We start from the raw sequence: 56,283 nt of genomic DNA on the forward strand, positions 1-56,283 counted from the left end.
CGCGCCGCCTCAGGCCCGCATCAGTCAGGGACAACCGTCCCAGCTTGTCGTCGGCATGAGGATCCACGCCGGCGTTGAAGAACACGATATCGGGCGCCACCCTGTCGATCAGGGCCGGCAGCAGCTCGGCAAGGGTTGCCAGATAGACCGCGTCGCCGGTCCCGTCGGCCAGTTCGATGTCGAGATCGCTCACCGCCTTGCGGGCCGGAAAGTTCTTCTCGGCGTGCATCGAAAAGGTGAAGACCGACGGGTCGTCCTCGAAAATCCGCGCTGTGCCGTCGCCCTGATGGACGTCAAGGTCGACGACCAGAGCCTTGCCGATCCGCCCTTCGGCCAGCAGGCGTCGCGCTGCGACCGCCACGTCGTTGAACACGCAGAACCCGGCCCCGCTTTCCGCCGAGGCATGATGGCTGCCGCCCGCCGTGTTGCAGGCGATCCCATGCTCCAGCGCCAGGCGCGCCGCCAGCAGGGTGCCGCCGGTCGCCGCGCAGGCCCGGGCGGCGACAGAAGCGCTGTTGGGCATGCCAATCCGGCGAACCACATCAGCAGGCAAGGAAAGCTCGAGCACGCCGCGCACATAGTCGTGTGTATGCACCAACTGCAGGGTTTCGATGTCCACGGGTTTGGGGCGATGGAAACCGCCAGGCCCCGCAAGACCCTCGAACTCCAGCAGGGCGGCAAGGCGCGAGAACTTGTCCATCGGGAACCGGTGGCCTTCGGGCATCTCGGCGCGGAAGGCAGGATGGTGGACTATGGGCGGCGACATGGCCAAACGATGGGGCTGGGGACGGCTTGACGCAAGGTCGCGACTTGCCCCGGCGACGCTTGCGGAATAACCCATCACCATGCAGACGCCAGAGAACCTCGCCGAAATCCTCGACCTCGAAGCCATCGAGGTGAACCTGTTTCGAGGCGTGAGCCCCAATGACGGCTTTCCGCGCATCTTTGGCGGCCTTGTCATCGCCCAGGCCCTGATGGCCGCGTACAAGACGGTGCCCGACCGGGTCTGCCACTCGCTGCACGCCTATTTCATCCGGCCTGGCGATGTGAACATCCCCGTCCTCTATGAGGTGGAGCGCGCCCGCGACGGCGGCACCTTCACCACGCGCCGGGTTGCCGCCATCCAGAACGGCGAGCAGATCTTTAACCTGGCCTGCTCGTTCCAGACGCCGGAGGAAGGCTTCGAACATCAGGCACCGATGCCTGCCGCGCCGGCTCCTGAAGATGTTCAGACCGAAGGCGACTTCCTGCGCAGCCTGGGCGACCAGGTTCATCCCAAGATGCTGCGGTTCCTCGACAAGCCGCGCCCGATCGACATCCGCTGGGTCGATCCACAAAACCCGGTCAAGCCGGAGAAGAAATCAGGCACCAAGGAAGTCTGGATGCGGGCTCGCGCCCCTATCGGCGACGACGTCAAGATGCAGCAGGCGGCCCTGGCCTATGCCTCGGACATGGCTTTCATGGAAAGCGCTCTGCGACCCCACGGCCTGATCTGGACAACGCCCGGCCTGCAGTCGGCCAGTCTGGACCACGCCATGTGGTTCCACCGGCCCTTCAACTTCAATGACTGGACCCTGTTTGCGCAGGACAGCCCCAGCGCGTCACAGGGGCGCGGCATGGTGCGCGGCCAGATGTTCAGCCGGGACGGCACGCTGCTGGCCTCGGTGGCTCAGGAATGCCTGATGCGGATCAAGAAGTAGGGCCTCTAACCGCCTAGTCGTTCCAGGACGCCGACGAACCGTTCTATATCGCCCCCGGTCATCGCGCGCTCGGCTTCGATCACCAGCTGGAGCTAGCGCGCCAGGACACGCAATTCGATTTCGCCGGCCTCGGCTTGGGTCTTGGCGGCGGTCGCCTTGCTGGCCTCGGCCTCCGCCAGAAGCTTGGTCGCCCGGGCTGCAAGTTCCTCATTTTCCAGACCGGCGCGTGATAGCCGATCCTTCAGATGGGCGATGGAGCGGTCCAGCAGGTCCTGCGCCTCCTCCTGGACGGAGGTTCCGTGACGCTGGTTCACCACCGAATCCAGCACTGCCGCTATCGCCTGGGTCAGTCTGGGAATCAGGCCGTTTCCAGCACTCACGCCGTTGGTGATTTGCGCTGAGGCGTCCTGTCTTCGACGCGCACTGACGAAGACTTCGACGACCATTTTCATCGCGGCGATGGCGGAATCGGACTTCAGAACCGTCGCAGCCATAACCACGCCGTGTTCTGTAAAAGCCCAGGGATGCTTGCGCCGGCCGCCCCAGGAACTTGATGTCGCATTTTGCGATATCAAGTTGGCGAACTCGCTCGCAGTCAGTTGGAAGGCATAGCCCTCGAACCGTGCGGCGTTGCGGCGGATCTGTTCGTTGAGGCGCCGGGTCTCGACACCGAACAGAGCGGCGATCGTGTCGTCGAGAACGACACTCTGGCCCCGGATCTGATGGATATGTGCAAACGCCCTGTCGGCGGCGGGTAGATCGACGGGCATGGGGCTGGAAATCGCTTTGAGAGTGTCGATTGAAACACTCTCTCTTTGATTGATTTCGAGATCAATCCTCCTGCGCCGACTCTTCGGCCAAGCTCATCGGCTCGTTGGTATAGGTCGCGCAGAAAGGCCTGATGCGGATCAAGACTTAGGCGGGTTCGCCAGGCTGATTGACGCCACACCGGCCTGAGCGAGGCCGCGCAGCAACGAGGCGACCTGCATCCCTACCGTCATCTCGCCGGCCAGGGCCATGCGCAACGCCTCGGCGGCCGGGACCCACAGCCGTTCGATCCGTTCGGTTGGGTCATCGACAGGCTCTGATACCTGAACCACATCGCGGGCCAGCACGATGTGGATCCGGTTGGAGTGGGTGCCGGCATTGGGCCGCGTCTCGCCGATCAGGGTCATCACACCTCGGCAGCCCGCTTCCTCCAGCAGTTCACGAGTCGCGGCGGCGATCGGATCGGTTTCGGTCGGATCCATGCCGCCGGCCGGCAGTTCGATGGAAAAGTCGCCCAGGCCATGCCGGTACTGGCGCACCAGCAGCACCTGGTTTTCCGCGTCCAGCGCGACGACTTCAACCCAATCCGGATAGTCCAGCACATAGAAGGGAGCGACCACAGCGCCTTCGTCGGTGACGCAATCGTCGGCGCGAAGGCTGATCCAGCGATCCTTGTGAACATAGCGCGAGGCGGTGACCCGCCACTTCCCGTCGGACGCCATGTCCTCAAACTCCCAAAACTGATCTTGGCCTAAAGAATGGGATCGTTCAGTCGTAGTTTCGCTCGACGTCGTCACCGTCACCGCGCTTTTCGACAGGCCCTTCGGGCTCGCCGACCAGGGCGGGTGGGTCAGCCAGGATCAGACGCTCTGCGATCTTGACCTCGGGCACGGCGGCGCGGGTGAAGGGCAGGTACCAGGTCTGGCCACCCAGGGCGGGCTGGATCTCGAGCAGGTCGCCGGCCCCGAAGTTCTGCACGCTCTTCACGGAGCCCAGCAGGGCGTTGTCGGTGATATGGCGCACGGGCAGGCCGACCAGATCGGTCAGGTAGAACTCGTCCTCGTCCGGCTCGGGAAGGGCCTCACGGGGAACATAGAGGCGCAGGCCGCGCAGGGCGTCGGCGGCGTCCTTGGTCTCGATCCCCTTGCAGCGGGTGACGAGGCCTTCTTTGGCCACGCGGGCCGAGATGATGGTCAGGGCGAGCGAGCCATCCTGGCGCAGCAGCGCCTTGAAGTCGGCAAGGCTCTTGGGATCTTCGGTGTAGGTGGCGATCTTGACCTCGCCGCGCACGCCAAAGCCGCCGGCGACACGGCCGACAAGGATCAGATTGGCGGAGGGCGGCGTGCTCATCGCAAAGCTCGCATCATCGCCCCGATCCGAAGACCGGGGCGACAACGCAAAAGGCCTTAGCCTTCGGTCTTTTCAGCTTCGGCGGCCGGGGCTTCTTCAGCGGCAGCTTCGACAGGCGCTTCTTCAGCGACCGGCTCAGGAGCCGGGGCGGCAGCGGCTTCAGCAGCGGCAGCAGCGGCGGCTTCAGCAGCGGCCTTGGCGTCTTCGGCGGCCTGGGCAGCGGCGGCGGCGGCCTCTTCAGCGGCCTTCACGTCAGCGGCCTTGCGGTCTTCTTCGCGTTGAGCGCGCTCGGCGATGCGTTCCTGGGCCTTCTTGCCCGGCGCGCCCTTTTCGGGGTTGTTGCCGTGGGTCCAGGCGCCGATGCCCTGAGCGGCCAGGAAGCGCGCGACGCGGTCGGTCGGCTGGGCGCCCTTGGCCAGCCAGCCCTGGATCGACTCGATCTTCAGGGTCACGCGGGCCGGGTCGTCCTTCTTGAGCAGCGGGTTGTAGGCACCGACCTTTTCGATGAAGCGGCCATCGCGGGGCGAGTGGCTGTCGGCAACGACGATCGAGTAGTAAGGGCGCTTCTTGGCGCCGCCACGGGCGAGACGGATCTTCAGCATATCGGTAGTCCTTGAGCTCGAGTTCTATTTCTTGAACGGGTTGAAACCGGGCGGCAGGCCGCCGCCCAGGCCGGAAAGGAGGTTCGGCTTGGCGTCGCCGCCACCGCCGAGACCGGGAAGACCCGGCAGGCCTCCCGCGGAATTCTGTTGATCGGGCGCGGCCTGCTTGCCGCCGCCCATGGCTTTCAGGCGCGACATGTCGCCGCCGCCCATCATGCCGGCCATCCGGGCCAGGCTCTTGCCGCCGTCCTTGGACATGGCCTTGAACATGTCGGCCATCTGGCGGTGCTGTTTCAGCAGGCGGTTGACCTCGGCCACGTCCACCCCGGCGCCGGCCGCGATGCGGCGCTTGCGCGAGGCGGCCAGGATGTCGGGCTTTCTGCGCTCCAGCTTGGTCATCGAGCTGATGATCGCCTGCTGACGCAGGAAGACCTTGTCGTCGATGCCGCTCTCGGCGATCTGCTTCTTGGCTTTCTGGACGCCTGGCAGCAGGCCCATGATGCCCTGCATGCCGCCCATCTTCTGCATCTGCGACAGCTGGGCCGACAGATCATTGAGGTCGAACTGGCCCTTGGCCAGCTTCTTGGCCATGCGCTCGGCTTCGGCATGGTCCAGATCGGCGGCGGCGCGCTCGACCAAAGCCACGACGTCACCTTGCCCCAGGATGCGGCCGGCCACCCGGCGAGCGTCGAACACGTCCAGCGCGTCGATCTTCTCGCCGGCCCCGAGGAACTTGATCGGCAGGCCCGTGACATGGCGCATCGACAGCGCCGCGCCGCCCCGGCCATCGCCGTCGGCGCGGGTCAGGATCAGGCCCGTCAGCGGCAGGCGTTCATGGAAAGCCTTGGCGGTGCGGACCGCGTCCTGGCCGGTCAGGCTGTCGGCGACCAGCAGGGTTTCGGTCGGCTGGGCGATGCGGGCAATTTCCGCCGCTTCGCTCATCATCGCCTCGTCCAGCGTGGTGCGGCCGGCGGTGTCGAGGATCAGAACGTCATAGCCGCCCAGCTTGGCGGCGCTCATGGCCCGCTTGGCGATGTCGACGGCGCTCTGGCCGGCGACGATCGGCAGGCTCTCGACCTCGACCTGCTTGGCCAGCAGGGCCAGCTGTTCCATGGCCGCCGGACGGCGGGTGTCGAGCGAGGCGACCAGCACCTTCTTGCGCTCGGTCTTGCTCAGGCGCAGGGCCAGCTTGCCGGTGGTGGTGGTCTTGCCCGAGCCCTGCAGACCGGTCATCAGGATCACCGACGGCGGGTTCAAAGCCAGGTTCAGGCCGGTCGGCTCCTCGCCGCCCAGCATATCGACCAGACCGTCATAGACGATCTTGACCACCTGATCGGCCGGCTTGACCGAGCGGATGACCGCCTCACCGGACGCCAGTTCCTTGGCCTTGCTGATGAAGTCCTTGACCACTGGCAGGGCGACATCGGCTTCCAGCAGGGCGACGCGGACCTCGCGCAGCGCCTCGTCGATGTCCTTTTCGGACAGCACGCCGCGACCGCCGAGGCGGTCGAAGACGCTTGAGAGCCGCTCTGTAAGGCCGTCGAACATGCCGAACCCTGATCCAACCAAAGAACCAAACGCAATCAGCCCCCGTGGACGATCACGTCGACGGGGGTCCTCACCGGCCTCGTCCAGATGGATCCCGCGCTAGCGGGCTGGGGTCGTGACGGTAGAGGCGCTGCTGATGAAGCGCCGGAAGGGGGCGCTTATGCACAGAAAGATGGAAAGAGTCAAAGGGCGGCCGTCTTGCGCGGCCGCCCACTCGGGAATCAGGCCGCGCCCAGATAGTCGCGCTTGCCGACCTCGACGCCGTTGTGGCGCAGGATCGCGTAGGTGGTGGTCAGATGGAAGAAGAAGTTCGGCTGGGCCTGGGTCTGGAAATAGGCCAACCCCTTGACCACGCTGGTCTCACCCCGACGGGTCAGGGTGATGTCGCGATCTTCGGCGCCGGCAAAGGCGGCCGGGTCCAGACCCTCGACATAGCCGATGGCGCGGTCGATGCGGGCGATCAGGTCGGCAAAGCTGGTCTCGGTATCGTCCCAGGCCGGAACCTCCTGGCCGGCGAGACGTGCGCAGCAGCCCTTGGCGAAGTCGGTGGCGATCTGCGCCTGGCGCAGCAGCGGGAACATGTCGGGATAGAGCCGCGCCTTCAGCAGGGCGTCAGCGTCCCAGCCCTTGGTCTCGACCTGGGCGGCCGCCTTGGTCAGCACGCCCTTCAGACCCTTCAGGCCCTGGACGAAAACGGGGACACTGGCCTGGTGCATGGAAAGGGTCATGGAAGCTCCGCTTGAAGATGTGGCGCACAGATAGGGCGGCGGAGGCCCGACGGGAAGCGTTCGGCCCAGGGCCCACGAAAAAGGGCGGCTCCGCTGGGAGCCGCCCTTCGACGTTTCAGACGATCGCCAGCCTTTAGACCAGCGAGCTGTCGATGGCCTTGCAGGCTTCCATCAGGCCCTTAACCGAGGCGACCGAGGCGGCGAACATCGCCTTTTCCTCATCGTTGGTTTCGAACTCGACGATCTTTTCAGCGCCGCCGGCACCGATGACGACAGGCACGCCGACATAGAGGCCGTCCAGACCGTACTGGCCGGTCAGGAAGGTGGCGCAGGGCAGGACGCGCTTCTTGTCCTTCAGGTACGACGTCGCCATGGCGATGGCGCTTTCAGCCGGGGCGTAGAAGGCCGAGCCGGTCTTCAGCAGGGCGACGATCTCGCCGCCGCCGCCACGGGTGCGCTTGACGATGCCGTCGAGCTCTTCCTGGGTCATCCAGCCTTGCTTGACCAGTTCCGGCAGCGGCAGGCCGCCGACGGTGGAGTGACGCACCATCGGCACCATGTCGTCGCCGTGGCCGCCCAGGGTCCAGGCGTGGATGTCTTCGACCGACACGCCGGTCTTTTCGGCCAGGAAGTAGGCGAAGCGCGCCGAGTCCAGGACCCCGGCCATGCCGATGACCTTTTCCTTGGGCAGGCCCGAGAACTGCTGCAGCGCCCAGACCATCGCGTCGAGCGGGTTGGTGATGCAGATGACGAAGGCGTTGGGGGCGTGAGCCTTGATGCCTTCACCGACGGCCTTCATGACCTTCAGGTTGATGCCCAGCAGGTCGTCGCGGCTCATGCCCGGCTTGCGCGGCACGCCGGCGGTCACGATGCAGACGTCGGCGCCGGCGATGTCGGCATAGTCATTGGCGCCCTTCAGGGCGACGTCCTTGCCGAACACGGCCGAGGCTTCGGCGATGTCGAGGGCCTTGCCCTGCGGCGTGCCTTCGCTGATGTCGAACAGGACGATGTCGCCCAGCTCTTCGCGAGCGGCGATGTGGGCCAGGGTGCCGCCGATCATGCCGGCGCCGATAAGGGCGATCTTCGCGCGAGCCATAGGGTCTCCGTCAGGACTGTGGATGGAAATTCTCGCGGCGGTCTAGACCCATGACGCTCAAGCCTCAAGCCCCCTTCCCCGTTTCGCTGCACTGCGGCAAAACAGTCGCAACAACAATAAGGACACGCAGGGATGAGCAAGACCGATCCGGGGAACTATTTCGAGGACTTCAGGCTGGGCCAGGTGCTGGTCCACGCCACGCCGCGCACCGTCACGGCGGGGGATGTCGCGCTCTATACGGCCTTCTACGGTCCGCGTTTTGCGCTGTTTTCCTCGGACGAATTTGCGCGCCGCAGCGGGCTTTCCGCCGCGCCCGTCGACCCTCTGGTGGCCTTCCATGTGGTGTTCGGCAAGACGGTGCCCGACATCAGCCTGAACGCCGTGGCCAATCTGGGCTATGCCGAGGGCCGGTTCCTGGTCCCGGTCTATCCGGGCGACACCCTGGCGGCGACCTCCGAGGTGATCGGGCTGAAGGAGAACTCCAACCGCAAGACCGGCGTCGTCTATGTGCGCACCACCGGGACCAACCAGCGCGGTGAGGCGGTGCTCAGCTATGTGCGCTGGGTGATGGTGCGCAAGCGCAGCGCGGAAGCCGAGGTCGCCGAGCAGGCGACGCCGAAGCTGGCTGAAGCGGTCGCCGCCGCCGATCTGGTGATCCCGGCCGGCCTGGATTTCTCGGCCTATGACTACGCCCTGGCCGGCGCGCCCCACGCTTTCGAGGACTATGCGATCGGCGAGCGGATCGACCATGTCGACGGCATGGCGATCGAGGAGGCCGAGCACGCCATGGCCACCCGGCTGTGGCAGAACACCGCCAAGGTCCACTTCAACCAGTTCGAGCGGTCGAAAGACCCGTCGGGCCGGCGCCTGGTCTATGGCGGGGTGATTATCTCGACCGCCAAGGCCCTGTCGTTCAACGGCCTGCAGAACGCCGGCCTGATCCTGGCGATCAATGGTGGCCGGCATGTGAGCCCCTATTTCGCCGGCGGCACGGTGTTCGCCTGGAGCGAGGTGCTGGACAAGGCTGACCTCGGATCGGCCGGAGCCCTGCGCCTGCGGCTGGTGGCCACGGTCGACCGCCCCTGCGCCGACTTCCCCGGCAAGGATGAGGCCGGAGCCTATGAACCGGGCGTGATCCTCGATTTCGACTATTGGGCGGCGGTCCCGAAGCGAGTGACAGCGCGTGGCTGAGTTCGAGATCGACCCGGCCTTCATCGCCACCTCGGCGACCCTGGGCGACCTGCCCCTGTGCCACGCCCGGCTGCAGCTGGACGCCCGCTATCCGTGGATCGTGCTGATCCCCCGCCAGGCCGGTCTTCGCGAGATCGAGGACCTGTCGGCGGGGGACAGGATCGCCCTGATCGAGGAGACGGTGCTGGCCGGGGCCGCCGTGCGGGCGGTGGCAGAGGTGTTGGGCCTGGCGGTCGACAAGCTGAATGTCGGGGCCCTGGGCAATGTCACGCCGCAGCTTCATGTGCATGTGCTGGGTCGCCGGGTCGGCGATCCGGCCTGGCCGGGGCCGGTCTGGGGGCATAGCCCGGCCGAGCCTTTCGGGGGCGAGGCCCTCACGGCAGCGATTGCGGAGGCTTGGAGTGTGTTGTCGTCATAAGCCACTAGGGTGTTCTGAAAGCCAGTCGGCATGACGAATCGACAGCGTTTCGACCTGTGATCTGTCGGGAAGAAACAGATCCACACCGCCGTCATAAGGCGCGAAAATTGATCCCGTGGAGGTCGACATCCAAAGTGTTGGCGCCGCCCTTTCATCCGCTATTTCCTGAAGTAATTGATCGAAACCGCCTTCCTCCCAGACGACCGGAGCCGCATTTACGTCCCAGTCAACGGCGAACTCGTCATCTTCTTCGTCGTCCACTCGGAAGCGGAACGCGAATGGCAGGTGATGCTCCCGCGTCACGCGGAATGGATCTCGACCATCACCGATGTCTGTGACGCCCTCAGGCGTCCGCCAGCAGGCCTGAACCAACCAACATGACGCTTTGTTGCCAAGCACGGCCTCGGCCAAAGCATTCTGACGTTGGAGCAGAATGCGCCGTTCCTCATCCGTTTCAGCATAGCGCTTCGACAAAGGGAGCGAGTGAAACCGGATCCAGTTAGCGGCCCCGGCTTCGCGGAGGCGATAACCGATTGGGTCGCATCCCGGATACTTCTGTAGCCAAAAGTCTTCGAAAGGGCTCATGCTCTGCTTTAGCGCCTCTTCTTTTTCCTTGAGGTCGTCGCCTTGGCCTTCGAGCCCTTCTTGCCCTTGGCCACGGCCTTGCCCTTGCCGCTCTTCTTGGCGAGGGCCGCGCAGCGGGCCTTGGCGGCTTTCAGCGCCTTGCCGGTCTTGCCTCTGGTCGAGCAGACCGGCTTGGCGGCCGGACGACTGGGCGCTGCAGCGGCGCGCGGCGGCCAGACCACGGGGCCACGGGTCCTGACCACATAGCCCGGCGGCAGGCTGGGCGGGGCCTGCTGCTCGGCCGTCACGGCACGGCTGACGCCGTCTTCCAGCAGGTCGCCGCTCCAGCGCATCTCGTCGGTCGGGTTGAGGGTCAGGACGGTCGACTGCCCGGCCCTGGGGCTGAAGCGCAGGATGACGGCGTCACCGGCCCGCTCGATCGTCTCGACCAGCCCGGTCGAGCCCACCGAGCCCGGCCGACGCATGTCGCGCCAGGCGCCTTCCAGCGGACCGTTTCCACTGGCCGGATCAACCAGTTGCAGGGCGTAGAGCGCCGCGCCGTCGGCGGCCTGCACCGTCCAGCCGCCGTCCAGCGGGCCTTGCAGACCCTGGGCCGCCGCGATCGAGCCCTTGATCCGCAGCTCATAGACCTGCTCGGCCGGCACATAGGTTCCCTGGGGTATGGCCATGCCCGGCGTCGGGGCCGGCGGCTCGGGCGGCGGGATCGGCAGCAGGGTGGGCTTGTGGTGCGGAACCGGCGTGGTCGGCGCGGTCTCTTCCTCGTCGGTGGTCTGGGGCGAGGTCTGGTCGATCAGGTCGCCCAGCGGATCGATGGCCTCGGGCACGGGATCGGCGACCGGCGCCACCGCCGGGGCCACGGCAGGCTCAGCCTGTGTCTGGACGGGCGGCGTCTGGACCGCCGCCGGCGCGGTGACGACAGGCGCGGTCGCCGGCGCTTCCTGGCCCACAACCGGGCCGGCGACGAGGCTCAGACAGACGAGGAGAGCAGACGCCCGCATGACTGCCCTTAAGCCGCGCGCTCGGCGATGGCGGCCGCCACCGCGACCAGCCGCTCAGCCTGGGCCAGATGCAGCCGCTCGGCCATCTTGCCCTCGACCCGCAGCGCGCCCTTGCCGGCGTTTTCCGGGTCGGCGAAGGCGGCGATCACCGCCCGGCTCCAGGTGATCTCGTCATCCGAGGGCGAGAACACCCGGTTACAGATTTCCAGATGCTTGGGATGGATCAGGGTCTTGCCGTCAAAGCCGAAATCAACGCCCTGCACGCAGACCGCCTCCAGCGCTTCCAGGTTCTCGATGTCGTTGTGAACGCCGTCGAGAATGGTCAGGCCATGGGCCCGGGCGGCGGCCACCGACAGGGTCAGCAGCGGCAGGAACGGCGCGCGGTCGGGCGTCTGGCGGGCCCGCATTTCCTTGGCGAAGTCGTTGACGCCCATCACCCAGGCCGACAGGCGGGTGGTCTGGCTGGCGGCGGCGATCTCCCACAGGTGGAAGGCGGCCTTGCCGGTCTCGATCATGGTCCACAGCCGGGTGTCCGCCGGCGCGGCCTGCAGGGCGGCGTGATAGGCGTGGACGTCGGCGGCGTCATTGACCTTGGGCACCAGCACCGCGTCGGGGCCGGCCTCGGCCGCAGCCTTCAGGTCATCGGCGCCCCAGGGGGTGTCGAGGCCATTGGTGCGGATGACGATCTCGCGCGGGCCAAAGCCGCCGGCCTTGACCGCCGCCACGGCCGCCTCGCGGGCCGCGACCTTCATTTCGGGCGCCACGGCGTCCTCGAGATCCAGGATGATCACGTCGGCGTCCAGGGTGCGCGCCTTGTCCACCGCCTTGGCGTTGGAGGCGGGCATATAGAGGGCGCTGCGGCGCGGTCTGGCGATCTTCGACATCAAAACTCCCCTGCGGTCTTTTCTGTTTTCTGGCTACTTCTTTAGCATCGCCGCGCCGCAGCAAAAGCCATGACGACACAGGCGATGGATTGTTGGTCAAGGATGGCGCGAAACGGTCTAGGATGGCGTCATGACCACGCGCTACGACGACAAGGCCCGCAACGTGCTGGGCGGTGAGCTGAAGCCCTGTTCGCTGGACCCGGTGACCGGCTTTTATCGCAACGGCTGCTGCGAGACCGGACCCCACGACCTGGGCCTGCACACCGTCTGCGCCATAATGACCGACGAATTCCTGGCCTTCTCCAAGGCCACGGGCAACGACCTTTCCACCCCCCGTCCCGAATTCGCGTTTGCGGGCCTGAAGGCCGGCGACCGCTGGTGCCTGTGCGCCGGTCGCTGGAAGGAAGCCCTCGACGCCGGCATGGCCCCGCAGGTGGTGCTTGAGGCCAGCCACGAAGAGATGCTGGCCATCGTGACCCTGGGGGTTCTGAAGGATCACGCGGCGGTCTGAACGCTCTAGGCACGGGCTCTCCGCCCCACGCGGTCTGACCGCTGAAGGTGTGGGAAGGGCTGCAGAGCGCCCGGGCCTCGCCCGGATGAGAGATAGAGATTACCGTTTCGACGAAGATCAGACGCTCCGCGCAGCCGTTCTTTCAGAAGCCTGCGACGCTTGAGCCCTGTTTGGGCCTCGCCGCCTTGAAGCCTCCGACGGGCGGACCGGGGAGCGACCCCGTCCCGGACTGCCGGTTCTCCCGAACCGGCCTGCTGCTCGCCCGACCCCTGACGTGACGTCGTTTTAGTGTTCCACGGCCGACCGCCGCCAGACACGAAAGGGTTGGCGGTTCTGACCCGCCATCGTTTGAGCTTCCCGCTCGACCACCCCCCGCCGCCGCTTCGGTCGCTGGCCGTGCGCCCTTCCCCTGCGACGAGGTGGGATGATTATGCGGGGGGATTTGAGCGCGTCTGACGGCGCGGTGCGAGATTTTTGCAGGGCGTTGATTCTATTGAACTTTATCGCCGATGCGCCGGGGATGGAGCGGGCTGGATCCCCGTAAATCCTCCCCCTGAAGGGGGAGGCGGCCGTCAGGCCGGAGGGGGAAGACGGCACCGAGTCAGCAGCCACTACCCCCTCCGTCTCCCCCGCCTTCGCGGGGGCGACACCTCCCCCTTCAGGGGGAGGATCTGTTGCGTGCCGCCCGCTCCGCCCACCGGAGCCCTCCGTAAATCCCACGCTGGCCTGCGTGAGATTTAAGGATGAGCACGACGCTGGGCGTCTGGTTTGGGGAAAGAAGCCAGGGGCGTGCCTTCGACCCGTTACCGACGTTAGATAGTCAGGCTATCTTGGCGATATGAATGCTGACCTATCTGCTCGTTTCGCCGCCCTAACGGCTACCAGTCAGGCGAAGGTTCTGACGCTGCTGATCCACATGGAAACAATACATGTCAGGTCGGCCTATATCGATGATCCGAGCGATACCAAAAGCCTCTATGCCTCAAGCGAGTTTATCCATCGCTTGTCAGGCTTCGTCCTCACCGCTTTGAGTACTGATAGGCCATCCGGGCGCGAAATAGGGATGATCGACACCATCCTGCGTTCAGTGGAGCCGCGAGGTTCGTACTATGTCGATCGGTTAGTCGAATGGATCGCTACGGAAACCGACCCGAATGGCTGCTAACCACCCCAAACCGCCCTTCCCAACATCCGTTATCGACCACAGCCGAGGCCCTACCCGCCCCCCACCACCTTGAACGTCGCATGGGCCCGCGCCACCGGCTTGCCGTCGGCCTGCACCATGCAGTCGGCGTAGCACAGCGACTTGCCGGGCTTGATGAAGTTGGTGTCGAACTCCAGCCACTGGCCAAGGCCGGCTGCGCCCAGATAGTCGAGGCTGAGCGACACCGTCACCAGGCCGCTGGAGGCGATGTTCAGGCTCTTCAGCACCACGCCGCACGACAGGCCCATGGCGTTGTCGGCCAGGGCGGCGATCAGGCCGCCGTGCAGGGCGCCGCGCGAATTGGTGTGGGGCTCGCGGATCTCGATCCCCAGCACCCAGCGGTCGGCGCGGATGTCGGCATAGAGCGGTTCCCACGGCGTGGTCAGCGGGCTCTTGCGGGGATGCAGGGTGAAGGGTTCGGGCGGCTGGAAGGTCATGATCGCGCTCCGTGGAGCTCAATTCAAACACATGTTTGAATGTGCGGCAATAACCCGGCCCGTGCCAGAGTGCGCCTCGAACCGGGGGGTATCGGAAGGTCAAGGCAAGTGGCGCAGGCCAGCTTGATGCGGCCAGCTGGACCAGACGCGTTCGGGGTAGCCGGGTTCTTGCTGGCGAATTCAGGACACGAGGTCTGGTCCTGAACCGGGTCGCGTGCCGGATTTGGCCTTGGCGCCAAACAGTTTTCGGGCCCAGTTTGCGACAGCGGCAAAGCCCGCGATGATCAGCACGATCCCCTTCTTGGCGAAGACCGCAAGGAGCGCCAGAAGCCCCACCTTCTTGGCGGCGGCGACGCCCACGCCTACGGCGATCAGCCCGGCGACGCCATATTCGGCGACCTTGTCCTGGCCCTTCTGATAGTCGCCATAGCGCGATCCCGGTTCGAACTGGGCCTGGCTGGCGACGCTGTCTGCAGCAGCCCTGACCTGCGGCAGGTCGCTGAGCGCTGAGACGACATTGAGGCTCAGCACGCCCCGTCGCCCAAGCAGCCGGATATCGTAGTTCAGGGTGTGCTGCTCCGCGCCGCCGAACTGCAGGTCCTGGGCCCAGATCACCACGTGCTTTTGGGGATCATAGTTCGGCGGCTCGGCCCAGCCTGCCAGGTGGATGCTTTCGTAGCCGGCCTTCTGGCGCTCGGCGTTGCTGGCGTCCTCATTCTTGCGCAGACCCTCCAGCAATTTCTCGGGATTGGTCTTGCTGGCGTCCTTGTCAGACACATAGCCGGTGTCTTCGTAGCTGATCACGGCGCCCCACGACGCCTTTTCGAGCGGCTTGAAACGCGCGGGAAAGATCATCCCGAGCACGCCGTCGGCAGCGGCCGGCGGGTTTCCCCACCCTTCAACCAGCACCCGGCGGCTGTCGGCCGGATTGAGGAAATAGTAGTCAGGACCCAGATTGAGGCGCGCCGCGCCGCCTGACAGCACGATCACGCCGGTTTGCTTGTCCAGCCTGTCCTGCCAGCTAAGGTCAGGCGCGGCTGGAGCGGGCGCGGCGGCTTGCGCATGCGCTATTGAAGCGGCGCACAGGGCCACCGCCATCACCAGTCCGGAAAAATAACGCATAGATTGTCGTCCCCCGACACACATCCCCAAGGCAGGGTTTCAACAATGCTCAAGCTTGGCAAGCTATTCGTTGCTGGCGGATTGCTGCTGTTGCGCGTTCACTAGCGCATGCGCGCCTTCGCCCACCTGCTGGACCGGCTGTCCCTGACCGCTTCGCGCAACGCCAAGCTGACCCTGATCGCCGACTTCCTGCGGATGCAGCCTGATCCCGACCGGGGGTTTGCCCTGGCGGCCCTGACCGGGGCCCTGTCGTTCTCGGCTGCCAAGCCGGCCTTCATCCGCAAGGCCATCGAGGCGCGGATGGACCCGCAGCTGTTCGCCTGGTCCTACGACTATGTCGGCGACCTGGCCGAGACGGTGGCGTTGGCCTGGCCCTCCCCCTCTTCAAGACAATGGCCAGGCGCCAATCGCGAGCCGGAGCTGTCCGAGGTGGTCGAGGCCCTGCGCACGGCCTCGCGCGGCGAGGTGCAGCGGCTGATCGAGGGCTGGCTGGACGCCCTGGACGCCGATGGCCGCTGGGCGCTGCTGAAACTGATGACCGGGGGTCTGCGGGTGGGGGTCTCGGCGCGGCTGGCCAAGCAGGCCTGCGCCAATCTGGGCGCCAATCTGGTTGGGGGGGTCGAGATCGGCGAGATCGAAGAGGTCTGGCACGCGTTGGAGCCGCCCTATGGCGATCTTTTCGCCTGGCTGGAGGGACGTGCGGAGCGGCCTTCGCCCGATGCGCCGGGGCGTTTCCGGCCGGTGATGCTGGCCCAGGCCCTGGACGAGGCGGTGGATTTCGCAAGGCTCGATCCGGCTGACCATGTGGCCGAATGGAAGTGGGACGGCATCCGCATCCAGGCGGTTTCGGAGCGCGGCGAGCGGCGGCTCTATACCCGCACCGGCGACGACATCTCGGCCACCTTTCCCGACGTGCTGGCGGCGCTGGATTTCGAGGGCGCGATCGACGGCGAGCTGCTGGTGATCCGCGACGGAGCGCTGGCCCCGTTCGGCGACCTGCAGCAGCGCCTGAACCGCAAGACCGTTGATGCCAAACAGCTGGCGGCCTTTCCTGCCGCCATCCGCGCCTATGACCTGCTGATGGACGGCGAGACCGATGTGCGGGGCCTGACCTTTGTCGAGCGCCGGGCGCGGCTGGAGGCCTTTGTGGCCAGGGTCGCCAGCCCGCGTATCGACCTGTCGCCGCTGCAGCCTTTCGAGAGCTGGGACGCCCTGGCCACCCTGCGCGGCGAACCGCCCGACGGGGATGCCCAGCTGGCTGAAGGCCTGATGCTGAAGCGGCGCGACAGCATCTATGAGCCCGGCCGGCCCAAGGGGCCGTGGTTCAAGTGGAAGCGTGATCCCAAGCTGATCGACGCGGTGCTGATGTATGCCCAGCGGGGTCACGGCCGGCGCTCCAGCCTCTATTCCGACTATACGTTCGGGGTCTGGCGCGAGGATGGGCTGGGAAGCCGGGCCCTGACCCCGGTGGGCAAGGCCTATTTCGGCTTTACCGACGAAGAGCTGAAACAGATCGACAAGTTCGTGCGCGACAACACCGTCGAGCGGTTCGGGCCGGTGCGCTCGGTGCGGGCGGACCTTGATTTTGGCCTGGTGTTCGAGGTGGCGTTCGAGGGGCTGCAGCGCTCGACCCGGCACAAGTCGGGCGTGGCCATGCGCTTTCCCCGCATCAACCGCATCCGCTGGGACAAGCCGTCGCGCGAGGCCGATGAACTGCCGACCCTGGAGGCGATGCTCTGAACGGCATCCGGGGAGGCCCTGTCGCGCCGGCGGTGATCAGTGAAGCGCGGGGGCGTCGGCGCTCTTGGGGCCGGCGCCGCTCTGGAACAGCTTGCCCCGCTCGGTGATCAGGACCACGAGCAGACTGCCCACACCCAGGGCGGCGAAGCCCAGGGTCAGGGGTACGGCGGTGCCGTCAAAGTGCTGTCCGATCCAAAATCCCAGCAGGGCCCCGCCGATCGTGGTGATGAAGCCCTGCACCGAAGCCGCCGTCCCGGCCAGGTGCCCGAGGGGCTCCATGGCGATGGCGCCGAAGTTCGACATGGTCAGGCCAAAGCAGAACAGCACGCCCGCCATCATCAGGGAAAAGCTGAGCAAGGTCTCGTGGCCGGACAGGGCGATCAGGGCGTGGGCTCCGGCCAGCACGATATAGCCGCACAGCGAGACGTGAGAGACCAGCCGCATGCCGAGCTTTTCGACGATGATGGAATTGAGCAGCGAGGCCAGGGCAATGCCGGCGGCGATGGCTGCGAACAGCAGGGTGAAGAGCTTGCCCGCGCCCAGAACCTCGACAAACACCTGCTGGGCCGAGTTGATGAAGCCGAACAGGCCCCCCAGGATCAAGGCAGAGGCCAGGGTGTAGCCGATGGCGACCCGGTTGGTCAGGCAGTCCCTGAAGGCCGACAGCACCGGCCCGGCGGCCAATGGAACGCGATCCTGCGGGTGCAGGGTCTCGGGCAGCTTGGCGACGGACCAGGCCATGACGGTCAGACCAAAGATCGCCAGAACCCCGAAGATCCACGGCCAGGGCGCGACCAGAACGATGGCCTGACCCAGCGAAGGGGCAATGATCGGCACCGCCAGGAAGACGATGAACGACAGCGACATCACCCTGGCCATCTGGCGGCCGCTGTAGCAGTCGCGGACAATCGACACCGACAGCACCCGGGTCGCAGCGGCCCCGACGCCGCACAGGGCGCGGGCGATCAGCAGTATCTCGAAACTCGGCGCGAAGGCGCAGGCCGCAGCGAAGATCACATAGATCGCCAGGCCGGCGACCAGCACCGGCTTGCGTCCATAGCGGTCGGCCAAAGAGCCGTAGGCCAGCTGGGCGACACCAAAGCCCAGCAGATAGGCAGTGATGACCCACTGGCGCTGGTTATGGCTGGCGACGCCGAGGGCATCGCCGATCTGCGGCAGGGCCGGCAGCATGGAATCTATGGCCAGGGCATTGGTGGCCATCATCATCGCGATCAGGGCGACGAACTGCTTGAAGCCCATGCCGGGATGCGGCGAGGCGGCGGATGAGGTAGGGGCGGGCATGGCGACACTCGTCTGGAAGACGCCCGACCAGACGGCGTGACGCACAGTGGGTTCTATAGCGGCCGGATGTTACGACCGCCAACCACCCCTAGCCGTTAAACGACCGGATTGCGTCGATGATCACCTGCTGGTCAGCTTCGCCCAGATAGGGATGCATCGGCAGGGCCAGAACCGTCTGCGCCTTGGCCTGCGTCACCGGCAGGCCGCCGGCCCCGCGCGGGAAGTCGGCATAGGGGGCCTGGATGTGCATCGGCACCGGATAATAGACCGCCGTGGGCACGCCGTGCGCCTTCAGGTGGGCGGCCAGGCCGTCGCGGTTCGCGTGCTCGATCACATATTGCGCCCAGACCGAAACGCCGCCGGCGATGACGCCGGGCGTCGATAGCACCGCGCCCTTCAGGCCCTGCGCATAGCGGTCGGCTACGACCTGACGCAGGGCGATCTCCTCGGCGAAGATGGCCAGCTTCTCGATCAGGATCGCCGCCTGGATCGTGTCCAGCCGCGAGTTCATGCCGATCCGGGTGTTGAGGTACTTGGTGTCGTGCTCGAAGGTGCGGCCCACCAGGTCGGGGGCGACGGCCTTGCCGTGCACGCGGTAGCTGTCCATCAGGTCCCACAGCACCGGATCGTTGGTCAGCACCGCGCCGCCGTCGCCGTAGCAGCCCAGGGGCTTGGCCGGGAAGAAGCTGGTGGTGGCCACGTCGGCCCAGTGCAGGGGATGCTTGCCGTCCAGCGTGCAGCCAAAGCCCTGGGCGCTGTCGGCGATCAGTTTGAGACCTTCCCGCTCGCAGATGGCCTTGAGGGCCGGATAGTCGGCGGGCTGGCCAAACAGGTCGACGGCGATGACCACCTTGGGCGTCAGCTTGCCGTCGGCCTTCACGCCGGCGATGGCCGCTTCCAGCTTGGCGGGATCGATGTTGAAGGTGTCGCTCAGCACATCGACGAACACCGGCGTGGCCCCCACCCACGGCACGACTTCGGGCGTGGCGGCGAAGGTGAAGGACGGGCAGAACACCGCGTCCCCCGGTCCGATCCCCCAGGCCATCAGCGGCAGGGCGATGGCGTCGGTGCCGTTGGCGCAGGACAGGGCCAGCCTGGCCTCGCCGAACGCGGCCAGCTTGGCCTCGAACTCGCGGACCTGTGGGCCCATCACATAGGCGCCGCTGTCGAGTACGCCGGCAATGGCGGCGTCGATCTTGTCGCGGATCCGGCGCTGCTGCGCGGCGAGGTCGATGAAGGGCATGCTCATGGACGGCGCTCATAGAGGCGGATGGCGGTCAGGTGTAGCCAATTGATGTAACCGACTGTTTCCTGACGACGAAGCCAAACCGGAGAAGGGTCGCGCGTGCAACGGTTTGCGCACGCAACACGGGGCGGCGCCTGTGCGTTGACCCGCCGGCGCGGGGGCGCCATCGAGTGAGCCATGATCCAGACGACCCAAGCCCTGCCCAGATCCCTGCCGTCCCTGGCCAACGTCAAGGCCGACGAGACCATGCTGGGCCATTTCCTCGACTGGCTGGGCCAGGCGGCGGTCAATCTGGTGGTGGCCGCCATAATCCTGATCCTGACCTTCTGGGTGGCGGGTTGGCTGGCCGGCGTGGTGCGTCGGGCCCTGGCGCGCGTGCATCGGGCCAATCCCGACCCGACCCTGCAGACCTTCGGGTCGTCCCTGGTGCGCTATGCCGTGATCGCCGTCGGGCTGGTGGCGGTGCTGCAGCAACTGGGCGTGCAGGCCACCTCGATCATCGCGGTGCTGGGCGCGGCCTCGCTGGCCATCGGCCTGGCCCTGCAAGGTGCCCTGTCGAACGTGGCGGCCGGGGTGATGATCCTGCTGTTTCGGCCCTATCGCGTGGGCGACACCATCGAGACGGTCACCCGGGTGGGCACGGTGAAGTCGCTGGACCTGCTGTTCACCGAGATCGCCACCTTCGACAACGTCAAGGTGATGATCCCCAATAGCAAGGTGTTCGGCGACGTGATCCTGAATTACTCGGCCCACCGCACCCGGCGGGTGGACGTGCTGTTCAAGGTGCCGCTGAGGACCGATCTGGTGGCGGTGCTCAAGCGCCTGCGCGAGCGGGCCGAGGGCGATCCGCGTATCCGCAAGGAACCGGCGGTGCAGATCGAGGTCACCGACCTGTCTGAGGCCTTTGCCCAGGCCGCTATCCGCGCCTGGACCGCAAAGGAGGATTTCGCGGCGGTGAAGACCGACCTGATGCTGACCGCCCATTTGCTGTCGGAAGATCCGACCCGCCAGGACCTTCCGACGCCGCGGCCCTCCAAGGCCGTCGATCCTTCACCGGCCATGCCGGGCGAAGGCGAGCATCATCTGTTCGGACTGAAGGCACCGCGCCGGGCGCGCAAGGCGAAGGCGGCGGTCGTGGCGGACAAGCCCAAGGCCTGACAGGGGTCCGTTGGCGGCAAAGGCCGTTACGCCTGACCCAGAACCCCTCGGCGCCGCACCCATTCGCTGGCGAACTTGCGGCCGATCCCGGCGTCCTCGAACAACACCCGGCGGCTTGAGCCAGAAATCTGGGGCGCGTTGTGGATGATGACGAACGGAAAGTCGTTGGCCGACAGGAAGCTCTGGATGAAATCGGTGAAGCTTTCGGCTTCGTCGGAGTCTGCCAGACGGACTTCGGTGGCGGCGACGCTCGGGACCATGGCGGTCTCCCCAGTGGTGATCTCACCCTAACGCACCAGGCCGCATTTGCGAACACTGTTCGCACCCGCAAAATAACGCTTGATCATAGGACGGGCACCCATGCGGCGCGGGCGCCCGTCAAAAGCACGGAATCCTAGAGCGGGTTGCGATCTGATGGAAACAGATCACCCGCTCTAGTCTTTTGTTTCCAAGCGCGTTTCGTTCCGAAAACCGGTTCCTACTTTTCGGAACGCGCTCTAGGAGCTGTGGACACTTATCGCATCCAGAGTATTGCGGCAGCGAGGTGCAGGACGGCGAGGTAGTTTCTCGCCGTCTTCTCGAAGCGGGTGGCGACACGGCGGAACTGCTTGAGGCGACTGAAGCAGCACTCGACGAGGTGGCGCTGGGCGTAGAGGTGCGGGTCGAGCGTATATTTCTGAGCGCGTGAAGGATTGTTGGGGATGACGGCGACGGCGCCCTTGGCGGTGATCGCCTGACGCAGATGATCTGCATCGTAGGCGGTGTCGGCCATGACGACCTTGGCCGGCAAGCCTTCGATCAACGGACCCGCTTGAGGTGCGTCTCCCCGTTGCCCGGCCGTGAGAATGAACCGGACTGGTTGGCCCAGGCCTCGCACGGCCATGTGGACCTTGGTGCTCAGTCCGCCGCGCGAGCGTCCAAGGGCTTGATCTTCAGACCCCCCTTTTTGGCCCCGCTAGCGTGCTGGTGGGCGCGGACGATGGTGGAGTCTATGATCAGGTATTCGAAGTCTGGATCGCCCGACATCGCCTCGAAGATCCGCCGCCAGACGCCCTTCTGGCTCCAGCGACTGAACCGCCGGAAGGCGCTATTCCAATCGCCGAACACCTCGGGCAGATCGCGCCAGGGCGAGCCCGTCCTCACGATCCACAACACGCCCTCGACGAACATCCGGTTGTCGCGGCCGGTCGAGCCCTTCTGGTCAGGACGCCCGATGATCAGGCCAGACATCCGGTCCCAATCAGCGTCACTCAGCACCAAACGATCCATCACACCCAAGACCGCCTCCCAAAAGACAGTCTTGAATCACGCTTCGCACCCTTCGGGAATCCCTAGAGTCCACAGCTCCTAGAGGATCGACTGACCCGTACCGGCCCAGTCCTTCAGGAACTGCTCCAGGCCCTTGTCGGTCAGGGGATGCTTGAAGAGGTCGGCGAACACCGCCGGTGGGATGGTGACGACATCGGCGCCGACCAGGGCGGCTTCCTTGACGTGGGCGACATGGCGCACCGAGGCGGCCAGGATCTCGGTCTCGTAGCCGTAGTTATCGTAGATCGTGCGGATGTCGCGGATCAGGTCCATGCCGTCGAAGCCGTAGTCGTCCAGCCGGCCGATGAAGGGCGAGATGAAGGTGGCGCCGGCCTTGGCGGCCAGCAGGGCCTGGGTCGGCGAGAAGCACAGGGTGACGTTGGTCGAGACGCCCTCGCTGGCGAAGGCGGCGCAGGCGATCAGGCCATCGCGCGTCAGGGGCAGCTTGATCACCACATTGGGGGCGATCGAGGCCAGCTTGTTGCCCTCGGCGATCATGGCCTCGGCGGTGGTGGCGGCCACTTCGGCGCTGATCGGGCCGGGCACCAGGTCGCAGATCTCGGCGATCACTTCCAGCATCGGCCGACCCGACTTGGCGATCAGGGTGGGATTGGTGGTGACGCCATCGACCAGGCCGGTGGAGGCGAGGTCGGCGATGACCTTGGTATCGGTGCTGTCGAGGAAGATTTGCATGGGGCCTGCGCGCCTTGAGGAAGTGTGTTGATCTGGGTTTTTGAACCCTCGTCTACAGACTGCGCGAGGACCTCGCCAGTCCTAGAGTACGCCAGGGTTCAGTGTACGCGGTCACCCCGCCCGGGCGCGCTCCGCACTTTAAGCGTTTAAAGAAAGAGCCTTTTTAGACGCCTCGCATCATTCCATGTGAGTCTGAAAGACTTTAGCCTTCACCGTCCGCAAGGCGCTTAAGATAGTGATGGTAGCCTGTCTTGGGGGCGTCTCCTGCCAGTCGCCTAAGCTGATCGGCGTCTATCAGGCCCGTGTTGAAAGCGGCTTCCTCGATACAGCCCGGGCGAAAGCCCTGGCGTTGCTCGATGGCGCGCACGTACTCGCCCGCTTCCATCAGGGATTCATGGGTCCCGGTATCGAACCAGGCGAAGCCCCGGCTCAATCGCTCGACAGTCAGGGCGCCGGCGTCCATATAGGCACGGTTGACATCCGTAATCTCCAGTTCGCCTCGCGCCGACGGCTTGAGGCCGCGTGCGATCCCGGGCGCCTGCTCGTCGTAGAAATAGAGGCCGGTCACGGCGATGCGCGACCTGGGATTTTCGGGCTTTTCCTCGATGCTCAGCGCGCGCCCGTCAGGGCCGACTTCGACCACGCCGTACCGCTGGGGATCGGCGACAGGATAGCCGAACACGGTCGCCCCTGTGCGGCGGGCGGCGGCCCGGCGCAGGGTTTCGGTGAAGCCTGCTCCAAAGAAAATATTGTCGCCCAGGACGACAACACTGGGAGCACCGTCCAGAAACCGCTCACCCAGGATCAGCGCCTGGGCGATGCCGTCCGGGGTTGGCTGGGCCTTGTATTCGATGCGCAGGCCCAGTTGAGAGCCGTCGCCCAGCAGGCGTCGAAACGCCGCCTCGTCGTGCGGATTGGTCACAATCATGACCTCGCTCACGCCGGCCAGGATCAGGACCGAGAGCGGATAGTAGATCATCGGCTTGTCATAGACCGGCAGCAATTGCTTGCTCACCGCCAGGGTAAGCGGCGCAAGACGGCTGCCGGCCCCGCCGGCCAGGATGATTCCGCGCCTCATGAGTTCAGTCCTTCAGCGAGAATCTGATCGACGGCGTCTTCCACGGCGGGGCGCCAGGCTGACGGCGTCCAGCCGAACACGTCCGTCAGCCTTGCGCAATCGAGACGGCCGTTCAGCGGGCGGGCGGCGGGTTCTGGAAAGTCGCGCTTGGCGATGGGAAGGATCCTGGCCTGGGTCAGCGGATCGCGCGCCAGAGCCGCTTGCGCCAGTCCGTGACGCGAAGTTGAGCCCAGGTTGGTAAAGTGGAAACAGTCAAAGGCGCGGTCGCCGGCGGAGGCCGTGGCCCAGCGCGGCGCGGTCGCCAGGATGAACCGCGCCAGTTCGCAGGCATCGGTGGGATTGCCGTATTGGTCTGCGACGATGTTCAGGACCTCCCGGGTGCGTCCCAGTTCCAGCATGGTTCGAATGAAGTTCCGGCCAAACCGTGAAAACACCCATGAAATGCGGAGGACGACGCCCTTTTCCCAGGCCAGGACGGCGTTTTCGCCCTCCAGCTTGCTGTGCCCATAGACGGACAGGGGGATTGCCGGATCGGTCTCGCGATAGGGGCGGTCCAGTTGGCCGTCAAACACGCAGTCGGTCGAGAGATGCACGAGCGGCAGGTTGCGCGCGGCGCAGGCCTGGGCCATGGCGGCCGGCGCCAGGGCGTTGGCCGCCATGGCGGCTTCGCGCTCCGTCTCGGCCTTGTCGACAAGGGTGAACCCGGCGCAGTTCAACACCAGATCGCAATCAGCCTCGGAAATCACGCGGCCGATCGCTGTGATGTCGGCCAGATCGACGTCCTGGCGTGACAGGGCGGTCAGTTCCACAGGGCCGGTGGCCGCCTCGGCGACCATGGCTCGGGAGACCTGACCTGTCTGCCCGAACTGCAGAATCCTCATGCTCTATATCCCGCCGCCAAGGCGCTCGCCGGTAAAGCCTCGCGCGTGGATTGTCCGCCACCAGTCTTCATTGTCGAGATACCAGCGGACCGTCTGTTCGAGGCCTGACTCGAAGCGGGTCGAAGGTCTCCAGCCCAGGTCGTCGCGAAGCTTCGCCGCATTGATCGCATAGCGCCGGTCGTGGCCGGGCCGATCGCGTACATGGGTGATCAGGCCGTCGCGCGGTGCATTGGCGGGAACGAGGCGGTCCAGAATCTCACAGATGCCCGTGACCAGGTCCAGGTTGGTCCGCTCGGCCTCGCCACCGATGAGATAGGTCTCGCCGGGAATGCCGATATCCAGAACCCGCAGCAAAGCCTGGGCATGGTCTTCTACGTACAGCCAGTCGCGCACCTGCTGGCCGTCGCCATAGACAGGAATGGGCTGACCGGCGAGGGCGTTGAGAATGACGGTCGGGATCAGCTTCTCGGGAAACTGCCGAGGTCCGTAGTTGTTGGAACAGGACGTCACCACCACCGGCAGGCCATAGGTGCGCTGCCAGGCACGGGCCAGGATGTCTGAGGACGCCTTGCTGGCCGAGTAGGGCGACGTTGGATCCAGCGGCGAGCGTTCGTCGAAGGGCGGGTCTTCGGGCTCCAGCGCGCCATAGACCTCGTCGGTCGAGACGTGAACGAAGCGGAAGGCTGCGGCGCGCTCAGACGGCAGGGCTCGCCACCAGGTTCTGGCGGCTTCCAGAAGCACAGCCGTGCCCATCACATTGGTTCGAACGAAAGCCAGCGGTCCGTCAATCGAGCGATCAACATGAGACTCGGCGGCCAGGTGCAGGACAGCGTCCGGCGCGTGGCGGGCGAAAATGGCTGCGGCCGCAGCCTGATCGGCGATGTCGCCTTGCTCGAAGGCGTAGGCCGAATGGGCGGCCACCTCGGCAAGGTTGGCCAGGTCACCCGCATAGGTCAGGGCGTCAAGATTGACGACGGCGTGGCCTGCGGCCAGGGCGGCGCGGACCAGGGCCGATCCAATGAAGCCTGCGCCGCCGGTGATCAGGATTTTCAAGACACCGCCTCGCCCAGGGCGGAAATTCGGCTTCCCAGGGCGGCGCGGACGAAGGCCAGAAGGTCGCCACCCTTAAACAGAAAGCCCTCCATGCCGGCGCGACGCGCGGCCTCCAGGTCGGAGAGATTGTCGCCGATCAGCACGCAGTCGCCGGCGTCCAGATCCGCCTCGGCCAGGCCACGCAGGATCATGCCGGGGTTGGGCTTGCGGTCCGGATGGTCGGCATGGCGGTAGGCCTCGACGGTCGCATCCTTGTGAAAAGGGCAGTGGTAGAAGGTCTCGATGTGGCCGCCCAGGCGCTGGAATTCCGCCTGCATCGCTGCATGCAGGGTATGGACCGCAGCCTCGTCGTAATAGCCTCTCGCTACGCCGGACTGGTTGGTGACGACGATGAGCCGCACACCAGCCTTTGTCAGGGCGGCCACCGCCTCGCGCGCGCCGGGTGTCCATTCCAGGCTGGCGAAGTCGTGAACATAGCCGTGATCGACGTTCAGCACGCCATCGCGGTCCAGGAAAACAGCCTTCAGCGGCGATGTGCTTGACATGGGCTGACGGATTAAGCGAGTGGGCGCCTCGCCACAAGAGGAGAGCCTGCCGACAGGATCGGTCGGCAATCTCGCCTGGAGGGGTGCCCCTGCGGGCGCCGGGCTTCCAGGACCGTGGCGAAGCGCTGGAGAACTTTCAATGACCCACGCCGATGCCGATCTGGTTGCCCTGCGCGACAGGCTCAAGACCTGGGCGCTCGATCTGGCCTTTCCGCTGTGGTGGTCGGTCGGCGCCGATCACGACAAGGGCGGTTTCTTCGAGAAGATCGGTCACGACGGTGTCGCGGTCGAGGCGCCGCGCCGGGCCCGGGTGCAGCCGCGCCAGATCTATTCCTATGCCGTCGCCGGCCTGCTGGGCTGGGACGGCCCGTGGCGCGAGGCCCTGACCCACGGCCTGGACTTCTATCTGTCGCGCTATCGCCGCCCTGACGGCTTCATGCGTACCCTGGTGGCCAGCGACGGGTCGCCGCTGGATGACAAGGTCGACCTCTACGACCAGGCGTTCGGCCTGTTTGGCCTCGCTATGGCCGCCCAGGTCCTGCCCGAGCGCGCGGACCTGCCGGCCCTGGCCGTGGACCTGCGTGGCAAGCTCTATGCGACGCTGAAGCACCCCGTGGCGGGTTTCGAGGAAAGCCAGCCGCGAACCGTGCCGCTGCTCTCTAACCCTCACATGCACCTGTTCGAGGCCAGCCTGGCCTGGATCGAGGCCGGCGGTGATCCGCAGTGGCGCGTCATGGCCGACGAGATCGCGCATCTGGCCCTCTCCAAGTTCATCGACCCGGTCAGCGGCGGTCTGCGCGAATATTATGACGGCGACTGGAACCCGGCCCCGGGCGTTTCGGGCCGCATCGTCGAGCCGGGCCATCAGTTCGAGTGGGCCTGGCTGCTGCTGCGCTGGAGCCAGCTGGCGGAGCGGCCCGACGTCGTTCCCGCGGCGCTGCGCATGATCGAGATTGGCGACGGGCCCGGCGTCGACCCCGCCCGGGGCGTGGCGATCTTCGCCCTGCTGGACGACATGAGCGTGCATGACGACGTCGCCCGGCTGTGGGCCCAGACCGAGCGGATCAAGGCCGGCGTGCTGGCCCTGCAGGTCACGGGCGATCCGCGTTGGCGGTCCACCATCATCGGCGGCGCCGAGGGCCTGCTGTCGTACCTGCGCACCCCCGTGCCGGGCCTGTGGCGCGACAAGATGCTGGCCGATGGCAGCTTCGTCGACGAGCCCGCGCCCGCCAGCTCGTTCTACCACATCGTCTGCGCCATCCTGGAGCTGGACCGGGCGATTGATCGTGGCGTTCCAGAATCCTGCAAGGTGCCCTGATCAAGGCGCTTGCCAGGGTATATTTCCGCAGCCAGGGCTTTGATCTTGCCGAAGCTTCCGAAAAATGTTGAGACAACTTCGTCTGAGCGCGCAAAGTGTCGAAACGCGTCTGCTCCGACTCGCTTAACCTGAAAGATCGAAGGGCGTGGATGGACAGCAGTGGACCAGCCAGCACGAATCTAGTGCCCACAGAACGCCCCGAGGCTATCGGAGGCGCTGATGGCCAGCCTCGGCAAAAAGGTCGTTCGGGAACCTCACAGGCCGACATGGTGCGCCGCCTCACTCTTGAGCTGGAGGCTTACCAACAAGAGCTGTTCGAAAGTGAGCGGCACAATGCCTGGTTGGCCGCCGAGCGACAGGGCCTCTTGGGCCAAGTCGCTTATCTTGAGGCGCTTCCGAGGCCCGGTGAGCCTCTGACCGACATTCAGACCCGTCTTGCGGAGCTTGAGAAGAGCGCCGAACTGAACGCTTCGTATATAAGATCTCTGGAAAGCTGGGTCAGCCGCGCTGAAGAGCGTGCGGCGGCTGCTGAAGCCGAAATTGAACGACTACGGGCAGAAGCCAAAACATAGTATATTCCCTACTCCGCCATGTAACATATGCACTTCTTGGGTTCGGAATGGTCCAGCAGAGTAATTTGAATGCGCCGATTTGTGTTGTCGGCCGCTGCTGGTTTGAGACGGGAATCGGGTCTCAGACCTATGCCTATTGCGAAACACTGGCGCGCAATTTCCCCATTTGTATTTTTCCGACTGAGCCCGAGCTGCGCGGCCTTGATGAGATAAAACTTCCTAGCGGGCGTGTTATACCGGTGTGGAAGGGGCAGCCCCTCAAGGCTTCGATCTTTGTAGATGTTCTGTGGAACGGCGCGTACGATACAAACTATCAACGGATTCCGCCGTCTGATCTTCGGATCGCGGTTGTTGTATTCGATTCTGATATTCTGCCACCGGAATGTACCAGAATTCTCAACGAGCGCTTCGATGTCGCTGTTTGTTGCAGCCCCCACATAGCCGATCTGCTCAGCAAGAACGGTGTCGAGATCCCCACTGCGGTGGTGCCAATACCGCTGGACCTTGAGCCCCTGCTGCGGAGAAGTCTGCGTCCTCGCAGGAAAAATATCCGGATCGGATCCGTAGCGGCATTCCATCCCAGGAAGGGCGCTGAAGTTCTCGTTTCAGCTTTCGCGGAAGCGTTCCGATCGCGACAAGACATAGAGCTCATACTCCATTCAAATCTAACATTCTCAAAAACTGTCGATCAGTTGAAGAGATTGGCATCTGATCTTGATCTTGATAACATCACCATTACGACAGATAATCTATCTGCTGAAGAAAAAGGCGATTTGATTTCATCGTTCGATGTATTTGCCAACTTCTCACGGGGCGAAGCCTATTCGATAGGGACGCGTGAGGCCCTGGCGCTGGGGAAGGTCCTGGCGATTTCGGACGTCGGCGGACATGCCGACCTTGCAGCCTGTCCCGGTGTGTTTCTTGCTCCGGCGCGTCTCCGGCTGCCTGCACGCTACGTCGAGATCGACAATCGTGTTTTCGGCGAGCAGCGGGGCGTCATGATCGAAGACGCGGTAGAAACGCTACAAAAAGCTGTTGCCTACCTTGAGGCACCCGAGGATCTGGAGGCACCCAGGCTCCGCAGATCGTTCGCGGGACAGTTGTCGTTTTCACGAATGTCCACAACGGTCGCCGAGCTCCTGGAGCCGAACATCCGAAGCTTTCGTCGTGACGCCCCCGTTGCCGCCCATGCGAGCGTTCCCACCAAATTCAAGTCGCGCGTTCGGGAGCGACTGGCGCTGAGTGGCGGCTTTACCCATAAGCGAACCCGGGTAATCCAAGCTCACGACGGCGGCTTTTTCTCCCTTTTCAACACCTATTTCAGTCACCTGGCCTGGGACCTGAAAGATCAGCGCTGCCACAGGACCTTGCCCGACTGGGACGCCGGCCGGTTCATCGCGAGGCAAAACGGGGCGCCTGCAACCAGTTTTTGCTATGGTCGTCCTGAAGATGGCAACGCATGGACCCAACTGTTTGAGCCACTCTTTGACCTGACCGTCGAGGAGATGAGCGATCAAGAGGTTCTATATGCAGGCTCCGTCGGTCCTGACTATCCGTTCAACGAGGCCCGCGAGCCTACCCTGACCTATGTCAATGCCTATCGGCTCTACAACACCCCGCCGTTCAAAAACTTTCGGCGCCACTACAATCGGGTCTATCGCGACCACATTCGTTTGCATCCGGACCTGGATGCGGAAATCAATCGCTTTGCTTCCAGGCTGCCGCACGATGGGGTCATATTGGGCGCGCACGTTCGACATCCGAGCCACGCGATCGAGCAACCGGGCGAGGCCATGGCCCATACGGACAGCTATATCGAAGCCTTGAAGGGTCAGATCAAAAGCAAGGGCCTGGACAAGCGGGGCGCACCCGATTGGCGGATTTTCCTGGCCACGGACCAGCAGAGCGTTGTTCGTCGCTTTGAGAAGGAGTTCGGCGACAAGGCCTGTTGGTTCGAGGGCGTCGAGCGCACCCTAGAAGTCGATGATGAAGCTTTTTCGAATGGCGATCCCGCCTTGCAGCGCATTCAGGGGCACCAGGTTCAGCATATCATGGCCGCATCGACAGATACCTGGTCATCATCTCTGGCACGGCAAGTGATCCGTGACGCCGTTATGCTGTCGCGGTGCCATTCAATGCTGCATGTCGTGAGTAACGTCTCTACGGCAGTTTCATACATGAACCCTGATTGCGAGCTCATTTTCTGTCGGCCGGGGCAGACGATCTCAACGCAGTCTGGGGAACAGGATTAACTGCGAGGCTCTGTCACTTGGGCCCCATACGAGCAAGCGCCTGTCGTCGTGGGGTGAAGCGGACGGTTCATGCAGCGACCCTGCTGCCCCGTTTACTATGCGAGAAGCCTCGTCCATAAACTGACAGCCAAGCGATTTGGGGCAAGCTGGGCTCGGGGTCTCGTCATCGTCAGATGCCTTTGTGATCATCGACAAGCCTGTCGAGGGCGCAGCTTTGCCCGTGGGGCTGCGTCCATATCGAATAGGGTTTTGGGTTAAATTGATGAACGATAAGTCGGAAGTATCTCTGAAGTCCTTTTTCAATAAATCTTCACGAGCCAAGCTCGTTGTGACCATTGTAGGAAAAGGAAATTCTTATACGGGCATTGGCCGCCAGGCGCACTCATGGCTCGCCACCCTGTCAGGAATGCCCGATATTTCCCTTCGATTTCTGAATAGCTCGCCCGAGCTGGGCGACGACGTTTACTATGATGGTGTTGAGAAGATCACGGAGGAGCAGGGCCATGCTTCTCCAGGCGACATCGCAATTTTCACTGATGTTGTTTGGAATGGTGTAGGCGACCGAAACTTCGAAAAATGCCCATCCGCGAAGATGAAATATTGTTGTCCAGTATTCGACTCGACACAAATTCCACCCGAGTGGGTAAAAATAATAAATGGCCACTTCGACGCAGCGCTTGTCCCTGCAACATTTCTGCGCGACGTCCTTTTGCAGTGCGGCGTTGCCAAGCCTGTATTCTTCTTGCCGATAGCCCTCGATCTCACTGCATTCCTATCCGAACCCCCGAAGCCTGTAGCAGGACCTTACGTCTTTGGCGTGATCGGGGCCTATGATTTTCGGAAGAATGTACACCTCATAGCTGAGTGCTTTGAGGCCGCCTTCGGCCTCGACAATCCCGCAGTGGTTCTGCGGATGAAGTTGACCTATAATCTTCTCCCTGAAGAAGAAGCTGCAGCATTCGCGCAGAAATACCGAGGCACCAATATCGAGGTGGTCCGAGGTAAGATGGACGATGCGTCCTATATGAAATTCATTACAGACATTGACTGTATGGTGAATGTCTCGCGTGGCGAGGGATATTCAATTCCTGTGCGCGAAGCGGTTGCTTTGGGTAAGCCGTTAATTATATCTGATAACTTCGCTCACAAAGACATTTCAGGAATAGACTCTATTTCGTTTGTCCGGGCGGAGATACCTGTTCCTGCGCTATATCCGCAGATCAATGAGCGGTATTTCGGTCTCCAGTACATTCCTCACGGCATCGACGTCAAATTAGCCTTCCAGTCTGTTTATGAAGACCGTCACGCCCTTGCTTCCAAGGCCGTCGCGAACCGTGAGGCCGCCCAAGCCTGGTCCGTCGAGGCGCTGCGCGCCCTGCACCTCGCTGCCGTGGCCCCGGCGAATATCAGCGTCAGAGGGGGTGGCGATGTCCTGTCGCCCATCGGTCTGGCGACGCCGGACTCGTACTTCTATCAGCGGGCGCATGGCGTCTATGGCGATGGCGTTTGCCGGTCGGCACGCAATCCCGATCTGGTGAACCAAGGCGCAGGCAAGGTTGTCGTAATCGGCAATGACGGCGGCTTCTTCTCCCTGTTCAATAGGTACGCATCCTATCTGGTCTGGGAGAAGGATACAGATCCCTCGAAGTTAGTCCTGCCAGACTGGCGGGCGTCATCTATTCAGGAATATTTCGGGCTTTCTGGGTTTACGAGCTTTTGCTATGCGTCCCGCGAAGAGGGAAATGGATGGCTTCAACTCTTCGAGCCTTCTCCAGATGTTGAAGACGTATCAATCTACAACGATACGGCGGCGCTCTATGAAGGAGCCCACATCGCGGACGACTTTAACGAAAAGCGTGAGCCGTGGCTCACCTACACGCACGCGTACCAGCTTTACCAGATGCCGGAATTCCAGCGCTGGCGACGCTGGTACAATTTCCGCGTGGCCGAGCACATCCGGCCGGTAGCGTCGATCCAGGCCCGCATCGATAGAAATATGGCCATGCTGGCGGATGGCTATCGGATTGCGGTTCACATTCGCCACCCAAGCCACGCGATCGAGCAGCCTGGAGCAAAGCTCTCTCACATCGAGACCTATGTGAGGGCTATCAACGAGTATATTCGTCAAAATAACATCCAGAACCCACAGGTGTTTCTGGCCACCGACCAGGAATCGACCATCGAGGAAATGCGAAAGCATTTCGGAGAAAATCTACACTACGATACAGATGTAAAGCGCACGACGATTGCAGAGGATGAGTGGTTTTCGAGCCTCACCGCTGAAGAGAAGATGCGTGAGGGGCATCAAATTCAGCATCTGACGGCAGCAGATCCCAAAAACTGGTCTTCGGTCATGGCCGCAGAGGTTATTGCGGACTGTTACTCGCTCGCGGCTTGTAATGTTCTGTTCCACATAGTCAGTAATATTTCCACGGCTGCGAGCTACATCAATCCTGATCTGGAAATGATGTTCGTGGGGCAGCGTCATGATTAAGCCCGCCGATCCAACTCTGGATGAGGCAGATCTTGATCGGCTCATCGCCGAGGGAGGCCAGGGGGGTGATGATTCACAAACCTTGCGCTTGCTCCGGGCCGAGCTGGAGGCATCCGTCTCTCAGCTTGAAGTCGCGACAGAGGCTGCGGTTCTGGCCATCACTGCCCAGACCGCCCTGCGGGAAGAGCTGGAAGGGCTGCGGGCCTCAACCCAGTCGGAGATCGTTGAACTCCGCGCGCAGCTTAACGCGGCCACGCATCGTGCAACCGTCGCTGAGACCCGTTTGACAGACCTGTCTTCGGCCACGAGCGAGGCCCTTGAAAGTGAGAAGGCGCTGCGTGCGAGCCAGGACATCCGCATTCAGGCCGCGCTCGCCGAGGTCGCCGATCTGGAACCGAAGCTTGCGCTATCCAATCAACGATTGGAGCGGGCTGAGGCCAAGCGCGTGCAGCTGGAGGCCAAGATCCGCGACATGATTGCGGTTTCGCAGGCGGAAATTGCGAAGGTTGTCAGCCATACAGAACGCTTTCAGGACCTGCGTTTCGCGGATCGCGAGATCGACGGTTTGAACCACCAGTTGGCCGAGGTCACGGCTTCACGCGATGGCTGCCTCGCCGTTCTGGACGATGAGCGGCGACTGAGCGCCGAGCTTCGAGAGAGCCTTGCCGGCACCCAGGCTCACCGGGATCTGCTGGAGCACAAGATCCGGGGACTGCTCGACACCATGCGCGGTGAGGCGCAGAAAATCGTGGATCATACCGAGCGTCAGCAGGCGGCAATTGCGGCTCGCGGCCCCGGTGAAGACCGACTGTCCCTGGCCGAGTCTGAAATCGCCGCCCTTAGCGTGGAGCTCGCGGCTGCCCAGGAATCCGCCGCAGCCTCCGCTCGCGAGGCCCTGGAGAGGGTTGCCGAGGTTGAGGCGCATCACCGTGAGGACCGCCTGCGCTTGCTTGGCGAGATTCATGAGTCCACCTCATGGCGTATCACCAAGCCCATGAGGGCGGTGGTCAGTCTGTTCAAGCGCGTTTGAACCCGTCTACGGATTGCGTCAGGCCCAACGCCATCCGCTTCCAAGATCTGCACCTGCGACGCTTCCGCGTTGTAACGCCCTGAAGTGGCGAAGGAGAATTCGAGTGAGAGCATTGGTTACCGGCGGAGCCGGTTTCGTTGGCCGTCATCTTTGCCATGCGCTGCTGGAGCGCGGTTGGGACGTTGTTTGCGTAGACCCCATCGTGCCCCGCACGGGAGGGCTTCGTCCGGAGGCCTGGCCGCTCTACGATCCGAGAACCTACAAGGGGTTCACCTGGATCGAGCAGGATTGCCGGGAATACTTCAGGAAGGACGAGCATTTCGACTACGCCTTCCATCTTGCGGCGATGGTCGGCGGGCGCCTCATGATCGAGTACGATCCCCTGGCCGTCGCTGAAGATCTGGCGATTGATGCGGACTTTTTCCGCTGGGCGCTTCGCACGCGTCCGAAAAAGAACGTCTTCTTCTCGTCATCTGCGGCCTATCCGATCTCGCTCCAAACGCGAGACAACCAGCAGATCCTGTCTGAAGACATGATTGATTTCGATACAAAGCTTGGAATGCCGGACCTGTCCTATGGATGGGCCAAGCTTACGGGCGAGTATCTCGCCCGTTTGGCCCATAAAAGCTACGACATGGACATGGTTTGCTATCGGCCATTCTCTGGATATGGCGAAGACCAGGACCTGACCTACCCCTTCCCGAGTGTCTGCAAGCGCGCGCTTGAGTTCCGTGGCCAAGAAACCCTGACTGTCTGGGGGACCGGCGATCAGTCGCGGGACTTCATCCACATCAGCGACGCTATCCGCTTTGTCCTGGAATCCATGGACCTGGTCGGCAATGGCGATGCCATAAATCTCTCGACCGCGAGAAAGACGACCTTCAAGGAGTTCGCCAAGATCGCCGCCAATGCTGCCGGCTATGACCCTGTCGTTATCGGTACATCCGACAAGCCTGAAGGCGTCTTTGCCCGGGTCGGGGATACGACGTTGCAGACCAAGCTTGGGCTAAAGCCCTCCGTCACGTTCGAGGAAGGTGTAAGCAGGGGCGTTGCCTATCAGGCAAGGTTGCTTGGCCTGTAGAAGGTTCGGGCGATAGCCCCAAGCAGCCACTGGCTCGGTCTGAAGGTTTCACCTTTGGACCGAGCTGGGCCGTCCTTCACAACGCTGCCCGCTCCAATCTTCTGGCTTCACGCGCGTTTCATTCTGAAAACCGGTCCCCACCTTTCGGAACGCGGTCTAGAACGCCAGGCCCCAGGCCCCAGGCCCCAGGCCCCAGGCCTACAGGCGGCGTGCCGATTTCCTCGGTGCTGGTAGGCCTGTTGCCGGTCGGGCGGGAGCGACCCTAAGGCTTTGCCGACCGCTTGATCGTGTAGCCGAAGACCTTGACGGTGGCATTGACCGCTTCGATCCTCACCTCAAACGCTGGCAGGGCAACATTGCTCTGGAAGCTCACGGATGCGACGGACCAGCCGATGAGCGGCAAGGCGTGGTCTTCTATCGCTTTGATCTCGCCATAGTTGGCCACAACGCTCAGGAAGGCGGCACCTTCTGTCGATCCGGGGAGCGCTGTCGCTTCATAGGTCAATGCCAGTTCATACTGACCGGCAGGCAACTCCCAATGGGGACCAAAAGCCACGAGCGAGCGCTCGGCGCGCGATGTGCTAATGGCAAGCGCAGATGTGGCCGGGTCGCGCCTCAGGGCGGCGCCTGGGGCGACATACATCGCACGCGCTTCAACGCGTAGAAAATCGTCGTCGTCGCCTGTATTCCTGTGCGGCACCGTCAAGAGCATGGGCGGCGGGCTGTACTCTCCAAAGAATGGCTCGGAGAGTGTGGAAGGTGGGATTTCAGGGCGTTCGCCTGGATTCAGGGCCGCGATCATCTCCATGGGCGAGTATTGCTCGAAGGGACCTGTCAGGGTCAGCCGTTCTGCAGCGACAGCCTCTTGCTCCAAGGAGTCTTCCAGGAAGCGCGTGGCCGAAGGCTTTAGGGTCAGGGAACGAGCATGACCGGCGTGCCAGAGGCAGTAGTCGGCCAGGGCTTCAATACGCTTGAATCTTTCTTCAAGAGCGGGAAGTTGGCCAATCTTGGAGGCCCGGACCCTCGTAAGATCTAGTTCAAATTTATAATCAGACATGAAATTGTTGAGGCCGATGACTTTGTCGGCTGGCGCGTTTATCGAAAACACCGCGTCGGAAGCTTCAAGTGAATGGCGGAATTGTCTTTTCCACAAATAACTATGAATAAAATAGAGCTGGAATATGCTTAAGCTCGCAGCAAGCTCAATGTAGTAAAGCCGCTCTTCACCCAGATTGGCGCTGTTAAACGCCTTCAGCTTAACAAGCTTGGAAGCAAGCTCGCTATCGAATACGGATATGTTTTTTGCGAAAATCTCGCAAATAACAGACAGGAAGTAGAAATTGCCATTCTCGGCATTCCACATGTAAGAACGAAACTGATCAACGCACCGTCGAACTATGGACAGGTGTGCGCCTCCGCAGGCCTGCCGTATCCAGCCAATCCTGCCCTGGGTGCGGACATAGTTCAAAACCGGGCGCATGTTGCGCCCGCGGGCCATAAGTTCCAACGAGTTCAAGTACGCAAGAAGGCGACTATTCGGCTCATTTGCGCTTGCAAAATACTGCTCGTACGAAAACGACTTGCGAAATCCTTTGACACCATTCATAGGGCTAATCATCGAACGAAAACATTCGAATAGATTGTCACCCTTGCTGAGGCCCATATCCTTATTTATGCTATCATCGACTGCATGTATAATCTTCTCGCTAATATTGCCGAGATCTTCATGCAAAGGTTCGTAGAATGCCGAGTTTTGGCTTCCATCCTTGACCGCTGCCCACACCACGGTACTGCCAGTGCGAAAGCCACCGTGGATATGAATTGTGGGTAGATAACTCATAAATTTGTCTCTTACGCACACGGAGTCAAAAAACCTTCTTAATATTAACTATCAAAGCCCGCTCGCGACCACAAGCGCGCCCGCGCCGCCGCGCTCTCCCCTGCGTGAGTTCGCCGCGTTGGAGACGTGCAGGTTGATCCCCCGACGGTATGGGGTATGAGACAGGGGTCTGGCCTCGCTGCCCTTGGGCGTGGTCGCGGTCGTAGCGACGCCGACGGGCAGTCTGAATCTGAGTGTGACGAAGGTCGAAGTTCCTATGAAGAATCGTCGCTCGACTCCAGAAGACGTTCTTAACTGTTATCGACTGCTGCTGGGCAGGGAGCCTGAGCAGCCACAGGTCCTGGTCGATCGGGCCTTGGCCTACCCCTCGCAGCTCGGTCTTGTCTGCAGCTTCCTGCAAACGCCCGAGTTTCAATTCAGGTATGGCGGTGCGCTCGACGCCTCGTTCGATATTGGTCTGCTCTCGGAATATGCCACGCCTGGTCTCACTGGCGTTGCTGGCTTTGTGACAGACTTCATGGGCGGCCTGACGCGGACGGACACCATTGCCTGGGCGCATGATAAGGGCGCTCAGGTTGAGATGTTGCCAGTCCTGGGGAACCTGTTTGGGACGCTGGCGGAGTGGCTGGCGGCACTCGGCGCTGTCCAGCATGCTCTGGCACACGGGCGTGAGCGCTTTGTTGCTGTCGAGGTCGGCGCAGGCTGGGGCCCCTGGCTTGCAGTGACCGGCCGGGGGGCCAGGGCAAGGGGCATTGATTCGCTGCGGCTGATTGGCATCGAGCCTGCGCCTGAACTTTGCCACACGATGGAAAGGCACCTGGCGGACAATGGCTTTGGCGGCGAGCAGGTTAGCGTCTTAGGCGGAGCCGTCATCCCTGGGGCCCAAGCGGCTGAACACCCTATTCTGGCTCACCCGTCGATCGAATTTGGTCATAGGGCATTGGCGCGGATGCAGGGCTCTGCTCCTCAGCCCGGCTGGCGTGAGTGCGAAACAGTGGCGCTGGACGAGGTCCTGTCGAGCGAACCCGTTATTGATTTTCTTGCCCTAACAACCGGCGGGCAAGAGTGCGATATATTGCAGAGCATTGACCTTAGGGCGACGAATATCCGAACCCTGATGCTCTCCACCTGTTCGAAGCGCGACGATCTGGTGAGCTGGGAGCTGCTTGCTGCAGCAGGCTGGAGGAACCGGATTTCACAGCCCTGCCTGATGCGTCAAGACGAAGCCGATGCCTCCATTCTTCACATCCAACGGGATGGCTGCCAATTCTGGATCAAGCCCGAGGCTTGATCCAGCACGCAAGCCCCATGGTCGTCAGGGGCCAGGTGGCGCTCCTTCATTTTCGACTCATCGACAAGGCCAGTCGATGGCGTATCTGTACCTTGGACAGCAAGTCGAGAAGCGCGTCTTTCTGATCAATAACTTCCCGACGCTGCGATAGTAAATTCGAGATCCTGCTTTGATCGCGAACCTGTCTTTCGCCCAGCGCCATGAGCGTACAGCGCTCATCTGCAAGGACCTCCGCAACCTGGCCCATGAGTGACGCTAGAATTTGAATCTTGGAATTGGCGTCATTGGCGTGACTTAGTTGTAGCCTGCTGTCCCCAGGCTTTGAATCCAGATCCCTTTGGGATAACTCCGCGTCGATCTCGGCAAACACCGAACAAATGGCATCGACGCTCGAGTTGATTCTTTCATTGAAATTGGCCTCTCGCGCCAATTCCAATTCAAGGGAGGAAATCTTGAACGCAAGACCTTCTGCATCCTGCGCGTTCGTTTTCGCCTCTTGCCTCAACAGAGCTATCTCGTCTGCACACTCCGCTATCGAAATTTGATTTCGATTTGCGGCGTCGCTAACTAATTTTTGGGCTGCATTCCGAACATTCTCGAGCTCAGTTTCTAGCTCCTTGATTTTTGTGCTCGAATTCGTCTCCGCCGCATTGACCGGAAGAGGGGGCGGCGAAAGCGCGCCCTGAAGAATGGAGCGTGTGTAGAATGTATACCGGCGTTGCTCATCCCACAGCTCGTCGACCACCTTTTCGACGAAAGCCACAGCTTCTGCGGTTGGCTTGAGATCCTCAATAGCTTGCCGCAAAAAAGTATCGATCTTGACTGCCACGCCTTCGGGATCGCTGATCGGCTTCAGCGGGGCTTCGATGGTCGTCATTGCACTGGAGAGATCTATTTCCAGACCTGCCAGGGACCCAACTTTCTGTTCTATGTCTGTACGATACTCGGGATCTTTGGCTAGTCTGTTAATGTCCACAATGACATCTGCAACGCCAAAAACTGCGAGGTATAGATACAAATGCATCGCGACAAATCCAACGAATATATCGTCGTAGCTGCAGCGATCTAGCCAATCACGCTTATCGATATCGGGACGAAGGACCAGAAAGTCCTTAAGATTCTTAAAGAATCGTACGTGCTCTGAGTGTTCTATTGAAAACTTTATCGTATCTACGAAATATCTGTTTCCGTCTCTATGTTGAGCAGAATAAGAATTCCATTGCTGGAACAGATTCCTGTAAGCAAATACATGCGTCCCAGAAAACGCCTTCTTTAGAGCAATTGCTCGCCCAAGCGTCCGGTTGTCTGTAAGTACAGGAACCCGATTGCTACCCAAAGCGGCGTCTATCAGGGAGCTGACATAGTCCAGTTCTGACGCATTCAGTGATCCGTTTATGCCTACTTCTGGAATGAAGGACTTGAAAGGCATATCGGCCGAAAAGCCGTTCGCGCCACCTGAAGCTTTCAGGAGGTCGGCGAACTCGATGAAATAGGGTGCACTCTCTGGATGCCTGGACCGCCATGCGGATGGCAAAATTCTGGGTATCTCCTCGACATTGAGTGTCTCCAGAATCTCATGGAATATTTCACAATAAGCATGGGCAGCCTGATTCTGCCGAAACCTCAGCCAAAGCCAAGTGCTACCCGTCCTGAAACTGGTGTGCACAAATACTGGCGCTCCAGTCCGGGCCGATTCTCCTGAATTCGCTTCAGAATCGCCGGTCGTCGCGATCGGAGCCACATTCTTTGAAGTGGGCGAAACGCGCCGCGGCGGTCGCGGAATCTTAGAGACTTTCCTGAGTGTCATGCCCCTCTTTTCCCGCGCCGTAGTTCTTGATGCAAGTGAATCGAATGCGCCTTCTGCGAGAACCCGCGACAGGCGTTCCGTGCCTCGGGCCTGACCGCAGCGGGCTTCATCCCGTGGCGGATTGAAAACGGCTCCTCGGTCCCTTCCGGCCCGGCAGGGGGCCGAAACGGTGGCAGGATTGAGCGCTGGGGTATGCAGACGCAGGTTCGTTCTCGATCCAGGCGTAGCCCTGCCCGGATCGGCTTTGGACTGGGCGCCGGGGAGCGCCCAGGTCCTCATAGGCTGGGCACGCGTTCCACACTTGCGTCCCGGGCGCTCTAGCCAAGGCCTTCAGGCCAATCCAGGCCTTTTGAGCTGTCCGGCACGAAACGAGACAGAGCCACCTGAAGCCATGGGTCGAACCGCATTCATCCCCAGCCGCATCATCTCCCGACGCCGGCCACAGCAAAGGACAACAGGTGGGCGACCCTGGCGTGCCGGGTCGCGGCGCCTATCCCGCCGCCGCCACGGCCTCAGCCGTAATCCCGAACTCCTTGTACAGGCGCTCGAACGGCGCTGAGGCGCCAAAGCCGGTCATGCCGACAAACTGGCCGGTCTCGCCGATGAAGCGCTCCCAGCCCTGGCGCACGCCGGCTTCGACGGCGATGCGGACCGGGGCCTGGCCGAGGACCTGGGCCTGGTAGGCGGCCGGCTGCTGGTCGAACAGTTCCCAGCAGGGCACCGAGACCACGCGGGTGGGCTTGCCCTGGCCTTGCAGGAGGTCGCGGGCGGCTACAGCCACCCCGACCTCGGTGCCGGTGGCGAAGATTGTCACGGCCGCCTCGCCGCCCTCGGCCGCCAGCAGCTCATAGGCCCCCTTGGCCGACAGGTTTTCGCTGCCGGTGGTGCGCACGGCCGGGGTCTTCTGGCGCGACAGGGCCATGATCGACGGTGTGGCGGTGTGTTCCAGGGCCAGCTTCCAGCACTCGGCGGCTTCCACCGCGTCGGCTGGACGGAAGACCAGCAGGTTGGGTATGGCCCGCAGGCTGGCCAGGTGTTCCACCGGCTGGTGGGTCGGTCCGTCTTCGCCCAGGCCGATGCTGTCGTGGGTCATCACGTGAATGACCCGCACGCCCATCAGGGCCCCCAGGCGGATGGCCGGGCGGCTATAGTCCGCAAAGGCCATGAAGGTGCCGGAATAGGGAATGACGCCGCCGTGCAGGGCCATGCCGTTCATGGCCGCCGCCATGCCGAACTCGCGCACGCCATAGTGCACATAGCGACCGGCATAGTCGGGGGCGTCGAACGCCTTCATGCCCTTGACGAAGGTGTTGTTGGAGCCGGTCAGGTCGGCCGAGCCGCCGATCATTTCCGGGATGGCCGGGATCAGGTGCTCGAGGGCCGAGCCCGAATGCACCCGCGTGGCATTGACCGGCTTGCCGGCGGCGGCAGAAGCGATGTGCGCGTCGACAGCCTCGAAGGCGGCGGCGGGCAGGTCGCCCTTCATGGCCCGGGTGAAGTCCGCGCCCTGGGCCGAGGCCTTGACGCCGGCTTCCCAGGCCTTGCGGACCCGCGCGCCGCGACGGCCCACGCTCTTCCAGGCCCTGGCGATGTCGTCGGGCACGGTAAAGGGCGCCGCGTCCCAGCCCATGGCGACGCGCGAAGCGGCGATCTCGGGGTCGAACAGGGTATAGCCGTGGCTGTGGGGGTCGCCTTCTTTCGGGCCCGCGCCCTTGGAGATCAGCGTCTTGCACGCGATCATCGAGGGGCGGTCCTGCTTGGTGGCCCAGCGCAGGGCGGCGGCGATCTTGCCGTGGTCATGGCCGTCGACGACCTTGACCGCCCAGCCGGCGGCCTTGAAGCGCGCGATCTGGTCACCGGTCTCGGCGATGGTGGCGACGCCGTCGATGGTGGTGTTGTTGTCGTCAAACAGCACGGTCAGCTTGGACAGCTTCAGGCGGCCGGCGATGCTGATGGCTTCGTGGCTGACGCCCTCCATCAGGCAGCCGTCGCCGGCGATCACCCAGGTGCGGTGATCGACCAGATCCTTGCCGAACCGGGCCGACAGGTGAGCCTCGGCCATGGCCATGCCGACCGAGGTGGCCAGGCCCTGGCCCAGCGGGCCGGTGGTGCATTCGACCCCGGGCGTGTGGTGCACTTCAGGGTGGCCGGGGGTCAGCGAGCCCCATTGCCGGAAATTCTCGATCTCCTTCATCGTCATGGCCTTGTAGCCGGTCAGGTGAAGCAGGGAGTAGAGCAGCATCGAGCCGTGGCCGGCCGACAGCACGAAGCGGTCGCGGTCGGCCCAGTCGGGCTTTGAGGCGTCAAACTTGAGGAACTTGCTCCACAGCACGGTCGCCACATCGGCCATGCCCATCGGCATACCCTGGTGTCCGGACTTGGCCTTGTGGACCGCTTCCATGGAAAGGACGCGGATCGCGTCGGCCATCTTGATGGGCGAAACGGGCATGGGTTCGACTTATTTCTTTATGTTTTGCAGAGCTGCGCGAGGCGCGAGGTCGCACGACGCCCCCCGTGGGTCAAGACGCGGGGCGCTGGTCAAGCCGTTCGCGACGCGTTATAGCTTGGCCCAGACTTATGCTCACTTTTAGCATAACCTCGAAAGGTCAGCCTGTTGGGTAGCCCGTCGTTCTTCTCGCCCTGGTCTCACGGCTTTGTCCGGGTGGGGACCGCCGTCCCCAAGGTGAAACTGGCCGATCCCGCCGCCAATGCCGCCAGCGTGCTGGACCTGGTGCGTCAGGCGCAGGACCAGGGCGTGGCCGTTCTGGTGTTCCCCGAACTGGGCCTGACCGGCTATTCCATCGATGACCTGTTGCAGCAGGACGCCCTGCTGGACGCCGTCGAGGCGGCCATCGCGACCCTGGCCCAGGCCAGCGAAACCCTTTCGCCCCTGTTCGTGGTCGGGGCGCCCCTGCGTGACGGCGGACGGCTCTACAACACCGCCGTGGCCATCCAGGGTGGCCGAGTGCGGGGTGTGGTCCCCAAGAGCTTCCTGCCCAACTACCGTGAATTCTATGAGCGCCGCTGGTTCACGCCGGGCGTCGGGGTGGTCGGCAAGACCCTGACCCTGGCGGGTCAGACCGTCCCGTTCGGAACCGACATCCTGCTTCGCGCCAGCGGCCCGACACCCTTCACGATAGGCATCGAGGTCTGCGAGGACGTCTGGACGCCCACCCCGCCCAGCACCGCCCAGGCCCTGGCCGGGGCCGAGATCCTGCTGAACCTGTCGGCCAGCAACATCACCATCGGCAAGTCCCAGACCCGCCGCCTGCTTTGCGCCAGCCAGTCGGCCCGGGCCATTGCGGCCTATGTCTATTCGGCCGCTGGAGCGGGCGAGAGCTCGACCGACGTGGCCTGGGATGGCCATGCCGACATCCACGAGATGGGCGCCCTGCTGGCTGAAACCCGGCGCTTTGCGACCGGCGCGGTGATGACCTTCGCCGATGTCGATGTCGAGCGCATCCGCCAGGAGCGCATGCGGGTGGTCAGCTTCGGCGACGCCGCCAAGGAAAACCCGCCCGCGACACCGTTCCGCATCGCGCCGTTCGAGGTTTCGCCGCCCGCCGGCGATCTGGCCCTGGCGCGGCCCATCGAGCGCTTCCCGTTCACGCCGTCCGACCCGGCCCAACTGGCCGAGAACTGCTATGAGGCCTACAATATCCAGGTCCAGGGCCTGGCGCGGCGGGTCGAGGCCTCGGGTCTGAGCAAGCTGGTGATCGGCATTTCAGGGGGGCTGGATTCCACCCACGCCCTGATCGTGGCGGCCAGGGCGATGGATCAGCTGGGCCTGCCGCGCGGCAATATCCTGGCCTATACCCTGCCCGGCTTTGCGACCTCGGACCGCACCAAGTCCAACGCCTGGGCCCTGATGCGCGCCATGGGTGTCACCGCCGCCGAGATCGACATCCGTCCGGCCGCCGAACAGATGCTCAAGGACCTGGATCACCCCTATTCCCGGGGCGAAGCGGTCTATGACGTGACCTTCGAGAACGTCCAGGCCGGTCTGCGCACCGACTACCTGTTCCGCCTGGCCAACCATAATGGCGGCCTCGTCGTCGGGACCGGCGACCTGTCGGAACTGGCGCTCGGCTGGTGCACCTATGGCGTCGGCGACCAGATGAGCCACTACAACCCCAATAGCGGGGTCTCCAAGACGCTGATCCAGCACCTGATCCGCTTCGTGGCCCACTCCGGCGACGTCGATGCGGCCACCACCGCCCTGCTGGAAGACATTCTGGCCACCGAGATCTCGCCCGAACTGGTGCCGGGCGCGGCCGTGCAGGCCACCGAAAGCTTCGTGGGTCCCTATGCCCTGCAGGATTTCAATCTCTACTATTTCAGCCGCTACGGCATGGCCCCGTCCAAGATCGCCTTCCTGGCCTGGAGCGCCTGGCACGATGCCACGACGGGCGCATGGCCGGTGGGTACGCCCGACAGCGCCCGCAGGGCCTATGACCTGGCCGAAATCAAGCGCTGGCTGGAGCTGTTCCTGAAGCGGTTCTTCGCCAACCAGTTCAAGCGCTCGGCCATGCCCAACGGGCCCAAGATCTCGTCCGGCGGGGCCCTGTCGCCGCGCGGCGACTGGCGGATGCCGTCGGACGCCAAGGCCGATGTCTGGCTGGCCGAGCTGGCCGCCAATAGCTGAGGCCCTTGAAGCGCAGGGCTTGCGCCCCGTCCGTGTGCCCTGTCCGTGCGACTTGCCGTCAGACCACGATATTGAGCAGCGAGCCCGGGCGCAGGATCTTCTGCGGCTGGGCGTCGGTCTGCACGAAGGGCCGCGCAGGCGGCTGGCGTTGCGGCTGAGCCTGGGTCTGGGCCTGCATCTGAACCGCAGCCGATGCCTGGGCCGGACGCGCCGCCGCGGCATCGCCCAGCGCCGCCTGGAAGAAGGCCGAACGCGTCGCCGCCCCGCCGCCGGAAGCGGGCGTCGAGGTCGTCCTGGCCGGAACATTGGGCCAGCCTGAGGGGCGAACAGTGCTCATGACTCGACGTCTAACATGGTTAACGTAGAGTCTGCGAGCATGGTCAATGACAGGTTAACGCCAAGCGCCCGCGACCTGTTAGCGCAGGGCTATCGCGCCTTTGCCAGCAGGTCTTCGGCCGCATCCGGCGTGAGGGGGCCGGTGTGCTTGGCCAGGATCATGCCGTCTGAGCCCACCAGATAGGTCTCGGGCACGCCGGTGACGCCAAATTCCAGCCCGGCCCGGCCATCGCGGTCGACGAGGCGGGCGGCGAAGGGGTCGCCCAGGCGCGTCAGGAAGGCTTGCGTATTGGGCGGGGCGTCCTTGTAGGCCACGCCGATGATCGTCACGCCCTGGGCCTTCAGGGCCATCAGTTGCGGATGCTCTATTTCGCAGGGCGCGCACCAGGAGGCGAAGAAATTGACCAGCACCGGGCCCTGAGCGGCGTCGGCCAGCGACACGGCCTGGCCGGTGGCCAGGTCTGGCAGGGTCAGGGCCGGCATCGGCTTGCCGACCATGGCGCTGGGCGAGACCTTGGGATCACGCTTGAGGGCGTAGCCGGCGAACAGCACCGCCAGCAGGGCCAGCACGATCAGCGGCGCAAAGGCCAGCCAGCGCTTCACGCCTGCGGCTCCCGCGAAGCGGTGTCCTGTGCCTGCAACCGCTCCAGCTCGCGTTTCCAGCGGCGGGCCTGGGCCAGGCTGTCGGCGATCATCCAGGCGAAGGCGATGGCCGTGATCCCGAAGGCCGGCCACATGTAGACGGCGTATTTTCCGGCGTCGAAATCCAGGTGCATCTCAGTTTTCCGCCGCGCGAAGGGCCAGGGCCCGGGCCTTGCGCCGCCAGACCAGGGCGCGGATCCGTACCAGCCACAGCGATCCGAAGGCCGACAGATAGGCCAGGCTCATCAGGGCCCAGGGCCACAGATACACCGCCGGCAGGCGATCCCCGGGCTGGGCGAACAGGGTCGACGACCCTTGATGCAGGGTGTTCCACCACTCAACCGAGAACTTGACGATGGGCAGGTTGATCAGGCCGACCAGGGCCAGGATGGCGGCAGCGCGGGCGGCCTTCTGTTCGTCTTCCAGGGCCGAGCGCAGGGCCAGATAGCCCAGATAGAACAGGAACAGCACCAGCACCGAGGTCATGCGGGCGTCCCACTGCCACCAGGTCCCCCACATCGGCCGGCCCCACAGCGAGCCGGTGATCAGGGCCAGGGCCGTGAACACCGCGCCCAGCGGCGCGCAGGCGCGGGCGGCGGCGTCGGCCAGGGCGTGACGGAAGATCAGGGCCAGCAGGCTGGCAATGCCCAGGAACAGATAGATCAGCATGCTCATCACGGCCGCCGGCACATGGATAAACATCATCCGGACGGTGTCGTGCTGCTGGTAGTCCTCGGGCGCAGCGAAGGTCAGGACCAGACCGATAAGGCCCAGCACGCCGGCGATCACCCCGAACATCGGCGCAGCCCAGCGCGAGAACGCCATGAAGCGTTCCGGATTGGTCAGGAAATCAAGCGGGTGTCGGGCGTCCATGAAAGCTGATTAGAGCTCCGCACGAACGCCCGCAATGCGTATCAAGTCTGATCTGGTCAGCTTGCCTTGCGCTTCATGATGATGGTGCGCTCTTCCTTGCGCCCCGGGCCGGCTCCGCGCTCATGCCGGGTCTCGAAGCGCTGGACGATCATGCGCGGCTCGCCGGCCTCGGGGCCCAGGGCGTCGAAGGCCTTTTGCTGGCTGGGCGACAGGGCGGCATAGAAGGCCTTGGTTGCAGTGGCGCGTTTCTGGAAAGTCTCGGCCATCCCGGTCATGTGGGCGGCCTGTCGGTCGAGACGCTCGGGCGTGGTCAGGGGCGCCCTGTCAGCGTCCTTGCTCTCCCACTTCATCGTCTCGGCCATTTTCTGCGGCGCCGTGGCTTCCAGATAGGCCTTCAGGGCGCCGTCCTGGTCGGGGCGCAGCTGCAGCACGTCGCGCAGGCGTTTGGCGTGGACTTCCGGATCGGCCGGCTTGCCGCGATGCATCAGCATCATGTCGTGACCGCCCATCATCATGGCGTCCATCGGCGGAAGGGGCGGAAGGGGCGGAGCGGGCGGTGGCGGCGGCGGAACCTGGGCATTGGCGACGCCGGCACCGGCGAGGGTCAGAACTGCGCCGGCCGCGAGGGCCAGGCGGCGCATGGAGGTACGCATGATGGGGGCTCCCTGATGAACTGTGCAGAGAGCTTGACCAGCGCATATGGCGTGAAAATGTCAGTTTGAATGAACAATGTTTCACGAATGACGTGAAGAGGTGAGCACGCCCCCGCTGTCATCCCGGCCCGACCCAGGCGGTCCCGCATAGCCCCTGCGCGGTTTGCGGGATGCCAAGAGTCAATCAGTCCAGCGCGTTGCGACAGGCTGCGGCCATGGCCAAGGGGCTCAAGCCCACCGCCGCCGCGCAATAGGCCAGCATCAGCCAAAGGCCCGCCGTCCACGGCAGGCCGCCGGCCAGGGCGTCCAGCGCGCCGGCCCCGAAGATCACCGGCGGCACATAGAGCGGCAACACGATCACCGCCACCAGCAGGCCGCCCCGGCGACTGCCGAGCGCCAGGCTGGCCCCGAGGCCGCCGAGGAAAGCGAAGGCCAGGCCCCCGGCCAGGGCGCACAGCATCAGGAGCGGGATGATCTTTGGATCGGCCCCCAGGGCCAGGGCGGCCAGCGGCGCGGCCAGGGCCAGGGGCGCGCCCGAGGCCAGCCACTGGGCCAGGCACTTGGCCACGGCCACAGCTTCAAGTGAGGCGGGCCCCAGGGCCAGCAGGTCCAGCGCCCCGTCCTCGAAATCACGTTCGAACAGACGCTCCAGCGACAGCAGGGCCGCCAGGGCCAGGGCCAGCCAGGCGATGCCCGGCGCAATGGCGACCAGGCGTTCGGGCGCACGGCCCGTTGCCATCGGCAGCAGGGTGACGACCCCGGCATAGAAGGCCAGGGCCAGCAGCGGTCCGCCGCCCTTGCCCCAGGCCAGGGCCAGTTCGCGGCGCAGTAGGATCAGGAAGGCCTTCATCCGCCCACCTCAATCACGCGAGCCGGGACGGGCAGGGGATCATGCACGGCCGCCAGGATCATGCCGCCGCCGGCCAGATGGCGGGCCATCACCGCGCCGAACGCCTCGCGATGGCCGGCGTCCAGCGGGGCCATCGGCTCGTCCAGCAGCCACAGGCTGCGCGGGCTGGCCACCAGCCGCGCCAGGGCCAGGCGGCGGCGCTGGCCGGCTGACAGGCGCCGCACCTCCAGCTCCAGCAGGCGGTTCAGGTCCATGGTCCTGGCCGCCTCGCGGGCCCCGGCCTCGGTTCCGCCTGTCCACAGGGTCTGGAAGCGCAGTTCCTCCCAGGCGGTGCGGGTGGATTTGAGGCCGTCCTGATGGCCGACCATGTGCAGATGCTCGGCCCGGGCGGTTTCGGCCTCGAGGTCTTCAAACGTGATCTGTCCGGCGTCGGGGCGCAGCAGGCCGGCGACCGCGCGCAGAAGGCTGGTCTTGCCCGCGCCGTTGCGGCCCGTCAGGGCCACGGCATCGCCCGCCCGAGCCGTCAGGTCGAGCCCGGAAAACAGGCGCCGCTCGCCGCGCGAGATCGCCAATTCCTTTATGAGAACAGCTCTCAACATGCCAAGTCCCTGCCGCGCGCATGGACGTTGAACACGAGCAGCGCTAAGAAGCCCTCGGCCGTCCCCCTCCAACTTGTCAGGGGCGTACGCGGCGCGGGGATGGACGCTGTGGGTCCGCCTCGATCGCGCGATCCCGGGAGTGGTTTTCGGGCGGCCGTGGACAGAGAAGGGATCTCCCGAAATGGCGTCTGTAGACAGCCTTAAAGCCCGCCGCGAGCTTGTCGTCGGCGGCAAGACCTACGTCTATTACAGCCTTCGCGCCGCTGAGGAAGCCGGTCTGACCGGTGTTTCGTCGCTGCCGGTGTCGATGAAGGTGCTTCTGGAAAATCTGCTGCGCAACGAAGACGGTGTTTCGGTCAACGAAGCCGACCTCAAGGCCGTGGCCGCCTGGACCGCCAACAAGGGTTCGGTCGAGCACGAAATCAGCTTCCGCCCGGCGCGGGTGCTGATGCAGGACTTCACCGGCGTGCCCGCCGTCGTCGACCTGGCCGCCATGCGCGACGCCATGGTGGCGCTGGGCGCCGACCCGGCCAAGATCAACCCGCTCAACCCCGTCGACCTGGTCATCGACCACTCGGTGATGGTCGACAATTTCGGCGACGCCAAGGCCTATGACGCCAACGTCGCCCGCGAATATGAGCGCAACATCGAGCGTTACCGCTTCCTGCGCTGGGGCTCGTCGGCCTTCAACAACTTCCGCGTCGTGCCCCCCGGCACCGGCATCTGCCACCAGGTGAACCTGGAATATCTGGCGCAAACCGTCTGGACCAATGATGTCGAAGGCGAAACCGTCGCCTATCCCGACACCGTCGTCGGCACCGACAGCCACACCACCATGGTCAATGGCCTGGCCGTTCTGGGCTGGGGCGTGGGCGGCATCGAGGCTGAAGCGGCCATGCTGGGCCAGCCGATCCCGATGCTGATCCCGGAAGTCATCGGCTTCAAGCTGACCGGCGCCATGCCCGAAGGCGCGACGGCCACCGACCTGGTGCTGACCGTCACCCAGATGCTGCGCAAGAAGGGCGTGGTCGGCAAGTTCGTCGAATTCTACGGCGACGCCCTGGCCAGCCTGACCCTGGAAGACCAGGCGACCATCGCCAACATGGCTCCGGAATATGGCGCCACCTGCGGCTTCTTCCCGATCTCGGCCGCTACCGTGGCCTATCTGAAGGGCACCGGCCGTTCGGCCGAGCGCGTCGCCCTGGTCGAAGCCTATGCCAAGGAACAGGGTCTGTGGTGGGAGCCGGGCACGCCCGAGCCGACCTTCACGGACGGCCTGGAGCTGGACCTGTCGACGGTTCTGCCGTCGCTGGCCGGCCCCAAGCGCCCGCAAGACCGGGTTCTGCTGACCGACGCCGCCTCCAAGTTCGCCGAGTCGCTGGCCGGTGAATTCGGCAAGGCCGAGAACCCCGAGCTGCGCGCCCCGGTCGAAGGCGAAAACTTCGACGTCGGTCACGGCGACGTGGTCATCGCGGCCATCACCTCGTGCACCAACACCTCCAACCCCTCGGTCCTGATCGCCGCCGGCCTGCTGGCCAAGAACGCGGTCGCCAAGGGTCTGAAGGTCAAGCCGTGGGTGAAGACCTCCCTGGCCCCCGGCTCGCAGGTGGTCACCGACTATCTGCTCAAGGCCGGCCTGACCAAGCACCTCGACGCCCTGGGCTTCAACCTGGTGGGTTATGGCTGCACCACCTGCATCGGCAATTCGGGCCCGCTGCCGGAAGCCATCAGCAAGACGATCAGCGACAACGACCTGGTCGCCTGTAGCGTGCTGTCGGGCAACCGCAACTTCGAAGGCCGGGTGAACCCCGACGTTCGCGCCAACTACCTGGCCTCGCCGCCGCTGGTGGTGGCCTATGCCCTGGCCGGTTCGATGAAGATCGACCTGGCGACCCAGCCGCTGGGCCAGGACAAGAAGGGCAACGACGTCTTCCTGAAGGACATCTGGCCCTCGAACGAAGACATCGCCGTTCTGCAGCGCAAGTCGGTCACCGAAAAGATGTTCGCCAGCCGTTACGGCGACGTCTTCAAGGGCGACAAGAACTGGCAGGGCATCAAGATCACCGGCGGCCAGACCTATGCCTGGGAAGGTGACTCGACCTACGTTCAGAACCCGCCCTACTTCCCCAACATGTCGATGACCCCGACCCCGGTCACCGACATCGTGGAAGCCCGCGTCCTGGCCGTGTTCGGCGACTCGATCACCACCGACCACATCAGCCCGGCCGGTTCGATCAAGGCCTCCAGCCCGGCCGGTCAGTACCTGATCGACAACGGCGTGCAGCCCATCGACTTCAACGGTTACGGCGCGCGTCGCGGCAACCACCAGGTCATGATGCGCGGCACCTTCGCCAACATCCGCATCCGCAACCGCATCACCCCGGACATCGAAGGGGGCGTGACCAAGCACTTCCCGTCGGGCCAGACGATGTCGATCTACGACGCGGCCATGAAGTACCAGGAAGAGGGTCGCCCCTCGGTGGTCTTCGCCGGCAAGGAATACGGCACCGGCTCGTCGCGTGACTGGGCCGCCAAGGGCACCAAGCTGCTGGGCGTCCGCGCGGTGATCACCGAAAGCTTCGAGCGCATTCACCGCAGCAACCTGGTCGGCATGGGCGTGCTGCCGCTGCAGTTCATCCAGGACGGCTGGCAGAAGCTGGAACTGACCGGCGAAGAAATCGTCTCGATCCGTGGCCTGACGGACCTGGCGCCGCGCAAGCAGCTGATCGTCGAGCTCTATCGCCCGTCGGACGGCCGCATCGCCCGCTTCCCGGTTCGCTGCCGCATCGACACCCCCACCGAGCTTGAATATTTCAAGAACGGCGGCGTGCTGAACTACGTGCTGCGCAACCTGGCCAAGGCCGACTAAGCCTTCTCCTGTTGATCGAAAAAGCTCGGCCCGCCGGATCCTCTCCGGCGGGCCGAGTTCGTTTTTGGAAAGAACCCCGCCCTTCACGGCCTCGTGAACGGCTATCCGGGGCGTTCTTGGCTTAAGTGACCCATAATGCGTAAGGCCGCCCTTTCCCTGTTCTGTCTGGCTCTCTCGGGCCTCGCCACGACGTCCGCCTGGGCTGCAAAGCCCCCGGCCAAGCCGCCCGTGGTCGTCGAGCTGTTCACCGCCCAGGGCTGCTCGTCCTGTGGCAAGGCCAACCAGGTTGCGGCCGATCTGGCTGACCGCGAGGGCGTTCTGGCCCTGACCTATTCGGTCGACTACTGGGACTATCTGGGCTGGAAGGACACCTTCGCCAAGCCGGTCTTCGCCGACCGCCAGCGGGCCTATGTCAAGAAATTCGCCCTGCGCGACGTGCCCACGCCCCAGGTGGTGGTCGGCGGTCGCGTTCAGGCGTCGGGTGCCAAGGCCGAGGCGGTCGAGGACCTGCTCAAGACGGCCGCCAAGGCCCCGTCCAATCCGCCGGACATGGAATTTGTCGGCCAGACCCGCGTCGCCGTGGGCTCGGGCCCCGCCCCGCGTGGCGGCGGCGAGGTGTGGCTGGTGCGCTTTGACCCGCGTCAGCAGGACATTGCGGTCAAGCGCGGCGACAACAGGGGCCAGACCCTGGTTCACCGCAATGTGGTGCGCGAACTGGTCCGACTGGGCTCCTGGTCTGGTCGTCCCCGGCTGTACCGTCTGCCGAAGCCGGCCTATGACGGTCTGGATTCGGTGATCATCGTGCAGGGCGCCAAGGGCGGCCGTATCATCGGCGTGCTGCAAACCCCCAAGACCTGATCCGGCGATCGCGCCAGCCGCAGGACGCAAAAAACCCGCGCGACCGGGGGATGGATCGCGCGGGCTCATTTTGCACAGTCCAGATTTGAGGGCTCTGGATCGTCAGGCGGCCGGTCCCGAAACCGGGGCGGGCTGGGGGGGCTGTTCAGGATCCGCGATCCCGGGCCGACCGGCTGACCCTTGCTTTATGACGGGCCAAACAGGCGGTCACGCGTCCGGATAAAGGTCGTTTCGCGGCCGGTTGCGGCGCGGATGTGACCCATGGACAAGCTCGAGACGAAGGCGCTTCAAACGCCAAAAAAGCCCGCGCGGCTGGGGGGAAAACCGCGCGGGCCTCATAGGGGAGGGGATACTGAAGTCTGTCGGCTGACCGGCCCGCAATCGAGGGGGGCTGGGGGGGCTGTTCAGGGTCCAGGACCGCGAGATGTCCGATCAGCCGACACTGAATTTATGGCGGCGCAAACAGGCGGCCGAAGGTCGAAATTAAGGTCCTTTCAGGGCCGCTCATGACTGGCCTGTAGCATTCTCCTGCGGCGTGGCGCTGCGGCCACGCTCGCCAGCGCAGGTGATTTGGGTTTAGGATTCGTCCGATGACGCTGGAGTCTCATCCCCCGTCCGCCTCTTCGCCCGGTGGCGTGACCTTTTTCGAGCGGCGCGAGCTGGATCAGCTGATGCGTCTGTACGGCCGAATGGTCGCGGCCGGCGAGTGGCGCGACTATGGCATTGCCGGCCTGGCCGACTACGCGGTGTTCTCGATCTTCCGCCACGCCGCCGAGGCTCCGCTCTATCGCGTCGAGAAGCGCCCGGCCCTGGCCCGCAAGCAGGGTGCCTGGGCGGTGATCGGCCAGGGCGGCATGATCCTCAAGCGCGGCCACGAGCTGGCCCAGGTGCTGAAGGTGTTCGAGAAGGGCAAGTTCTCGGTGGTCGACTGAGGGTTTGCCTGGCCCACGAAAAAGCCCCGGCGGTTTCCCGCCGGGGCTTCTGTCGTCTGGACTGCTTCAGGCTTTAGCGGCGAGCGCCGAACAGGCTGAGCAGGAACTGGAACATGTTGATGAAGTTCAGATACAGGTTCAGAGCGCCGTAGTTGGTGGCCACCGCCATCGAGTTCTGGTCGCCGCCCATCTGATAGTAGCTCATCTTCAGGTTCTGGGTGTCGTAGGCCGTCAGGCCCGCGAAGATCAGCACGCCCAGCACGCTGATGATGAAGCTGAGACCCGGCAGGTTCAGGAACATCTGGGCCAGCGAGGCCAGAACCAGGCCGATCACGCCCATGATCAGGAAGCTGCCGAAACCCGTCAGGTCCTTCTTGGTGGTGTAACCGAACAGGCTGAGACCGCCGAACGCAATGGCGGTGATCAGGAAGGTCGAGGCCACCGAGGCGCCGGTATAGACCAGCAGCCAGACGCCGGCACCCGCGCCGATCGAAGCGACCAGCGCCCAGTAGAGCGCGCCGGACGACCGGGCAGTGGGGTTCTTCATGGCGAACATCGCCACCAGCATCATGGCCAGCGGGGCGAAGCGCACGATGGTGCCGGCCATGGTGAAGCCGGCCAGACGGCCGTCCGGGGTCAGCACATAGAGCAGGCTGGCCACCGGCTGGTAGGCGCTGGTCAGGAAGGCGAGGCCGGCGGACAGCAGGAGACCCAGGGCCACCTTGTTGTAGACGCCGAGCATGAAGCTGCGCAGGCCGGCGTCAACCGACATGTCGGCGCGATCCGCCGGGATCGCACGCGCATAGCCGCGGTTGAGGTCGTTCATCGAGGGAAAACCCTTTGATTGCATCACGCCCGAAATGGACGCCTGACGAATATCGTTATCTGTTGGCCTTCGCGCAAGGGATGGCTGTTGAGGCGCGCGCCAGACCGCCTAAATAGGTTCAATTGAAAACGAGAAACGGGCAGGGGCGGAATGGATTATTCGGAACTGGGACGTACCGGCGTGAAGGTTTCGCGCTGCTGCCTGGGCACCATGACCTGGGGTTCGCAGAACAGCGAGGCCGAGGCTCATGCCCAGATGGACTATGCGCTGGAGCGCGGCGTCACCTTCTGGGACACGGCCGAGATGTACGCCAGCCCGCCCAGTCCGGGAACCCAGGGTTCGACCGAACGCCATATCGGCTCGTGGCTGAAGAAGACGGGCAAGCGCGACCAGATCGTGCTGGCCTCCAAGGTGGCCGGTCGCGGCAGCGCGTTTGGCGGCCTGACCTGGATGCGCGGCGACGGATCGTCCACCCGCCACACCCGGGCCCAGATCGACGAGGCGGTGGAAAATTCGCTGGAGCGCCTGAACACCGACTATCTGGACCTCTACCAGCTGCACTGGCCCGACCGCCCTGTGCGGGTGTTCGGCGGCCAGACCTTCAAGGACTATGAGCAGGACTACGAGACCTTCGGCGACATTCTCGAGTCGCTCGACAGGCACGTGAAGAAGGGGACGATCCGCGCCGTCGGGGTCTCCAACGAGTTTCCCTGGGGCGTAATGCGCTTCCTGGCCGAGGGCGAGAGCAGGGGTTTGCCCCGCATCGCCTCGATCCAGAACGCCTATCACCTGGCCAACCGCACCTTTGAATACGGCCTGGCCGAGATCGCCATGCGCGAACAGGTGGGCCTGCTGGCCTATTCGCCGCTGGCTCAGGGTGCCCTGACCGGCAAATATCTGGACGGTGCCCTGCCCGCTGGCTCGCGCAAGGCGCTCTATAACCGCATGCAGCGCTATGAGGGCCCCGGTGCCGAGGCCGCGATCCGGGGTTATGTCGATCTGGCCCGCCAGCACGGCCTGGATCCGGCTACCCTGGCCCTGAAGTTCTGCGACACGCGTCCGTTCGTCACCTCGACGATCATCGGCGCCACCTCGATGGACCAGCTCAGGGTCGCCATCGACGCCTTTGACCTGACCTGGACCGACGACCTGGAAAAGGCCGTCAACGCCCTGCACGCCGCCCAGCCCAATCCCTGTCCGTAAACGCGCCCTGACCAAGATGATCCGCCTGTTCACCGCCATCGCCGTCCCCGCCGAAATCGGCCGGGGTCTCCTGTCCCGTCAGCACGGTATCGATGGCGCGCGCTGGCGGCCGCTGGAGGCCTTGCACATCACCCTGAAGTTCATCGGCGATGTGCAGGAGCCGGTGGCGGCCGAGCTGGACGAGGCCCTGGCCCAGATCGAGGCCCCGGCCTTTGATCTTGAATTGTCGGGTGCCGGTCATTTCGGCGAGGGCGTGGATATCCATGCCGTCTGGGCCGGAGTGGCCGAAAATCCCGCCCTGCGCCGTCTGGCCAAGGCCCATGAGCGGGCGGCCCGAGAGGTCGGCCTCAAGCCCGAGGCGCGGCTCTACACGCCGCACGTCACCCTGGCCTATCTGAAACGGGCGGCGGTGCCTGAGGTCGGAGCCTGGATCCAGGCCAACAACCTGCTGTCCTCGCCCGCCTTCTCCGTCGACCGTTTCGGCCTCTATTCCAGCTGGCAGACCTCTGAGGGGTCGGCCTATCGGCTGGAGCGGGAGTATCCGCTGGGGTGAGGCGAGAGCAAATGCCGGGTGTTGACGGGACGGGTTCTGCGTCCCTGTTCAATCACCCGGCAATCGCCCGCCGCCGTCAGGCGCGCCCTACAGCAGGGCCGTGATCGCCGCGCGGGCGGCTTCGCCCAGGTCAGGGCGCTTGAGGGCCAGGGCGACATTGGCGCGCAGCAGGCCGATCTTGTCGCCGCAGTCGTGGGTGACGCCCTCATACATATAGGCGTGGAAAGCCTGCTGGGTCAGCAGGGTGGCCATGGAGTCGGTCAGCTGGATCTCGTTGCCGGCACCCTTTTCCTGGGCGGCCAGCAGACCGAAGATCTCGGGCTGCAGGATGTAGCGACCGGCGATCGACCAGTTCGAAGGCGCCGTGCCCTTGGCGGGCTTCTCGACCATGCCGCTCATCGTGGCCAGGCGGCCTTCGATCTTGCTGGGGGCGACGATGCCGTATTTGTGGGTGTCGGCCTCGGGCACTTCCTCGACGCCGACCAGATTGCCGCCGACCGTGTTGTAGGCGTCGACCAGCTGGCCCAGGGCCGAGCGCTCGGCGTCGATGATCACATCGGGCAGCATCACGGCAAAGGGCTCGTCGCCGATGATGTCGCGGGCGCACCAGACG

The 56,283-nt window shown here is 64.1% G+C and carries 54 protein-coding genes and 1 pseudogene (2 of these 55 only partly in view); 21 read left to right on the forward strand and 34 right to left on the reverse strand.

Annotation, left to right across the window (positions count from 1 at the left end; genetic code table 11):
* Positions 1-772, reverse strand: partial view of a histone deacetylase family protein gene (locus ACW179_RS05665; protein ID WP_492063326.1) — the 5' portion only. 134 nt of this gene lie to the left of the window's left edge; 772 of the gene's 906 nt are visible here — the first part of the coding sequence; its start codon is at positions 770-772; the stop codon falls past the left edge of the window.
* A gap of 73 nt (positions 773-845) precedes the next feature.
* Between ACW179_RS05665 and ACW179_RS05670 the strand changes: the two genes are divergently transcribed.
* On the forward strand, positions 846-1,700 hold the full coding sequence (locus ACW179_RS05670; RefSeq protein ID WP_492063327.1) for an acyl-CoA thioesterase: 855 nt from the start codon (positions 846-848) through the stop codon (positions 1,698-1,700).
* A gap of 92 nt (positions 1,701-1,792) precedes the next feature.
* Here ACW179_RS05670 and ACW179_RS05675 read toward each other — a convergent pair whose 3' ends face one another.
* The 7 genes from ACW179_RS05675 to mdh form a co-directional block, all read right to left on the reverse strand.
* Entirely contained in the window at positions 1,793-2,470 is a 678-nt protein-coding gene (locus ACW179_RS05675) for an ORF6N domain-containing protein (protein WP_492063328.1), read from the reverse strand.
* Positions 2,471-2,608: 138 nt separating this feature from the next.
* Positions 2,609-3,190 carry an NUDIX hydrolase gene (locus tag ACW179_RS05680; RefSeq protein ID WP_492063329.1) on the reverse strand — a complete coding sequence of 194 codons (582 nt, stop codon included), beginning with the start codon at positions 3,188-3,190 and terminating at the stop codon, positions 2,609-2,611.
* Between the two features lie 46 nt (positions 3,191-3,236).
* Entirely contained in the window at positions 3,237-3,818 is a 582-nt protein-coding gene (gene rimM / locus ACW179_RS05685; RefSeq protein WP_492063330.1) for a ribosome maturation factor RimM, read from the reverse strand.
* A 56-nt stretch (positions 3,819-3,874) separates the two neighbouring features.
* Complete coding sequence (gene rpsP, locus ACW179_RS05690; protein ID WP_492063331.1) at positions 3,875-4,420, reverse strand: 30S ribosomal protein S16; 546 nt, start codon at positions 4,418-4,420, stop codon at positions 3,875-3,877.
* Between the two features lie 24 nt (positions 4,421-4,444).
* Positions 4,445-5,968: a signal recognition particle protein gene (ffh, locus tag ACW179_RS05695; RefSeq protein WP_492063332.1), complete on the reverse strand. Its 1,524-nt coding sequence runs from the start codon at positions 5,966-5,968 to the stop codon at positions 4,445-4,447.
* 221 nt (positions 5,969-6,189) lie between these two features.
* Entirely contained in the window at positions 6,190-6,696 is a 507-nt protein-coding gene (locus tag ACW179_RS05700; RefSeq protein ID WP_492063333.1) for a DUF1993 domain-containing protein, read from the reverse strand.
* Between the two features lie 133 nt (positions 6,697-6,829).
* The gene (gene mdh, locus ACW179_RS05705; protein ID WP_492063334.1) at positions 6,830-7,792 is read right to left on the reverse strand and encodes a malate dehydrogenase; all 963 of its coding nucleotides are present in this window, start codon (positions 7,790-7,792) and stop codon (positions 6,830-6,832) included.
* Positions 7,793-7,924: 132 nt separating this feature from the next.
* Between mdh and ACW179_RS05710 the strand changes: the two genes are divergently transcribed.
* Both ACW179_RS05710 and ACW179_RS05715 read left to right on the forward strand, forming a co-directional pair.
* The gene (locus tag ACW179_RS05710; protein WP_492063335.1) at positions 7,925-8,983 is read left to right on the forward strand and encodes a MaoC family dehydratase; all 1,059 of its coding nucleotides are present in this window, start codon (positions 7,925-7,927) and stop codon (positions 8,981-8,983) included.
* Positions 8,976-9,401: an HIT domain-containing protein gene (locus tag ACW179_RS05715; RefSeq protein WP_492063336.1), complete on the forward strand. Its 426-nt coding sequence runs from the start codon at positions 8,976-8,978 to the stop codon at positions 9,399-9,401. The genes ACW179_RS05710 and ACW179_RS05715 overlap by 8 nt, the downstream gene beginning before the upstream one ends.
* Here ACW179_RS05715 and ACW179_RS05720 read toward each other — a convergent pair.
* The 3 genes from ACW179_RS05720 to ACW179_RS05730 are packed head-to-tail and all read right to left on the reverse strand — an operon-like array spanning position 9,396 to position 11,868.
* Complete coding sequence (locus ACW179_RS05720) at positions 9,396-9,986, reverse strand: DUF3885 domain-containing protein (protein WP_492063337.1); 591 nt, start codon at positions 9,984-9,986, stop codon at positions 9,396-9,398. The genes ACW179_RS05715 and ACW179_RS05720 overlap by 6 nt on opposite strands.
* Positions 9,987-9,994: 8 nt before the next feature.
* Positions 9,995-10,984 (reverse strand): hypothetical protein, encoded by a 990-nt coding sequence (locus ACW179_RS05725; protein WP_492063338.1) that lies wholly within the window; start codon positions 10,982-10,984, stop codon positions 9,995-9,997.
* 8 nt (positions 10,985-10,992) lie between these two features.
* The gene (locus tag ACW179_RS05730; RefSeq protein WP_492063339.1) at positions 10,993-11,868 is read right to left on the reverse strand and encodes an HpcH/HpaI aldolase/citrate lyase family protein; all 876 of its coding nucleotides are present in this window, start codon (positions 11,866-11,868) and stop codon (positions 10,993-10,995) included.
* A gap of 130 nt (positions 11,869-11,998) precedes the next feature.
* Here ACW179_RS05730 and ACW179_RS05735 point away from each other — a divergent pair, with 130 nt between their 5' ends.
* The 3 genes and pseudogenes from ACW179_RS05735 (at position 11,999) to ACW179_RS05745 (ending at position 13,544) form a co-directional block, all read left to right on the forward strand.
* Positions 11,999-12,379: a DUF2237 family protein gene (locus ACW179_RS05735; RefSeq protein ID WP_492063340.1), complete on the forward strand. Its 381-nt coding sequence runs from the start codon at positions 11,999-12,001 to the stop codon at positions 12,377-12,379.
* A gap of 356 nt (positions 12,380-12,735) precedes the next feature.
* Positions 12,736-12,923: pseudogene (locus tag ACW179_RS05740) on the forward strand (hypothetical protein); the annotation flags it as partial.
* A 294-nt stretch (positions 12,924-13,217) separates the two neighbouring features.
* Entirely contained in the window at positions 13,218-13,544 is a 327-nt protein-coding gene (locus ACW179_RS05745) for a hypothetical protein (RefSeq protein WP_492063341.1), read from the forward strand.
* A gap of 50 nt (positions 13,545-13,594) precedes the next feature.
* On the opposite strand, the gene ACW179_RS05750 is transcribed toward ACW179_RS05745, so the two are convergent.
* Positions 13,595-14,020 carry a PaaI family thioesterase gene (locus ACW179_RS05750; protein ID WP_492063342.1) on the reverse strand — a complete coding sequence of 142 codons (426 nt, stop codon included), beginning with the start codon at positions 14,018-14,020 and terminating at the stop codon, positions 13,595-13,597.
* Between the two features lie 180 nt (positions 14,021-14,200).
* On the reverse strand, positions 14,201-15,142 hold the full coding sequence (locus ACW179_RS05755) for a DUF2167 domain-containing protein (protein WP_492063343.1): 942 nt from the start codon (positions 15,140-15,142) through the stop codon (positions 14,201-14,203).
* Between the two features lie 108 nt (positions 15,143-15,250).
* Between ACW179_RS05755 and ACW179_RS05760 the strand changes: the two genes are divergently transcribed.
* Positions 15,251-16,882 (forward strand): cisplatin damage response ATP-dependent DNA ligase, encoded by a 1,632-nt coding sequence (locus tag ACW179_RS05760; RefSeq protein ID WP_492063344.1) that lies wholly within the window; start codon positions 15,251-15,253, stop codon positions 16,880-16,882.
* A gap of 36 nt (positions 16,883-16,918) precedes the next feature.
* On the opposite strand, the gene ACW179_RS05765 is transcribed toward ACW179_RS05760, so the two are convergent.
* Positions 16,919-18,142: a multidrug effflux MFS transporter gene (locus ACW179_RS05765; protein ID WP_492064260.1), complete on the reverse strand. Its 1,224-nt coding sequence runs from the start codon at positions 18,140-18,142 to the stop codon at positions 16,919-16,921.
* 130 nt (positions 18,143-18,272) lie between these two features.
* A complete protein-coding gene (locus ACW179_RS05770) occupies positions 18,273-19,433 on the reverse strand; it encodes a DegT/DnrJ/EryC1/StrS family aminotransferase (RefSeq protein WP_492063345.1) in 1,161 nt (386 codons plus the stop codon).
* Between the two features lie 174 nt (positions 19,434-19,607).
* On the opposite strand from ACW179_RS05770, the gene ACW179_RS05775 reads away from it, so the two are divergent.
* Complete coding sequence (locus ACW179_RS05775; RefSeq protein WP_492063346.1) at positions 19,608-20,588, forward strand: mechanosensitive ion channel family protein; 981 nt, start codon at positions 19,608-19,610, stop codon at positions 20,586-20,588.
* 26 nt (positions 20,589-20,614) lie between these two features.
* On the opposite strand, the gene ACW179_RS05780 is transcribed toward ACW179_RS05775, so the two are convergent.
* From ACW179_RS05780 to ACW179_RS05810, 7 genes are all read right to left on the reverse strand, one after another.
* Positions 20,615-20,848 carry a hypothetical protein gene (locus ACW179_RS05780; protein WP_492063347.1) on the reverse strand — a complete coding sequence of 78 codons (234 nt, stop codon included), beginning with the start codon at positions 20,846-20,848 and terminating at the stop codon, positions 20,615-20,617.
* Between the two features lie 254 nt (positions 20,849-21,102).
* A protein-coding gene (locus tag ACW179_RS05785; RefSeq protein ID WP_492059466.1) for an IS5 family transposase occupies positions 21,103-21,866 on the reverse strand; the annotation gives its coding sequence in 2 pieces (ribosomal slippage) (positions 21,103-21,528 and positions 21,531-21,866; 762 coding nt in all).
* A 69-nt stretch (positions 21,867-21,935) separates the two neighbouring features.
* Complete coding sequence (gene fsa / locus ACW179_RS05790; protein ID WP_492063348.1) at positions 21,936-22,589, reverse strand: fructose-6-phosphate aldolase; 654 nt, start codon at positions 22,587-22,589, stop codon at positions 21,936-21,938.
* A gap of 202 nt (positions 22,590-22,791) precedes the next feature.
* The gene (rfbA, locus tag ACW179_RS05795) at positions 22,792-23,667 is read right to left on the reverse strand and encodes a glucose-1-phosphate thymidylyltransferase RfbA (RefSeq protein WP_492063349.1); all 876 of its coding nucleotides are present in this window, start codon (positions 23,665-23,667) and stop codon (positions 22,792-22,794) included.
* A complete protein-coding gene (gene rfbD, locus ACW179_RS05800; RefSeq protein WP_492063350.1) occupies positions 23,664-24,548 on the reverse strand; it encodes a dTDP-4-dehydrorhamnose reductase in 885 nt (294 codons plus the stop codon). Before rfbD ends, rfbA begins: the two co-directional genes overlap by 4 nt.
* A gap of 3 nt (positions 24,549-24,551) precedes the next feature.
* Positions 24,552-25,601: a dTDP-glucose 4,6-dehydratase gene (gene rfbB, locus ACW179_RS05805; protein ID WP_492063351.1), complete on the reverse strand. Its 1,050-nt coding sequence runs from the start codon at positions 25,599-25,601 to the stop codon at positions 24,552-24,554.
* Complete coding sequence (locus tag ACW179_RS05810) at positions 25,598-26,146, reverse strand: D-glycero-alpha-D-manno-heptose-1,7-bisphosphate 7-phosphatase (protein ID WP_492063352.1); 549 nt, start codon at positions 26,144-26,146, stop codon at positions 25,598-25,600. The genes rfbB and ACW179_RS05810 overlap by 4 nt, the downstream gene beginning before the upstream one ends.
* Positions 26,147-26,285: 139 nt before the next feature.
* On the opposite strand from ACW179_RS05810, the gene ACW179_RS05815 reads away from it, so the two are divergent.
* The 6 genes from ACW179_RS05815 to ACW179_RS05840 all read left to right on the forward strand — a co-directional run bounded on the left by ACW179_RS05815 (position 26,286) and on the right by ACW179_RS05840 (position 34,893).
* On the forward strand, positions 26,286-27,464 hold the full coding sequence (locus ACW179_RS05815; protein ID WP_492063353.1) for an AGE family epimerase/isomerase: 1,179 nt from the start codon (positions 26,286-26,288) through the stop codon (positions 27,462-27,464).
* 266 nt (positions 27,465-27,730) lie between these two features.
* Complete coding sequence (locus tag ACW179_RS05820; RefSeq protein WP_492063354.1) at positions 27,731-28,036, forward strand: hypothetical protein; 306 nt, start codon at positions 27,731-27,733, stop codon at positions 28,034-28,036.
* 47 nt (positions 28,037-28,083) lie between these two features.
* Positions 28,084-30,288, forward strand: coding sequence for a glycosyltransferase (locus tag ACW179_RS05825; protein ID WP_492063355.1), 2,205 nt, complete (start codon positions 28,084-28,086; stop codon positions 30,286-30,288).
* A gap of 181 nt (positions 30,289-30,469) precedes the next feature.
* Positions 30,470-32,782 carry a glycosyltransferase family protein gene (locus ACW179_RS05830; protein ID WP_492063356.1) on the forward strand — a complete coding sequence of 771 codons (2,313 nt, stop codon included), beginning with the start codon at positions 30,470-30,472 and terminating at the stop codon, positions 32,780-32,782.
* Complete coding sequence (locus tag ACW179_RS05835) at positions 32,775-33,812, forward strand: hypothetical protein (protein WP_492063357.1); 1,038 nt, start codon at positions 32,775-32,777, stop codon at positions 33,810-33,812. Before ACW179_RS05830 ends, ACW179_RS05835 begins: the two co-directional genes overlap by 8 nt.
* 103 nt (positions 33,813-33,915) lie before the next feature.
* Entirely contained in the window at positions 33,916-34,893 is a 978-nt protein-coding gene (locus tag ACW179_RS05840; RefSeq protein WP_492063358.1) for an NAD-dependent epimerase/dehydratase family protein, read from the forward strand.
* A gap of 262 nt (positions 34,894-35,155) precedes the next feature.
* Here the strand turns inward: ACW179_RS05840 and ACW179_RS05845 are convergent, their stop codons facing one another.
* A complete protein-coding gene (locus ACW179_RS05845) occupies positions 35,156-36,733 on the reverse strand; it encodes a hypothetical protein (protein WP_492063359.1) in 1,578 nt (525 codons plus the stop codon).
* 235 nt (positions 36,734-36,968) lie between these two features.
* Here ACW179_RS05845 and ACW179_RS05850 point away from each other — a divergent pair, with 235 nt between their 5' ends.
* Positions 36,969-38,024: a hypothetical protein gene (locus tag ACW179_RS05850; protein ID WP_492063360.1), complete on the forward strand. Its 1,056-nt coding sequence runs from the start codon at positions 36,969-36,971 to the stop codon at positions 38,022-38,024.
* A gap of 46 nt (positions 38,025-38,070) precedes the next feature.
* Here the strand turns inward: ACW179_RS05850 and ACW179_RS05855 are convergent, their stop codons facing one another.
* The gene (locus ACW179_RS05855; RefSeq protein WP_492063361.1) at positions 38,071-39,831 is read right to left on the reverse strand and encodes a hypothetical protein; all 1,761 of its coding nucleotides are present in this window, start codon (positions 39,829-39,831) and stop codon (positions 38,071-38,073) included.
* Between the two features lie 490 nt (positions 39,832-40,321).
* Positions 40,322-42,280 (reverse strand): transketolase, encoded by a 1,959-nt coding sequence (gene tkt / locus ACW179_RS05860; RefSeq protein WP_492063362.1) that lies wholly within the window; start codon positions 42,278-42,280, stop codon positions 40,322-40,324.
* A 165-nt stretch (positions 42,281-42,445) separates the two neighbouring features.
* On the opposite strand from tkt, the gene ACW179_RS05865 reads away from it, so the two are divergent.
* Complete coding sequence (locus ACW179_RS05865; RefSeq protein ID WP_492063363.1) at positions 42,446-44,476, forward strand: NAD(+) synthase; 2,031 nt, start codon at positions 42,446-42,448, stop codon at positions 44,474-44,476.
* A 58-nt stretch (positions 44,477-44,534) separates the two neighbouring features.
* Here the strand turns inward: ACW179_RS05865 and ACW179_RS05870 are convergent, their stop codons facing one another.
* The 7 genes from ACW179_RS05870 to ccmA form a co-directional block, all read right to left on the reverse strand.
* Positions 44,535-44,813, reverse strand: a complete 279-nt coding sequence (locus ACW179_RS05870) for a hypothetical protein (RefSeq protein ID WP_492063364.1) — start codon at positions 44,811-44,813, stop codon at positions 44,535-44,537.
* A gap of 89 nt (positions 44,814-44,902) precedes the next feature.
* A complete protein-coding gene (locus ACW179_RS05875; protein ID WP_492063365.1) occupies positions 44,903-45,415 on the reverse strand; it encodes a DsbE family thiol:disulfide interchange protein in 513 nt (170 codons plus the stop codon).
* Positions 45,412-45,588, reverse strand: a complete 177-nt coding sequence (ccmD, locus tag ACW179_RS05880) for a heme exporter protein CcmD (RefSeq protein WP_492063366.1) — start codon at positions 45,586-45,588, stop codon at positions 45,412-45,414. Before ccmD ends, ACW179_RS05875 begins: the two co-directional genes overlap by 4 nt.
* A gap of 1 nt (position 45,589) precedes the next feature.
* The gene (ccmC, locus tag ACW179_RS05885) at positions 45,590-46,327 is read right to left on the reverse strand and encodes a heme ABC transporter permease CcmC (RefSeq protein ID WP_492063367.1); all 738 of its coding nucleotides are present in this window, start codon (positions 46,325-46,327) and stop codon (positions 45,590-45,592) included.
* A gap of 56 nt (positions 46,328-46,383) precedes the next feature.
* A complete protein-coding gene (locus tag ACW179_RS05890; RefSeq protein WP_492063368.1) occupies positions 46,384-46,980 on the reverse strand; it encodes a Spy/CpxP family protein refolding chaperone in 597 nt (198 codons plus the stop codon).
* Between the two features lie 184 nt (positions 46,981-47,164).
* Entirely contained in the window at positions 47,165-47,830 is a 666-nt protein-coding gene (ccmB, locus tag ACW179_RS05895; RefSeq protein ID WP_492063369.1) for a heme exporter protein CcmB, read from the reverse strand.
* Positions 47,827-48,429 (reverse strand): heme ABC exporter ATP-binding protein CcmA, encoded by a 603-nt coding sequence (ccmA, locus tag ACW179_RS05900; protein WP_492063370.1) that lies wholly within the window; start codon positions 48,427-48,429, stop codon positions 47,827-47,829. The genes ccmB and ccmA overlap by 4 nt, the downstream gene beginning before the upstream one ends.
* A gap of 181 nt (positions 48,430-48,610) precedes the next feature.
* Between ccmA and acnA the strand changes: the two genes are divergently transcribed.
* From acnA to ACW179_RS05915, 3 genes are all read left to right on the forward strand, one after another.
* Positions 48,611-51,298 (forward strand): aconitate hydratase AcnA, encoded by a 2,688-nt coding sequence (acnA, locus tag ACW179_RS05905; RefSeq protein WP_492063371.1) that lies wholly within the window; start codon positions 48,611-48,613, stop codon positions 51,296-51,298.
* Between the two features lie 135 nt (positions 51,299-51,433).
* Positions 51,434-52,156: a DUF1223 domain-containing protein gene (locus ACW179_RS05910; RefSeq protein WP_492063372.1), complete on the forward strand. Its 723-nt coding sequence runs from the start codon at positions 51,434-51,436 to the stop codon at positions 52,154-52,156.
* Between the two features lie 590 nt (positions 52,157-52,746).
* Entirely contained in the window at positions 52,747-53,088 is a 342-nt protein-coding gene (locus ACW179_RS05915) for a DUF2794 domain-containing protein (RefSeq protein WP_492063373.1), read from the forward strand.
* Positions 53,089-53,161: 73 nt separating this feature from the next.
* Here the strand turns inward: ACW179_RS05915 and ACW179_RS05920 are convergent, their stop codons facing one another.
* The gene (locus ACW179_RS05920; protein WP_492063374.1) at positions 53,162-53,914 is read right to left on the reverse strand and encodes a Bax inhibitor-1/YccA family protein; all 753 of its coding nucleotides are present in this window, start codon (positions 53,912-53,914) and stop codon (positions 53,162-53,164) included.
* Positions 53,915-54,064: 150 nt separating this feature from the next.
* Between ACW179_RS05920 and ACW179_RS05925 the strand changes: the two genes are divergently transcribed.
* Both ACW179_RS05925 and thpR read left to right on the forward strand, forming a co-directional pair.
* Positions 54,065-55,117 (forward strand): aldo/keto reductase, encoded by a 1,053-nt coding sequence (locus ACW179_RS05925; protein ID WP_492063375.1) that lies wholly within the window; start codon positions 54,065-54,067, stop codon positions 55,115-55,117.
* 16 nt (positions 55,118-55,133) lie between these two features.
* Positions 55,134-55,670 (forward strand): RNA 2',3'-cyclic phosphodiesterase, encoded by a 537-nt coding sequence (gene thpR, locus ACW179_RS05930; protein ID WP_492063376.1) that lies wholly within the window; start codon positions 55,134-55,136, stop codon positions 55,668-55,670.
* 87 nt (positions 55,671-55,757) lie between these two features.
* Here thpR and ACW179_RS05935 read toward each other — a convergent pair whose 3' ends face one another.
* Positions 55,758-56,283 carry the 3' portion of a UTP--glucose-1-phosphate uridylyltransferase gene (locus ACW179_RS05935; protein WP_492063377.1) on the reverse strand. The gene runs 341 nt beyond the window's last position, so only the last 526 of its 867 coding nucleotides appear in the window; its start codon lies off the right edge, out of view; it ends in the stop codon at positions 55,758-55,760.

The sequence above is a fragment of the Caulobacter sp. AVps18 genome (assembly GCF_058681425.1).

Excerpts from the sequence above, each read along its gene's own strand:
- ACW179_RS05670 (WP_492063327.1), top strand. The coding sequence starts at position 846 with ATGCAGACGCCAGAGAACCTCGCCGAAATCCTCGACCTCGAAGCCATC.
- ACW179_RS05675 (WP_492063328.1), bottom strand. The coding sequence starts at position 2,470 with ATGCCCGTCGATCTACCCGCCGCCGACAGGGCGTTTGCACATATCCAT.
- ACW179_RS05680 (WP_492063329.1), bottom strand. The coding sequence starts at position 3,190 with ATGGCGTCCGACGGGAAGTGGCGGGTCACCGCCTCGCGCTATGTTCAC.
- rimM (WP_492063330.1), bottom strand. The coding sequence starts at position 3,818 with ATGAGCACGCCGCCCTCCGCCAATCTGATCCTTGTCGGCCGTGTCGCC.
- rpsP (WP_492063331.1), bottom strand. The coding sequence starts at position 4,420 with ATGCTGAAGATCCGTCTCGCCCGTGGCGGCGCCAAGAAGCGCCCTTAC.
- ffh (WP_492063332.1), bottom strand. The coding sequence starts at position 5,968 with ATGTTCGACGGCCTTACAGAGCGGCTCTCAAGCGTCTTCGACCGCCTC.
- ACW179_RS05700 (WP_492063333.1), bottom strand. The coding sequence starts at position 6,696 with ATGACCCTTTCCATGCACCAGGCCAGTGTCCCCGTTTTCGTCCAGGGC.
- mdh (WP_492063334.1), bottom strand. The coding sequence starts at position 7,792 with ATGGCTCGCGCGAAGATCGCCCTTATCGGCGCCGGCATGATCGGCGGC.
- ACW179_RS05710 (WP_492063335.1), top strand. The coding sequence starts at position 7,925 with ATGAGCAAGACCGATCCGGGGAACTATTTCGAGGACTTCAGGCTGGGC.
- ACW179_RS05720 (WP_492063337.1), bottom strand. The coding sequence starts at position 9,986 with ATGAGCCCTTTCGAAGACTTTTGGCTACAGAAGTATCCGGGATGCGAC.
- ACW179_RS05725 (WP_492063338.1), bottom strand. The coding sequence starts at position 10,984 with ATGCGGGCGTCTGCTCTCCTCGTCTGTCTGAGCCTCGTCGCCGGCCCG.
- ACW179_RS05730 (WP_492063339.1), bottom strand. The coding sequence starts at position 11,868 with ATGTCGAAGATCGCCAGACCGCGCCGCAGCGCCCTCTATATGCCCGCC.
- ACW179_RS05735 (WP_492063340.1), top strand. The coding sequence starts at position 11,999 with ATGACCACGCGCTACGACGACAAGGCCCGCAACGTGCTGGGCGGTGAG.
- ACW179_RS05745 (WP_492063341.1), top strand. The coding sequence starts at position 13,218 with ATGAATGCTGACCTATCTGCTCGTTTCGCCGCCCTAACGGCTACCAGT.
- ACW179_RS05750 (WP_492063342.1), bottom strand. The coding sequence starts at position 14,020 with ATGACCTTCCAGCCGCCCGAACCCTTCACCCTGCATCCCCGCAAGAGC.
- ACW179_RS05755 (WP_492063343.1), bottom strand. The coding sequence starts at position 15,142 with ATGCGTTATTTTTCCGGACTGGTGATGGCGGTGGCCCTGTGCGCCGCT.
- ACW179_RS05760 (WP_492063344.1), top strand. The coding sequence starts at position 15,251 with ATGCGCGCCTTCGCCCACCTGCTGGACCGGCTGTCCCTGACCGCTTCG.
- ACW179_RS05765 (WP_492064260.1), bottom strand. The coding sequence starts at position 18,142 with ATGGGCTTCAAGCAGTTCGTCGCCCTGATCGCGATGATGATGGCCACC.
- ACW179_RS05770 (WP_492063345.1), bottom strand. The coding sequence starts at position 19,433 with ATGAGCATGCCCTTCATCGACCTCGCCGCGCAGCAGCGCCGGATCCGC.
- ACW179_RS05775 (WP_492063346.1), top strand. The coding sequence starts at position 19,608 with ATGATCCAGACGACCCAAGCCCTGCCCAGATCCCTGCCGTCCCTGGCC.
- ACW179_RS05780 (WP_492063347.1), bottom strand. The coding sequence starts at position 20,848 with ATGGTCCCGAGCGTCGCCGCCACCGAAGTCCGTCTGGCAGACTCCGAC.
- fsa (WP_492063348.1), bottom strand. The coding sequence starts at position 22,589 with ATGCAAATCTTCCTCGACAGCACCGATACCAAGGTCATCGCCGACCTC.
- rfbA (WP_492063349.1), bottom strand. The coding sequence starts at position 23,667 with ATGAGGCGCGGAATCATCCTGGCCGGCGGGGCCGGCAGCCGTCTTGCG.
- rfbD (WP_492063350.1), bottom strand. The coding sequence starts at position 24,548 with ATGAGGATTCTGCAGTTCGGGCAGACAGGTCAGGTCTCCCGAGCCATG.
- ACW179_RS05810 (WP_492063352.1), bottom strand. The coding sequence starts at position 26,146 with ATGTCAAGCACATCGCCGCTGAAGGCTGTTTTCCTGGACCGCGATGGC.
- ACW179_RS05815 (WP_492063353.1), top strand. The coding sequence starts at position 26,286 with ATGACCCACGCCGATGCCGATCTGGTTGCCCTGCGCGACAGGCTCAAG.
- ACW179_RS05820 (WP_492063354.1), top strand. The coding sequence starts at position 27,731 with ATGGTGCGCCGCCTCACTCTTGAGCTGGAGGCTTACCAACAAGAGCTG.
- ACW179_RS05825 (WP_492063355.1), top strand. The coding sequence starts at position 28,084 with ATGGTCCAGCAGAGTAATTTGAATGCGCCGATTTGTGTTGTCGGCCGC.
- ACW179_RS05835 (WP_492063357.1), top strand. The coding sequence starts at position 32,775 with ATGATTAAGCCCGCCGATCCAACTCTGGATGAGGCAGATCTTGATCGG.
- ACW179_RS05845 (WP_492063359.1), bottom strand. The coding sequence starts at position 36,733 with ATGAGTTATCTACCCACAATTCATATCCACGGTGGCTTTCGCACTGGC.
- ACW179_RS05855 (WP_492063361.1), bottom strand. The coding sequence starts at position 39,831 with ATGACACTCAGGAAAGTCTCTAAGATTCCGCGACCGCCGCGGCGCGTT.
- tkt (WP_492063362.1), bottom strand. The coding sequence starts at position 42,280 with ATGCCCGTTTCGCCCATCAAGATGGCCGACGCGATCCGCGTCCTTTCC.
- ACW179_RS05870 (WP_492063364.1), bottom strand. The coding sequence starts at position 44,813 with ATGAGCACTGTTCGCCCCTCAGGCTGGCCCAATGTTCCGGCCAGGACG.
- ccmD (WP_492063366.1), bottom strand. The coding sequence starts at position 45,588 with ATGCACCTGGATTTCGACGCCGGAAAATACGCCGTCTACATGTGGCCG.
- ccmC (WP_492063367.1), bottom strand. The coding sequence starts at position 46,327 with ATGGACGCCCGACACCCGCTTGATTTCCTGACCAATCCGGAACGCTTC.
- ACW179_RS05890 (WP_492063368.1), bottom strand. The coding sequence starts at position 46,980 with ATGCGTACCTCCATGCGCCGCCTGGCCCTCGCGGCCGGCGCAGTTCTG.
- ccmB (WP_492063369.1), bottom strand. The coding sequence starts at position 47,830 with ATGAAGGCCTTCCTGATCCTACTGCGCCGCGAACTGGCCCTGGCCTGG.
- ccmA (WP_492063370.1), bottom strand. The coding sequence starts at position 48,429 with ATGTTGAGAGCTGTTCTCATAAAGGAATTGGCGATCTCGCGCGGCGAG.
- acnA (WP_492063371.1), top strand. The coding sequence starts at position 48,611 with ATGGCGTCTGTAGACAGCCTTAAAGCCCGCCGCGAGCTTGTCGTCGGC.
- ACW179_RS05910 (WP_492063372.1), top strand. The coding sequence starts at position 51,434 with ATGCGTAAGGCCGCCCTTTCCCTGTTCTGTCTGGCTCTCTCGGGCCTC.
- ACW179_RS05915 (WP_492063373.1), top strand. The coding sequence starts at position 52,747 with ATGACGCTGGAGTCTCATCCCCCGTCCGCCTCTTCGCCCGGTGGCGTG.
- ACW179_RS05920 (WP_492063374.1), bottom strand. The coding sequence starts at position 53,914 with ATGAACGACCTCAACCGCGGCTATGCGCGTGCGATCCCGGCGGATCGC.
- ACW179_RS05925 (WP_492063375.1), top strand. The coding sequence starts at position 54,065 with ATGGATTATTCGGAACTGGGACGTACCGGCGTGAAGGTTTCGCGCTGC.
- thpR (WP_492063376.1), top strand. The coding sequence starts at position 55,134 with ATGATCCGCCTGTTCACCGCCATCGCCGTCCCCGCCGAAATCGGCCGG.